This window comes from Amycolatopsis sp. NPDC051102 (genome assembly GCF_040682815.1).
Lineage (GTDB): Bacteria > Actinomycetota > Actinomycetes > Mycobacteriales > Pseudonocardiaceae > Amycolatopsis.
The window spans coordinates 639020-696372 of record NZ_JBFBBT010000001.1; the positions used below are offsets into that span (position 1 = coordinate 639020).

44 protein-coding genes and 1 pseudogene (2 of these 45 running past the window's edge) are annotated in these 57353 nt (G+C 73.3%); 17 read left to right on the top strand and 28 right to left on the bottom strand.

Annotation, left to right across the window (positions count from 1 at the left end):
• From AB0M93_RS02760 to AB0M93_RS02785, 6 genes are all read right to left on the bottom strand, one after another.
• Nucleotides 1–135: the 5' end (the start) of an amidase gene (locus AB0M93_RS02760; protein WP_364267661.1), read on the bottom strand. It extends 1335 nt beyond the left edge of the window; only the first 135 of its 1470 coding nucleotides appear in the window; the start codon lies at nucleotides 133–135; its stop codon lies beyond the left edge, outside the window.
• 43 nt (nucleotides 136–178) lie between these two features.
• Entirely contained in the window at nucleotides 179–931 is a 753-nt protein-coding gene (locus AB0M93_RS02765; RefSeq protein ID WP_364267663.1) for a thaumatin family protein, read from the bottom strand.
• 42 nt (nucleotides 932–973) lie between these two features.
• Entirely contained in the window at nucleotides 974–1783 is an 810-nt protein-coding gene (locus AB0M93_RS02770) for a glycoside hydrolase family protein (RefSeq protein ID WP_364267665.1), read from the bottom strand.
• 28 nt (nucleotides 1784–1811) lie between these two features.
• Entirely contained in the window at nucleotides 1812–2225 is a 414-nt protein-coding gene (locus AB0M93_RS02775; protein ID WP_364267667.1) for a cysteine/serine endopeptidase inhibitor, read from the bottom strand.
• A gap of 215 nt (nucleotides 2226–2440) precedes the next feature.
• Entirely contained in the window at nucleotides 2441–4111 is a 1671-nt protein-coding gene (locus AB0M93_RS02780) for an MOSC and FAD-binding oxidoreductase domain-containing protein (RefSeq protein ID WP_364267669.1), read from the bottom strand.
• Between the two features lie 106 nt (nucleotides 4112–4217).
• A complete protein-coding gene (locus AB0M93_RS02785; protein WP_364267671.1) occupies nucleotides 4218–5078 on the bottom strand; it encodes an NAD-dependent epimerase/dehydratase family protein in 861 nt (286 codons plus the stop codon).
• Nucleotides 5079–5224: 146 nt separating this feature from the next.
• Here AB0M93_RS02785 and AB0M93_RS02790 point away from each other — a divergent pair, with 146 nt between their 5' ends.
• The gene (locus tag AB0M93_RS02790; protein ID WP_364267673.1) at nucleotides 5225–6088 is read left to right on the top strand and encodes a LysR substrate-binding domain-containing protein; all 864 of its coding nucleotides are present in this window, start codon (nucleotides 5225–5227) and stop codon (nucleotides 6086–6088) included.
• Nucleotides 6089–6112: 24 nt separating this feature from the next.
• On the opposite strand, the gene AB0M93_RS02795 is transcribed toward AB0M93_RS02790, so the two are convergent.
• Nucleotides 6113–6436: a DUF6204 family protein gene (locus AB0M93_RS02795; RefSeq protein WP_364267675.1), complete on the bottom strand. Its 324-nt coding sequence runs from the start codon at nucleotides 6434–6436 to the stop codon at nucleotides 6113–6115.
• 242 nt (nucleotides 6437–6678) lie between these two features.
• Between AB0M93_RS02795 and AB0M93_RS02800 the strand changes: the two genes are divergently transcribed.
• From AB0M93_RS02800 to AB0M93_RS02815, 4 genes are all read left to right on the top strand, one after another.
• The gene (locus tag AB0M93_RS02800; protein WP_364267677.1) at nucleotides 6679–7992 is read left to right on the top strand and encodes an enolase C-terminal domain-like protein; all 1314 of its coding nucleotides are present in this window, start codon (nucleotides 6679–6681) and stop codon (nucleotides 7990–7992) included.
• 65 nt (nucleotides 7993–8057) lie between these two features.
• Nucleotides 8058–9125, top strand: a complete 1068-nt coding sequence (locus AB0M93_RS02805; protein WP_364267679.1) for a sugar ABC transporter substrate-binding protein — start codon at nucleotides 8058–8060, stop codon at nucleotides 9123–9125.
• A gap of 23 nt (nucleotides 9126–9148) precedes the next feature.
• Entirely contained in the window at nucleotides 9149–10648 is a 1500-nt protein-coding gene (locus AB0M93_RS02810; protein ID WP_364267681.1) for a sugar ABC transporter ATP-binding protein, read from the top strand.
• Entirely contained in the window at nucleotides 10641–11666 is a 1026-nt protein-coding gene (locus AB0M93_RS02815) for an ABC transporter permease (protein ID WP_364267683.1), read from the top strand. Before AB0M93_RS02810 ends, AB0M93_RS02815 begins: the two co-directional genes overlap by 8 nt.
• Nucleotides 11667–11689: 23 nt before the next feature.
• Here the strand turns inward: AB0M93_RS02815 and AB0M93_RS02820 are convergent, their stop codons facing one another.
• The 8 genes from AB0M93_RS02820 to AB0M93_RS02855 form a co-directional block, all read right to left on the bottom strand.
• On the bottom strand, nucleotides 11690–12403 hold the full coding sequence (locus AB0M93_RS02820) for a FadR/GntR family transcriptional regulator (protein ID WP_364267685.1): 714 nt from the start codon (nucleotides 12401–12403) through the stop codon (nucleotides 11690–11692).
• Nucleotides 12404–12532: 129 nt separating this feature from the next.
• Nucleotides 12533–13738, bottom strand: a complete 1206-nt coding sequence (locus AB0M93_RS02825) for a glycosyltransferase (protein WP_364267687.1) — start codon at nucleotides 13736–13738, stop codon at nucleotides 12533–12535.
• Between the two features lie 14 nt (nucleotides 13739–13752).
• The gene (locus AB0M93_RS02830) at nucleotides 13753–15210 is read right to left on the bottom strand and encodes a serine hydrolase domain-containing protein (protein WP_364268905.1); all 1458 of its coding nucleotides are present in this window, start codon (nucleotides 15208–15210) and stop codon (nucleotides 13753–13755) included.
• A 2-nt stretch (nucleotides 15211–15212) separates the two neighbouring features.
• Nucleotides 15213–15893, bottom strand: a complete 681-nt coding sequence (locus AB0M93_RS02835; RefSeq protein WP_364267689.1) for a hypothetical protein — start codon at nucleotides 15891–15893, stop codon at nucleotides 15213–15215.
• On the bottom strand, nucleotides 15890–17098 hold the full coding sequence (locus tag AB0M93_RS02840) for a cytochrome P450 (protein ID WP_364267691.1): 1209 nt from the start codon (nucleotides 17096–17098) through the stop codon (nucleotides 15890–15892). The genes AB0M93_RS02835 and AB0M93_RS02840 overlap by 4 nt, the downstream gene beginning before the upstream one ends.
• Before the next feature lie 8 nt (nucleotides 17099–17106).
• Nucleotides 17107–17979, bottom strand: a complete 873-nt coding sequence (locus AB0M93_RS02845; RefSeq protein WP_364267693.1) for a TauD/TfdA family dioxygenase — start codon at nucleotides 17977–17979, stop codon at nucleotides 17107–17109.
• 21 nt (nucleotides 17980–18000) lie between these two features.
• On the bottom strand, nucleotides 18001–26475 hold the full coding sequence (locus AB0M93_RS02850) for an amino acid adenylation domain-containing protein (protein ID WP_364267695.1): 8475 nt from the start codon (nucleotides 26473–26475) through the stop codon (nucleotides 18001–18003).
• Entirely contained in the window at nucleotides 26472–30266 is a 3795-nt protein-coding gene (locus AB0M93_RS02855; protein WP_364267697.1) for an amino acid adenylation domain-containing protein, read from the bottom strand. The genes AB0M93_RS02850 and AB0M93_RS02855 overlap by 4 nt, the downstream gene beginning before the upstream one ends.
• Before the next feature lie 219 nt (nucleotides 30267–30485).
• Between AB0M93_RS02855 and AB0M93_RS02860 the strand changes: the two genes are divergently transcribed.
• On the top strand, nucleotides 30486–31334 hold the full coding sequence (locus AB0M93_RS02860; protein ID WP_364267699.1) for a hypothetical protein: 849 nt from the start codon (nucleotides 30486–30488) through the stop codon (nucleotides 31332–31334).
• Nucleotides 31335–31365: 31 nt separating this feature from the next.
• Here AB0M93_RS02860 and AB0M93_RS02865 read toward each other — a convergent pair whose 3' ends face one another.
• From AB0M93_RS02865 to AB0M93_RS02885, 5 genes are all read right to left on the bottom strand, one after another.
• Nucleotides 31366–32241 carry a hypothetical protein gene (locus AB0M93_RS02865; protein ID WP_364267701.1) on the bottom strand — a complete coding sequence of 292 codons (876 nt, stop codon included), beginning with the start codon at nucleotides 32239–32241 and terminating at the stop codon, nucleotides 31366–31368.
• Entirely contained in the window at nucleotides 32241–32735 is a 495-nt protein-coding gene (locus AB0M93_RS02870; RefSeq protein ID WP_364267703.1) for a SigE family RNA polymerase sigma factor, read from the bottom strand. The genes AB0M93_RS02865 and AB0M93_RS02870 overlap by 1 nt, the downstream gene beginning before the upstream one ends.
• 65 nt (nucleotides 32736–32800) lie before the next feature.
• A complete protein-coding gene (locus AB0M93_RS02875; RefSeq protein ID WP_364267705.1) occupies nucleotides 32801–34141 on the bottom strand; it encodes an NtaA/DmoA family FMN-dependent monooxygenase in 1341 nt (446 codons plus the stop codon).
• An 11-nt stretch (nucleotides 34142–34152) separates the two neighbouring features.
• A complete protein-coding gene (locus AB0M93_RS02880) occupies nucleotides 34153–35358 on the bottom strand; it encodes an LLM class flavin-dependent oxidoreductase (RefSeq protein WP_364267707.1) in 1206 nt (401 codons plus the stop codon).
• 116 nt (nucleotides 35359–35474) lie between these two features.
• Nucleotides 35475–36293: an alpha/beta fold hydrolase gene (locus AB0M93_RS02885; RefSeq protein WP_364267709.1), complete on the bottom strand. Its 819-nt coding sequence runs from the start codon at nucleotides 36291–36293 to the stop codon at nucleotides 35475–35477.
• 101 nt (nucleotides 36294–36394) lie between these two features.
• On the opposite strand from AB0M93_RS02885, the gene AB0M93_RS02890 reads away from it, so the two are divergent.
• Nucleotides 36395–36775: a helix-turn-helix domain-containing protein gene (locus tag AB0M93_RS02890; protein WP_364267711.1), complete on the top strand. Its 381-nt coding sequence runs from the start codon at nucleotides 36395–36397 to the stop codon at nucleotides 36773–36775.
• Between the two features lie 33 nt (nucleotides 36776–36808).
• On the opposite strand, the pseudogene AB0M93_RS02895 reads toward AB0M93_RS02890, so the two are convergent.
• Nucleotides 36809–36922: pseudogene (locus tag AB0M93_RS02895) on the bottom strand (LuxR C-terminal-related transcriptional regulator); the annotation flags it as partial.
• A gap of 367 nt (nucleotides 36923–37289) precedes the next feature.
• On the opposite strand from AB0M93_RS02895, the gene AB0M93_RS02900 reads away from it, so the two are divergent.
• Complete coding sequence (locus AB0M93_RS02900) at nucleotides 37290–37841, top strand: DUF6328 family protein (RefSeq protein WP_364267713.1); 552 nt, start codon at nucleotides 37290–37292, stop codon at nucleotides 37839–37841.
• 4 nt (nucleotides 37842–37845) lie between these two features.
• Here the strand turns inward: AB0M93_RS02900 and AB0M93_RS02905 are convergent, their stop codons facing one another.
• The gene (locus tag AB0M93_RS02905; RefSeq protein ID WP_364267715.1) at nucleotides 37846–40647 is read right to left on the bottom strand and encodes an AAA family ATPase; all 2802 of its coding nucleotides are present in this window, start codon (nucleotides 40645–40647) and stop codon (nucleotides 37846–37848) included.
• Nucleotides 40648–40901: 254 nt separating this feature from the next.
• On the opposite strand from AB0M93_RS02905, the gene AB0M93_RS02910 reads away from it, so the two are divergent.
• The gene (locus tag AB0M93_RS02910) at nucleotides 40902–41081 is read left to right on the top strand and encodes a hypothetical protein (RefSeq protein WP_364267717.1); all 180 of its coding nucleotides are present in this window, start codon (nucleotides 40902–40904) and stop codon (nucleotides 41079–41081) included.
• 86 nt (nucleotides 41082–41167) lie between these two features.
• On the opposite strand, the gene AB0M93_RS02915 is transcribed toward AB0M93_RS02910, so the two are convergent.
• Both AB0M93_RS02915 and AB0M93_RS02920 read right to left on the bottom strand, forming a co-directional pair.
• Complete coding sequence (locus AB0M93_RS02915) at nucleotides 41168–41380, bottom strand: three-helix bundle dimerization domain-containing protein (RefSeq protein ID WP_364267719.1); 213 nt, start codon at nucleotides 41378–41380, stop codon at nucleotides 41168–41170.
• A 266-nt stretch (nucleotides 41381–41646) separates the two neighbouring features.
• Nucleotides 41647–41940, bottom strand: coding sequence for a hypothetical protein (locus AB0M93_RS02920; protein ID WP_364267721.1), 294 nt, complete (start codon nucleotides 41938–41940; stop codon nucleotides 41647–41649).
• Nucleotides 41941–42157: 217 nt separating this feature from the next.
• Between AB0M93_RS02920 and AB0M93_RS02925 the strand changes: the two genes are divergently transcribed.
• Entirely contained in the window at nucleotides 42158–42568 is a 411-nt protein-coding gene (locus tag AB0M93_RS02925) for a hypothetical protein (RefSeq protein ID WP_364267723.1), read from the top strand.
• A 29-nt stretch (nucleotides 42569–42597) separates the two neighbouring features.
• Here AB0M93_RS02925 and AB0M93_RS02930 read toward each other — a convergent pair whose 3' ends face one another.
• The gene (locus AB0M93_RS02930; protein WP_364267725.1) at nucleotides 42598–43506 is read right to left on the bottom strand and encodes an SDR family NAD(P)-dependent oxidoreductase; all 909 of its coding nucleotides are present in this window, start codon (nucleotides 43504–43506) and stop codon (nucleotides 42598–42600) included.
• Nucleotides 43507–43635: 129 nt separating this feature from the next.
• Between AB0M93_RS02930 and AB0M93_RS02935 the strand changes: the two genes are divergently transcribed.
• The 4 genes from AB0M93_RS02935 to AB0M93_RS02950 all read left to right on the top strand — a co-directional run bounded on the left by AB0M93_RS02935 (nucleotide 43636) and on the right by AB0M93_RS02950 (nucleotide 48287).
• Nucleotides 43636–44304, top strand: coding sequence for a TetR family transcriptional regulator (locus AB0M93_RS02935; RefSeq protein ID WP_364267727.1), 669 nt, complete (start codon nucleotides 43636–43638; stop codon nucleotides 44302–44304).
• A 114-nt stretch (nucleotides 44305–44418) separates the two neighbouring features.
• Entirely contained in the window at nucleotides 44419–44991 is a 573-nt protein-coding gene (locus AB0M93_RS02940; RefSeq protein WP_364267729.1) for a VOC family protein, read from the top strand.
• A 30-nt stretch (nucleotides 44992–45021) separates the two neighbouring features.
• Nucleotides 45022–45483 (top strand): hypothetical protein, encoded by a 462-nt coding sequence (locus AB0M93_RS02945; protein ID WP_364267731.1) that lies wholly within the window; start codon nucleotides 45022–45024, stop codon nucleotides 45481–45483.
• An 86-nt stretch (nucleotides 45484–45569) separates the two neighbouring features.
• Nucleotides 45570–48287 (top strand): AAA family ATPase, encoded by a 2718-nt coding sequence (locus AB0M93_RS02950; protein WP_364267733.1) that lies wholly within the window; start codon nucleotides 45570–45572, stop codon nucleotides 48285–48287.
• 54 nt (nucleotides 48288–48341) lie between these two features.
• Here the strand turns inward: AB0M93_RS02950 and AB0M93_RS02955 are convergent, their stop codons facing one another.
• Nucleotides 48342–50888, bottom strand: a complete 2547-nt coding sequence (locus AB0M93_RS02955; RefSeq protein ID WP_364267735.1) for a hypothetical protein — start codon at nucleotides 50886–50888, stop codon at nucleotides 48342–48344.
• 191 nt (nucleotides 50889–51079) lie between these two features.
• Here AB0M93_RS02955 and AB0M93_RS02960 point away from each other — a divergent pair, with 191 nt between their 5' ends.
• The 3 genes from AB0M93_RS02960 (at nucleotide 51080) to AB0M93_RS02970 (ending at nucleotide 54600) form a co-directional block, all read left to right on the top strand.
• Nucleotides 51080–52279: an FAD-dependent monooxygenase gene (locus AB0M93_RS02960; protein ID WP_364267737.1), complete on the top strand. Its 1200-nt coding sequence runs from the start codon at nucleotides 51080–51082 to the stop codon at nucleotides 52277–52279.
• 240 nt (nucleotides 52280–52519) lie between these two features.
• The gene (locus tag AB0M93_RS02965; RefSeq protein ID WP_364267739.1) at nucleotides 52520–53836 is read left to right on the top strand and encodes a GH25 family lysozyme; all 1317 of its coding nucleotides are present in this window, start codon (nucleotides 52520–52522) and stop codon (nucleotides 53834–53836) included.
• A gap of 23 nt (nucleotides 53837–53859) precedes the next feature.
• Nucleotides 53860–54600 carry a D-Ala-D-Ala carboxypeptidase family metallohydrolase gene (locus AB0M93_RS02970; RefSeq protein WP_364267741.1) on the top strand — a complete coding sequence of 247 codons (741 nt, stop codon included), beginning with the start codon at nucleotides 53860–53862 and terminating at the stop codon, nucleotides 54598–54600.
• Between the two features lie 49 nt (nucleotides 54601–54649).
• Here AB0M93_RS02970 and AB0M93_RS02975 read toward each other — a convergent pair whose 3' ends face one another.
• Nucleotides 54650–55603: a helix-turn-helix domain-containing protein gene (locus tag AB0M93_RS02975; RefSeq protein ID WP_364267743.1), complete on the bottom strand. Its 954-nt coding sequence runs from the start codon at nucleotides 55601–55603 to the stop codon at nucleotides 54650–54652.
• 562 nt (nucleotides 55604–56165) lie between these two features.
• A protein-coding gene (locus tag AB0M93_RS02980) for a hypothetical protein (RefSeq protein WP_364267745.1) crosses the window boundary here: on the bottom strand, nucleotides 56166–57353 show its 3' portion. 246 nt of this gene lie beyond the right edge of the window; only the last 1188 of its 1434 coding nucleotides appear in the window; its start codon lies beyond the right edge, outside the window; it ends in the stop codon at nucleotides 56166–56168.

The window sequence follows — 57353 nt, forward strand, 5'->3', positions numbered from 1 at the left end:
CACGACGGCGTTGAGCCGCGGGTTGACCTGCGCCAGCCGGGCGCGGGCCGCTTCGAGCAGTTCGGCCGGCGTGACGTGCCCGTCGCGGACCAGCGCGGCCAGGCTCACGGCGTCGTGGTCCGGGTAGTCGTCCATGGGGCGATCCTGCCCCATGGACGCGCGTTCCGGTCCGGGACGGTTACTGCGAACCGTGGTTGAAGGTGATCGTGAAGCCGCTGCAGGACGCGCACTGGTACATCGTCTGGTTGCCCGGCTCGGTGTCCTGCTTGGACCAGGCGTAGGCCTTCGGGCAGTGCGCCTTGATCGCGTCGCTGTAGCTCGTGGGGGCGTCGCGGTTCGGGTTGACGCAGTTGATCAGCGCGCCGCCCGGGGAGTACTGCCGGTCTTCGGCCGGGCAGTAGGACAGCAGGCCCTCCGGGCAACCGGCCGTACCGCACGAAGCCGAACCCGGCGGCACGACCGCGTTGACCGGCTCGATCGTGATCGGCAGGGAGAACGCGTTGACGTAGCTGACGTCGTACCACGGCGCGAGGCCGTCGGCGGTGTCGAAGTTGAACTCGGCCAGGCTGGCCGGCTGTTCCCCGGTCGCGCAGTGGTCGGCGTAGACGCCGCAGTCGCCGACCACGCAGTGGAAGTCGCGACCCGAGGTGCCCGTGCACCCTTGCCGGGCGAAGAACTTCCCGCGCCAGTGGCCGGGGAACGAGGTCTCGGGGACCGTGACGGTCGCCGACTGCCCGTCCGCCAGCGTCGGCAGGCTCGCGAAGTTGACCGACTGGTCGGCGTTGACGGTGCTGCCCAGCCAGACGGTTTGGCCGGAGTGGTTCACGAACGTGACGGTGTGGTTGCCCGCCGCCGCGGCGGGTGTCGACGACGTGCTCGCGGTCAGCGCGACCACGATCGCCGCGGCGACGGCGAAGAGGCGCTTGAACATCCGGGTTCGACCTCCGTTCGGTTCCGTGGTTGGGGGAGAGGATCAGCCGGCGGCCCGGTAGGCGACGCCGCTGGCGTTCGGCGTCGTGCCGGTGTAGAGCCCGGTCGGGGTGGTCGACGTCGACAGCGAGAACCAGGCGTAGCGCTCGACGAACGACAGCCCGTTCAGCATCGCCGTGGACCGGCTGACGAAGTCGGCCTGCTCGGCCGCGGACGGGTACCGCGGGGTGGGGCCGGAGAAGTCGGTCAGCGCGTATTCGGTGACCCAGATCGGCAGGTGGTAGCGGTTGTGGACGGCCTGCAGGTAGGACTGCAGCTGCCCGGTCGCGGCGGTCGAGAAGTCCCCGCCGTACCAGTGCAGCGGGATGAAGTCGACGCGGTAGCCGCGCGCGGCCGCGCCGCTCATGAACCGGTCGAGCCAGCCGCCGGGGGTGTCCCCGCCGTAGGCCACCGCCGGTGCGCCCAGCCGCATGCCCGTGGCCTGCAGCTGCGGCCACAGGTCGAGCGCCGTCTCGACCGGCATGTCGGCCTGGCCGGCCAGGTCCGGTTCGTTGAACGCGAGCAGGGTGCTGCCGGCCGCCTTCGCCTGCTGCAGCTGGGCGGCGTTGACGGAGTCGCGGCCCCAGATCATCGGGACGAACTCCGTCCCGGCGGGCGCGGTGATGCCCTGGGGGTCCGACGCCCAGGTGTAGAACCACCGGGCACCGACGTCGCCGAGCGCGGTGGTCACGCCGGAGAAGGCGGCCGCAGTGACGCCCTTCTTGGTGCCGGCCGCCGTCGCCGGGGCGCTCAGGCCCGCGGCGACGGTGACGGCGACGATCACGACGGCCAGGAGTTTCCTGAACTGGTTCATACCACTTCCTCCGGTGCGCCGACGCTGGTCACGAGCGCACGAACGTCCAGGTCACCGGGATGTTGCCCAGACCGGGGTCCGCGAGCTGGGCGAACGCCGGCGCGCTGAGGTCGATGTGCGCGCTGTCGCAGCTCGGGCACTTGTCGACCACGGGCAGGGTGAGGGTCCGCCCGTTGTAGGACACCCGGATGGACACGCCCTGGCACAACGGGTCGTTGTTCGGGTTGGCCGTGGTCCAGTACGCGGCCGGCGCCGCGACGAGCATCTGGGTGGCGGCGTCGATCTGCGTGCCGCAGGCGCCGAAACCGGCGTCGTTGTAGTAGGTGGCGCGCCCGTTGACGGGCTGGTCGAAAGGAATGTCGGCCCAGGCCGTGCCGCTCGTCGTCAGGGGAAGTGCGGCGGCGGTGGCCAGCACGGCGAGAGATTTGATGGTCTTGCGCATTCCGTTCCTTTCCCTGGTGTTCCGGACGTGCTCGGGTGCAGCACGGGCTTCCGGGTTTTCCCTGGTGCCGCGCCAGATAGTACTGCTTCGCGCAATACCCCGCTATGACAAAGAATTGTCCGGACAAGATCGGCTGTCAACGTTGACAACGGGCGGCGAATCAGTCAATTCGAAATCGATTGCCGCGCTCGTCCGGAATTCCTGAAATCGTGGCGTCAGAGGTCGAGGACGATGTCGTCTCGCGGCTGGGCGCAGCAGACGAGTGCTTCGCCGGGCGCCGGGAGTTCGAGCGGGTCGGGGTCGTAGCGCACGTCGCCGGAAAGCACCGGGGTGACGCAGGTGTGGCAGACGCCGGTGCGGCACGACCAGCGCGTCGGCACGTCGCACGCCTCGGCGAACTCGAGCAGGCTCGGGTAGCCGTCGTTCCACGCCGCGGTGAGCCCGCTGCGGGCGAACGTGACCGCGGGTCCCGTCCCCGCGGCACCGGACGGGGGATGCGGGGTCTTCCGGACGACGCCGGTGAGGCCCGGGTTGATCGCGGAGACGCCGCCGAAGAGTTCACTGTGGACACGGCTCGGGTCGAACCCCAGGGACACCAGGGACTCTCGCACCGCCGTCATGAAGGCGTCCGGTCCGCACAGGTAGACGGTGCCGTCGACCGGAAGGTCCGACAGCGTCTCGCGCGTCAGCCGGCCGTGCTCCGCGGTGTAGTGGACGTGCTCGTGGCCGTGCGGAAGGCTCGCCAGCAGGTCGTGCGCCTCTTCGGCGAACGCGTGTTCGGCGGCGGTCCGGGTGGTGTGCAGCCACCAGACCTCCCGGGCGGTCCGGTTCGCGGCGAGGGCGTGCAGCATGGCCAGGACCGGCGTCACACCGATGCCCGCGGACACGAGGACCACGGGGCGGTCGTCGTCGGTCAGGACGAAGTCGCCCCGCGGTGCCGCGACGTCCACGACCGCGCCGGCCGCCAGCCGCGTGTGGAGGTAGCTGCTGACCAGCCCGTCCCGTTTGACACTGATGCGGTACTCGCGGTCCGAAGGCGTTGCCGACAGCGAATAGCTGCGGACCGGTGCCGGGTCGCCGGCGCCGGCCACCCGCAGCGTCAAATACTGGCCCGGCTCGGGCCGGGGGAGCGGCGCGCCGTCCTCGGCGACGAGGTGGAGGGAGGCCACGGTCGTGCTCTCGGCCACCACCCGGGCGACGCGCAGCGGCCGGAAGCCGCGCCAGCCCCGGGGTGCCGGCGGTTCCTGCGCGGCCAGCAGGTCCCGGAACGACCCCTGCCACCCGGGGCTGAGCGCGGGGATGTCGAGGGCCTTGCGCAGCGTGTCCCGGTCGCGGTCCGGCAGGTAGAGGAGTGCGTCGGTGCCGGCGACGCTCAGCTCGTGCCTGCCGGTCCGGGTGCGGACGATCTCGTCGCCGGCCTGGACGTGGCCTTCGGTGACGACCCGCAGGTAGAAGCCGGGCCGGTGGTGCGCCACCAGGAGAGCGGGCATCCGCGGCTCGCCGAGGCGCATCCCGACGCGGAAGCACGTGACGCGTGGCTGGGTGACCTCGAACTCGGCCTCGCCGATGCGGTACCGGTCGCCGATGTGCACCTCGTCGTCGGGCAGGCCGTCGACGGTGAAGTTCTCGCCGAAGTGGCCGTCTTCGAGGTCGTCGCGGCCGAGGAACCGCCGCCAGTGCTCGTAGGACTGGCGCTGGTACACCAGCACCGCGCGGTTCTCGCCGCCGTGGCCGCCCAGGTCGCCCTGGCCGTCGCCGTCGATGTTGAGCCGGCGGACCAGCCGCGGGCCCGTGACGGGGTACTTGAAGATTCCCGTGTGGACGGTCCGGCCCTGCCAGGGCACGTCCCGGGGCAGTCCGACGTTCAGGGACACCAAGCGGGCCATGGCGGTCGCCTCCTCCGGTCCGCGGCGCCCGGCCTTCGACCGGCCGCCGCACACCCCATCGAACACCAGCGGACCCGGGGTGGTGTTCTTCTGCGGCAGAGAAGCCTCACGATCCGGCGGCGAGCTCGCTCACCGGGTCGGGGTGCCCGGGCGTCCAGCCCAGCTCACGCTGGGCTTTGGCCGACGTCAGCTGCTGGTCGAGGGCGAACGCGTCGGCGATCGGGCCCATCTGCTCGCGGGCTTGCTCGAGAGTGACGGAGACGGTCTTCCCGGCCAGTCCGGCGGCGTGCGCGCACGCCTCGGCGACCTCCCTCGCCGTCGGGTTGACCCCGCCCACGCCGAGGTACACCGAGCCCGCCGGAGCCGACAGCGCCGCCGCGTACAGGCGGGCCAGGTCGTCGAGGTGGATCAGGGCCCAGTGGTTGCCACCGTCGCCGATGTACGGGATCGCGCCGCTCTCCCGGCCCGGCCGGACGAAGAACAGGTCGATCAGGCGGTTGTCGCCGCCGAAGAGCAGGCCCGGCTGCACGATCACCGGGCGGCCGCCGCTGCCCGCCCGGGCCAGCACCGCGTCCTCGGCCGCTCGGCGCCACGCCACGATGGCCGGCGGGTTCCACGGGGCGCTCTCGTCCTGGAGGCCGTCGGTGTCGCCGTAGACCCAGCTGCCGCCGGTGTGCACGTAGGTGCCGCCGCCGACGCCGTCCTGCATCGCGGTGGCCGCCGCCAGGTCCTCCTCGCCCGTCGTGGCCTGCGCGAGGTGGATCACGGCTTCCGCGTGCGCGGCCGCGTGGTTGAGCACACCGAGGTCGGTCAGGCCGCCACGCACCGGCGTCGCCCCGGCGGCGGCGACCGCGGCCTCGGCGCGTTCGCTGCGGGCGAGTGCCTCGACGGTGTGCCCGAGCCGCACCAGCTCGCCGATCGTCGCGCGGCCGATGTAGCCCGAACCGCCCGTGAGGAAGATCTTCATCGCTGTCCCTTCGCCGTGTTCCGTTGCTCTTCCACGGTGACCCGGGCACCCGCGGCGCGTCCAAGACCCGTTCCGCGCGCTGTGATGCCCGGGCGGCATCACCGAGCTGCGATGATGGGGCGGACCGGACCGGGAGGTGCGCCGACGTGGACTTCGACCTGCGGAAACTGCGGTACTTCGTGGCGGTCGCCGAAGAGCTGCACTTCGGGCGGGCCGCAGCGCGGCTGCACGTCGCCCAGCCCGCGCTGTCGCGGCAGATCCGCGCCCTGGAGACCGAGCTGAAGACGGCCCTGTTCGTCCGTGACCGCCGCAGCACGGTCCTCACCGCGGCGGGCGAACAGCTCCTGGCGGACGCCCGGGACCTGCTGGCGGCGGCCGAAGCCGTGCACCGCCGGGTCACGGCCGCGGCCGAAGCGACGCCGGTGCTCACGGTCGGGTTCATGCCGGGCATCGTGGTCACGCCGGCGGTGCGGGTGCTGGCCGCCGACCGGCCGGACGTCCGCGTCCGGCTGCTGCGCACCAGCTGGCACGACCAGGTCGAAGTCCTGCACGACGGCCGCGTCGACGTGGGCATCGTCCGGCTGCCGATCGACCGGCGCGGGCTGACCGTCCGGCCGCTGTTCACCGAACCCCGCGTCGTCATGGTGCCCGCCGGCCACCGGCTGGCCGGGAAGGAATCCGTGTCGGTCGCCGAACTCGCCGACGAGCACCTGCTGCAGGACCCCGATGCCGTCCCGGAATGGCGGGACATCGCCCTCGAGCTGCGCGCGGCCGAGCGCCCCGAAGTCCCGCGGATCCACAGCGTCGAAGAGAAACTGGAGCTGGTCGCGGCCGGAGCGGGGATCAGCGTGCTCCCGTTGTCGACGGCGACGTTCTACACCCGCCCGGACATCATCGGCATCCCGGTCGAGGACATCGGGCCGAACCGCGTGTGCCTGGCGTGGCTCGCGTCGCGCCGGTCCTCGCTGATCGACGCGTTCGCCGCCGCGGCCGCGAGCCTGGTGCCCTGAACCCGGCGTTCGGACCGGGGGTGCTCAGCGGCGTGTGGTCCGGACGTCGTCCATGCAGGTCGAGCTCACCGTGAGATCGCGGTACGGATAACCCTCGCGCTCCAGCAGGTCCATCGCCTGCAGCACGGCGTCGTCGTGCGCCCGCTGCGTGGCGTCGTCACCGGCGGCGGCCTCGACCAGGACCCGGAAACTGAACCCGCCCAGGTGCCGGCTGTAGGTCAGGGTGCCCGTCTCGGCGAAGGACAGGCCGGAAAGGGTGTCGTCGCCGGCGTTGGCCAGGAGCTTCTCGCGGACGGCTCCGCTCGGCCGGTCGAACTTGCCCCGGACGAGCACGCGGTAGGTCGGCATGCGCGTCACGGTACCGATGCGCCGACCGGGAGCGAACCGGTTTTCTCCGGTGCCGGCGAACCTAGCAGACATATGATGTCTTGCCCAATATGCGACGCAGTCATCATACGGAAAACTACTGCAAGTAGTCACAGGTGACTTGTCGTTCAAGTTTCCGCCGTGTTACCCACTGACTCTGGACAATCCTCGATCCGGCGCGTAGCCATACATATGTTGTCTGCGTCGGATGAGAGGTGGCCACGTTGGCCGAAGTGATCAGCGCCATCGACGCCGTGGACGTGCGCTTCCCGACTTCGCTGAGCCTGGACGGGTCGGACGCGATGAACCCGGAACCCGACTACTCGGCCGCGTACGTGACCATCCGCACGAGCGACGGCGACGAGGGTTACGGGCTCGCCTTCACCGTCGGCCGCGGCAACGACGTCGAGGTCGCCGCCGTGCGGGCGCTCGTGCCCCTGGTCGCCGGGATGCCCGTGGCCGACGCGCTTTCCGACCTCGGTGCCTTCTCGCGTCGCCTGACCGGCGACAGCCAGCTGCGGTGGCTGGGCCCGGACAAGGGCGCCATCCACATGGCCGCCGCCGCGATCGTCAACGCGGCCTGGGATCTCCGGGCGCGCCGCGAAGGCAAGCCGGTCTGGCGGCTGCTGGCCGAAATGCCGCCGGAGGAGCTGGTCGGCCTCGTCGACTTCCGGTACCTCCAGGACGCCCTGACCCGCGAGGAAGCCCTCGGCATCCTCCGCCGCGCCGAACCGGGCCGCGCGGCCCGCCAGGCCGAGCTGCTCGAATCCGGCTTTCCCGCCTACACCACCACTCCCGGCTGGCTCGGGTACTCGCCGCAGAAGCTGGCGGCGCTCGCCGCGGAGGCGGTCCGGGACGGCTTCACCCAGATCAAGCTCAAGGTCGGCGCCGACCTCGACGACGACGTCCGCCGGCTGCGGCTCGCGCGGGACGTCGTCGGGCCGGACGTGCGGATCGCCATCGACGCCAACCAGGCGTGGGGCGTCGGCCAGGCCATCGAGTGGCTGCGCCCGCTGGCGGAGTTCGACCCGTACTGGATCGAGGAGCCGACCTCGCCCGACGACGTGCTCGGCCACGCGGCGATCCGCCGGGCGGTCGCGCCGATCAAGGTGGCCACCGGCGAGCACACCCCCAACGCCGTGGTGTTCAAGCAGCTGCTGCAGGCGGAGGCGATCGACGTCCTCCAGCTCGACGCGAGCCGGGTCGCCGGGGTCACCGAGAACATCGCGATCCTGTTGCTGGCCGCGAAGTTCGGCGTCCCGGTGTGCCCGCACGCCGGCGGCGTCGGGCTCTGCGAGATGGTGCAGCACCTGGCGATGTTCGACTTCGTCGCGGTGAGCGGCACCCAGACCGACCGGGTCATCGAGTACGTGGACCACCTGCACGAGCACTTCGTCGATCCGGTGCGGATCGAGCGGGGCCGCTACCTGGCGCCGCGGGAACCGGGGATCGGGGCGCGGTTGCACCCCGAGTCCGTGGCGCGGCACCGGTTCCCCGACGGCCCGGCCTGGCAGCGCGACGCGGTGGTGGTCGCGTGACCGGCGGGGCGCCCGGCGGCTCGGTGCGGTGCACGGGTCACGGTTTCCGACAACGAGGAGAGGTCATGAAGTTCCAGCACCTGCGCGCCGCCGCTGTCGTCACAGCCGGTGTCCTGACCGCGGCCGCACTGGCCGGCTGCAGCGGTGGCGGCTCGACCACCGCTTCCGGCGGCAAAACCGTCGTGGGGGTCGACTACCCACGCTCGGACACCGACTTCTGGAACGCCTACATCAAGTACGTGCCCCAGTTCGCCGGGCAGTTCGGCCTCGACCTCAAGACCACCAGCTCGCAGAACGACGTGGCCAACCTGACGGCCAACGTGCAGACGATGATCAGCCAGGGCGTCAAGGGCGTGGTGATGGCCCCGCAGGACACCGCGGCGATCATCCCGACCCTGCAGCAGCTCGCGACGAAGAAGATCCCGGTCGTGTCCGTCGACACCCGGCCCGACCAGGGCAACGTCTACATGGTCGTGCGGGCCGACAACCGCGCCTACGGCGAGAAGGCCTGCCAGTTCCTCGGCACCAAGCTCGGCGGCAAGGGCAAGGTCGTCATGCTGCAGGGCGACCTCGCGTCGATCAACGGCCGCGACCGCACCGAAGCCTTCAACGACTGCATGAAGAAGAACTTCCCGGGTATCACCGTCTTCGGCGAGGCCACCAACTGGGACGCCAACACCGCGGCCCAGAAGCTGCAGACCCGGCTGACGGCGAACCCGGACATCAAGGGCGTCTACATGCAGTCCAGTTTCGCGCTGTCCGGCACGTTGCAGCTGCTCAAGCAGCGCGGCCTGGCGGTTCCGGCGAGCGACCCGAAGCACGTGTTCATCGTGTCCAACGACGGCATCCCGGAGGAACTGGCCAAGATCCGGGCGGGCGAGATGGACGCGACCGTGTCCCAGCCCGCGGACCTCTTCGCCAAGTACGCCCTGCAGTACGTCAAGGACGCGATCGCCGGCAAAACGCCGACGGTGGGCAAGACCGCCCACGACAGCACCATCATCCAGGTCCGCGACGGCCTGATGGAGGACCAGCTGGCCGCGCCGCTGGTCACCGCGGACGGCGCCACGTTCGGCCCGGTGAGCAGCGTCAAGGTCGACGACCAGTCCCTGTGGGGCAACAGCAAGAGCTGACGGCCCGCCGAAAGGAAGCGAACATGAGCACCGTGCCGGTCGTCGAGGCCCGTCACGTGGTCAAGCGCTACGGCGCCACGGTCGCGCTGGACGAAGCCGACCTGACCGTCCTGCCCGGGCAGACGCACGCGCTCGTCGGCCGCAACGGCGCCGGCAAGTCGACCCTGGTGTCCGTCCTCACCGGACTGACCGCGCCGGACGCCGGAACCGTGCGGCTGAACGGGGAACCGGCACCGGCCCTGCCCGACCGCGACGCCTGGCGGGCGCGGGTGGCGTGCGTGTACCAGCGGTCGACGATCATCCCCGAGCTGTCGGTGGCGGAGAACCTGTTCCTCAACCGGCAGGAGACCCGCGGCGGGTTCGTCCGCTGGGCCGCGCTGCGCCGCTCGGCGGCCGAACTGCTCGAGCGCTGGTCGGTGGAGGTCGACGTGCACCGGCCGGCGCGGGAGCTGAGCGTGGCGCAGCGGCAGTTCGTCGAGATCGCGCGGGCCCTGTCGTTCGGCGCCCGGTTCGTCATCCTCGACGAGCCGACCGCGCAGCTCGACGGCGCCGCCATCACCCGGCTGTTCGGGCACATCGCCGAGCTGCAGCGCCAAGGCGTCACCTTCCTGTTCATCAGCCACCACCTGCAGGAGGTGTACGAAATCTGCGACACGGTCACGGTGTACCGGGACGCCCGGCACGTCCTCACCGCGCCGGTCGCCGAACTGCCGAAGGCCGACCTCGTGGCCGCGATGACCGGCGAAAACGGCGTCGCGGCGCAGGAGCGGGCGTCGTCGGCCCGGCACGGCGCCGAACCCGTGCTGCGGGTGGCCGGGCTGAGCCTGGCGCCGTTCTACGCGGACGTTTCGTTCGACATCGCGCCCGGCGAGATCGTCGGGCTGGCCGGGGCGGGCGGCAGCGGCAAGACCGAGCTGGCCGAGTCGCTGGCCGGGCTGCGCAAGCCTGCCGCCGGCACGGTCTTCGTCGGGGACCGGCGGCCGCGGCCGGGCGACGTCCCGTCCGCGCTGGCCGCGGGCGTCGGGTTCGTCCCGGAAGACCGCCACCACCAGGGTTTCGTGCCGGAGATGTCCATTGCGGACAACACCACGATGAGCGTCATGGACCGGCTCGGCCCCGGCATCTTCGTCCGGTCCGGCCTGCGCGACCGGCTCGCCGGGAAGCTGATCACGCGGCTGGCGGTGAAGACCCCCGGCCCGGAACTGCCGGTGTCGGCGCTGTCCGGCGGCAACCAGCAGAAGGTCGTCATGGCCAGGGCACTGGCGGGCGACCCGCGCCTGCTCGTGCTGATCACCCCCACCGCCGGGGTCGACGTGCGGTCGAAGGAGTTCCTCCTGGACAAGGTCGCGGAGGCCGCCGCGGCGGGCACCGCGGTGCTGATCGCCTCGGACGAACTGGACGACCTGCGCGTGTGCGACCGGCTGCTGGTCGTGGTGCACGGCCGGCTCACCACCGAAATCCCCGCCGGCCGGCCGGACCGCGAGGTCGTGGCCGCCATGGAAGGAGTCGACCTCGATGCCTGAAAGCCCCGTCGCGGTGGACGTCCCGCCGCGGACCGGACCCGGCACCGACCGGCCGCCGCGGCGGATCGCCCTGGCCCGCCTGCGCGACTTCGCGCTCGTGCCGGGAATCATCGCGATCGCCGTCGTCGGCCAGCTGGTGAACCCGGTGTTCCTCCAGTACGACAACGTGATCAACATCCTGCAGACGATGTCGGAGATCGCGCTGCTGGTGCTCGCCCAGACGATGGTCCTGGTCGTGGGCAAGATGGACCTTTCGCTGGAATCGACCTTCGGGCTCGCGCCCGGCGTGGCGGCCTGGCTGACGATCGGCGGCGGGCATTCACTGGGCCTGCTGCCGTCCTGGACCGCAGTGCCGGTGGTGCTGGCCGTCGGCGTGCTGGTCGGGGCGGTGAATGCGCTGCTGATCGTCCGGTTCGGGCTGAGCGGGTTCGTCGTCACCCTCGGCATGCTGATCGTGCTGCGCGGCCTGCTGACCGGGATCTCCGGTGGCCAGACGTTCTTCGGCCTGCCCGATTCGCTGCTCTACCTCGGCACGACGCTGTGGGCCGGGATCCCGGCGTCGATCTGGATCTGCGTGCTGCTGTTCGCCGGCGGGATCGTCTTGCTCGGCTACACCCGGTTCGGGCGCAGCCTGTACGCGATCGGCGGGAACGAGGACGCGGCGAAGGCCGCGGGCATCCGGACCGACCGCATCGTGTGGATCGTGCTGATCGGCGCGAGCGTGCTGGCCGCGCTGGGCGGGCTGCTGCTTTCCGGGCGGCTCGCGTCGGTGGCCGCGGCGCAGGGCAACGGCTACATCTTCACGGTGTTCGCCGCGGCGGTGATCGGCGGGGTGAGCCTCAACGGCGGCCGCGGCACGCTCTTCGGCGCCTTCACCGGCATCCTGCTGCTGTACATGATCCAGAACGTGCTGACCCTCGCCGGGGTGCCCGCCCAGTGGATCGGCGCGCTCAACGGCGCGATCATCCTTGTCGCGCTGGTGATGTCCCGCATCACCAGCGGGAAGCGGCAGACCTGACGGCGGCCGGGGACGGCACCCCGTCACCCGAGGTCGGCGTCGAGCTCCCGGACGTCGGCCAGATGCGCACGCAGCCAGCGTTCGGAGGTGTCGACGTGCATCAGCGCGGCGGCGGTGGCGACCGCCGGGTCGCGGCCGGCCAGCGCGTCGTAGATCGCTTGGTGCTGCGACAGCGTCACGTGCGTCGCGCCGCGCTCGACCGTCCCGCGCCAGATCCTGGCGCGCAGCGTGCGCGAGGAGATCCCGTCGAGCAGCGCGGTCAGGGTTTCGTTGCCGGCCGCGCTGACGACCGCCCGGTGGAAGGCGGCGTCGAGCACGGTGAGGCGTTCGACGTCCTCGATGGCTTCGTGCATCGCGTCGAGCAGCTCGCCCACCGTCCGCAGTTCCGCTTCGGTGATCCGGGTGGCGGCCAGCCCGGTGGCGGCGGGCTCCAGGAGCCGGCGCACCTCGGTCAGTTCCAGGACGCTGCCGCCCTGCATGAGCGCCACGGCGTTGCCGAGGCCTTCCAGCAGCAGGCTCGGTGCGAGGCTGGTGACGTACGTACCGTCGCCGCGGCGGACTTCGAGGACGCGGGCCAGCGCCAGCGCCTTCACGGCTTCCCGCGTGGGGCTGCGGGAGATCCCGAGCTCGGTGGCGAGCTCGTGTTCGGGAGGCAGCTTGGCGCCCGCGGGGAACCGGCCGGACCGGACGAACTCCCGGATCCGGTCGATCGCTTCGTCGGTCAACGACCTCGCCATGACGCTCCTGTTCGCTCAACTCAGGAGGTTATTTTACCAGTCGTATGATGTATGTCCGGCCGTTGTCCGGCTTTCGGGGTGTTGCCGGCGGAGACGTCGCCAAGACGTGTGATGTCTCGGTGCTGCTCGTCAGGAAAGAGTGTCGCGCAACAGGCGCGCTGCCACCGCGGCTCCGTCGGTGCGGATCTTCTCGCCCATGGCCTTCGCCCGGTCCCGGGTTTCCTGCGTCATGACTTCCTCGAACGCCGCCGTCAGGGACGCCGGCGTCGTCGTCGGGCCGTCCAGGGCCGCGCCGATCCCGTGGGCCGCCACCTGGCCCGCCCAGTACGGGTTGTCCGCCAGCCGGATCGGGACCACCAGCTGCGGGATGCCCGCCCGGGCGGCCGTCTGCGTCGTGCCCGCGCCGCCGTGGTGGATCACCGCTGCCAGCTCCTGGAACAGGCGCTGGTGGTTCACCTCGCCGATCGCGAAGCAGCCGGCTTCGCCGTCGAGCAGGTCCAGGTCGGCCCAGCCGCGGGAGACGATCACGCGATGTCCGCCGGCCCGGCTGGTCTCGACCGCCCAGCGGGCGATGTCCGGTGCCGGGCTGATGCTGCCGAAGCCCACGTAGACCGGTGGCGGGCCCGCGGCCAGGAACGCCGTCAGCTCGGCCGGCAGCGGACGCTCGTCCGGCTGGGTCCACGCGCCGGTCTGGACCACGTCGAGGCCGGGTGCCGCCCGCCACGGTCCCAGGACCGGATCCGCGGCCAGCCACGGCCGGTCCGAATAGACGTGGTCGCGCACGCCGGTCACCGGGGGCAGGCCGCGCCCGGCGCGATGTTCGTTGAGCGGCTCGCGGAACTGGGCGTCGACCAGGCGGGCGTCGTGCTCCCACCGCGCCGCATTGCCGGCCTCCGCCGGTTCCGGCCAGCCCGGGCGCGGGGGCGGCGCGTGGTGCGGGGAGGGCAGGTTGACCGCCGCATACGTCACGTACACGTAGGGGATGCCCGCCGCCTCGGCCACCGACCGCGCGGCGACCTGCGCCCGACCGGCCGCGACCACGGCGCCGCACCCCTCGGCGGCCGCCGGGAGGACGTCGAACTGCGCGTCGAGCAGCTCGGTGCGGTAGCGGGCCAGCTCCGCCGCCGGCGGCGGGGTCTTGCCGCGCATCAACGCCCGCACCGGCGGCCCGGCCGGCACCGCGTCGATCCCGAGGCCGGCGAGGCGCTCGGCGAACTCCTCGTCCGGCGGGGTGCACATCCGCACGCCGACGCCGAGCGCCCGCAGCTGCACCGCCAAGGCCACCAGCGGTTCGACGTCGCCGCGGGTTCCGTACGTCGTCAGCAGCACCTGCATCCGCGTTCCTCCGCTCACCGGGCGGCGTAGAAGCCGACCGGCATCGTGACGTCCGCGCTCGAGGCGCCGCACTCCAGCATCCACAGCGCCGCCGCCGGCCCGAGTTCGCGGCCCAGCACGCCGAGCGCGCCGGGATCGGGGGCCACCGCCCGCGCCAGCTCCACCCCGCGCGCGAACGCGGCCGGGTCCCAGCCGTCCGGATTGCCGTCACCGAGTGAACGCGCGCCTTCGGCCAGCGTCCGGACCGGCAACGGCTCGGGCACGCCGAGCAGGCCGTGGGTGCGTTCGCCCACCAGGACGCCCATCCAGCGCGAACTTTCCGGGGTGGGCCGGGGACCGGTCCACCGGGGCCGCCCGTCCAGGTCCGGGAGCTTCGCCGGGGCTCCCGAGCGCGCCCACCGGCCCGCCCACTCGACGGCCAGGCCGGGGGCGCTGCGGGTGGCGGGGTTGTGGAACCGGGCCATGTCCCACCGGTTGCCGACCGCGACCGCGGCCAGGTCGCGGTGCGGCCAGACCCGCGCCTCCCACCAGAACCCCCACGGGAACGCCGCGGTGTGCCCCCACCACCAGTCCTCGCCGAGCTCCGGGTCGGCGAGTTCGAGCGTCAGGCCGGAAAACGAGCGGACGCCGTTCGGGCTCGGCCGCGCCGCGCGCGGGGTCGCCATGGCCGTGAGCGAGTCCGGCCCGACCAGGCCCCGGTCGCCCCGGGCGGTGCGCAGCAGGGACTGCAGCAGCCGCGCGAAGTCCGCGGCGCTGGTGTGCATCCCGACTCCGGGATAGGCCGACGTCCGCAGCGGCGGGCTCGGCAGGCACCAGTCGCCGAACGCCATGTACCCGGTCGCGCCGGCCGGGGTTCCCGTGCCGTCGTCGATGCTCGTGTCCGCCATCCCGGCCGGCGCGAACACCTCCCGGGCGACGCGGGCGCCGTACGGCTCGCCGGTCAGGTGCTCGACCACGCCGCCGAGCACCCCGACGCCGAAGCTCGAGTACGAATACGCCCCCGGGGCCGTCACCAGCGGCAGCACTCCGCCGTACTCGACGGCGCGGCCGACTGCGTGCCGGCGCCGGACGTAGTCCAGGATCGGTTCGGCCGGCGCGGCGGGCGCGACGGCGGTGACGATGTCGCTGTAGTAGCCACCCTGGTGGGCGGCCAGCATGGCGGTGCTGACCGGTACTGCGCCGGGGCCGCGCAGCCCGGCCGGCAGCACCTGGTCGACCGGCGTGTCCAGGCCCGCCATCCCCGCCTCGACCAGCTGCAGGAAAGCCAGCCCGGTGACGGGTTTGGTGAGCGACCCCGCCGGCGCGACGGTCCCGGCGGTCATCGGCGTGCCCGCGGCGAGGTCCGCGAACCCCGTCGCGGCCGTCCGCAGCTCGTCGCTCGTCGCCACCACGACGGCGACGCCGGGGGTGCCGGTGACCGCGGCCAGCCGGGGCAGGACGGCGTCGAGCGCCGCCACCACGTCGTCGAGCATGCTCACCCTTCGGTGGTGTTGTAGTTGACGATCCGCTCCACCATCAGGGCGCGCGCCCCGGCCAGCGGGCTGTCCGCGTCCCGCCGGGCCACGTCCGGCAGCCGGTGGGCCTCCGCCGCGGCGACCGCCACGATGCCCCAGAGCGCGTTGAACCCCGCCGGGTCGGCGGGTTTTTCCGCGGCGGCTTCGACGGTGACGGTGCCGTCGGTGCCGTTCACGGTGAGCGCGCCCATCTGCCGCAGCACGCCGGGATCCCGCTCCCGCGCGGCCACCACGCTCCAGCCGGCCACCTTCGTCTCCCGCAGCGCGGCGAGCAGGCTGCCGACGTCGCTGACGACGATGTCCGGCAGCACGAGGGCCACCGGCCCCTGCGTCATCGGCAGGGCGCACCGGATCGCGCCGTCGAGCCCCGGTTCGGTCTCGCCGTCCTGGTAGACGAAGACCAGCTGGAAGGTCCCGGCGTAGCGCGCCAGGTACTTCACCGTGTCGAGCTTGTGCGTCCCGAACACGACGACCACGCGCACGTCGAGGCCGCTCTTCACCAGCTCGACCGCGGCCTCCAGGCTGCGGTCCAGCACGGTGACCCCGGGCGCCAGGCAGTGCAGCTCCTTCGAGTACGGCGCTCCGAACCGCGTGCCGAACCCGGCGCAGGGCAGGATGATCGAGACGTCGGGGGCGGTCACCGCAGCGACACCTCCAGCGCGACCCGGTGGCGGGCCCGGGGCAACGGCACCCAGGCCGGCTCGCCGACCGGCCGCACCGCCGGGAACCGGTCGAACAGGCTGCGCAGCGCCACTTCGGCCTCTACCTTCGCCAGGGCGACGCCGAGGCAGAAGTGCGGTCCCCAGCCGAACCCGACGCTGCCTTCGCGGCCGCCGTGCTCGGCCTGCCGCCGCACGTCGGCGTGGCGCGGGCAGCCGAACTGGGCCGGGTCGCGGTTGGCCGCGCCGAGCACCGCCTGCACCGCGTCGCCCGCCCGGATCCGGACCCCGCCCACCGTCAGATCCGTTGCGGCGTAACGCAACCGCGCCAGCTGGACCGGGCCGTCGGTGCGGACCAGCTCGCGCACGGCGGCCGGCCACAGCTCCGGCTCCGCGCGCAGCAGCTCCCGCTGGGCGGGGTCGCGCATCAGCGCGAGCGCCGCGTTGGACAGCATGTGCGCCATCGTCTCGTGCCCGGCGAGCACCAGGAACACCACGAGCGCCACGGCGTCGACGTCGGTCAGGTCGTCCTGGGCGACGACCTCGCTGAGCAGGTCGTCGCGCGGCTCGGCCCGCCGCCGGTCGACCAGCGCGTGGCAGTAGGCGAACATCTCGCCCAGCGTCGGCGTGATCCGCGCCGGATCGCCGTCGACGAGCACCTTGCCCCAGCGCCACCAGTCCGCCCAGTCCCGCTCGGGGACGCCGACCAGTTCGCAGACCACGGCCATGGCCAGCGGGTACGCGTACTCGTCGAGCAGGTTCGCCGTCTCGCCCAGCCCGTCGAGCAGCTCGTCGACGATCTCCTGCACCCGCGGGCGCAGGGTGGCCACGCGTGCCGCGCCGAACGCGTGGCTGATGCTGCGGCGCAGCCGGGTGTGCTCGGCGCCGTCGAGGCTGAGCAGGCTCGCCCGCAGGTACGGCAGGTGCTCCGGCGGCGTGCCCAGCGCGAGGAACGTCTCCTCCTGCGTCTGCGCGCCCTGCCCCGGCAGGCCGGTGGGGTCGTTGCGCACGGCCGGATCGGACAGCACCGCGCGGACGGCGTCGCTGCCGGTGACCAGCCAGCCTTCCGCGCCGTTCGGCAGCCGGGCCCAGCACACCGGGGACTCGGCGAGCACGCGGTCGTACCCGCCCATCGGATCGTCGAGGACGGCCGGATCGCGGACGTCCACCACGGGTTCGGGGGACATGGTGCTCCTCAGCCCTTGAGCGGTCCGCCGTTGATGGCGACGCGGTGGCCGAAGCGGGTGTGCGGGTAGTAGTCGTAGACGGCGTGGTGCTGGACGCAGCGGTTGTCCCAGAACACCAGCGTGTCCGGCTCCCACCGCACCCGGCAGGCGAGCATCGGCCGGTTCGGCACGACCGAGAACAGCAGGTCGAGCACGGCCTGGCTCTCGTCGGCCGACAGCTGCGGGATGCGGGAGGTGTAGGCCGGGTTGACGTACAGCAGCGGCCGGTCGGTCTCCGGGTGCCGCACGACCACGGGGTGCTCGCTGACCGGCGGCTCGTAGCCCGCCGGGATCTTGTGGCCGCGGAAGGCGTGCGCGCCGTCGTGGATCGCGGTCAGCCCGGTCAGCAGCTCCTTCAGCTTCGGCGACAGCATGTCGTAGGCGAGGTGCATGTTCGCGAAGAGCGTGTCGCCGCCGCTGCCCGGGTCGGGCATCCGCGTGATGTGGAGCATCGAGCCCAGTGACGGCTCTTCGTCGGCGGTGCCGTCGGCGTGCCAGCCGTTGCCGAACACGGTGGCCGACTCCGGGGCGGTCGCGACCTCGAGGATGTACGGGTCGCCGTGCTCGGGCGGCGGGTTCACCGGGCGCAGCTCGCCGAAGCTCGCGGCGAGCCGCTTGTGGTCCTCGACCGTGATGTCCTGGTCGCGGAACACCAGCACGTGGTGGTCCAGGAAGGCCGTCTTCAGCTCGGTGAGCTGCTCCTCGGTCAGTTCGCGGGTGAGGTCGAGGCCGGTGACCTCGGCGCCGAGCACCGGGGTCAGGCCCCGCACCGCCAGGGTCCGGTAGTCCCGCGCCGGCCGCGTCGTGATCCGCTTGACGGCGTCGAGTTCGTACTGCTCCATGGTTTCCTTCCCTCGTGGGTCTCACGGTCCGATGGCGGCGGCCACCACGGCGACGTGCGGGGCGCGCACGATCCCGTAGTGGGTGGCGGGCAGTTCGTGCCAGCGGCTCGGTTCGGGCAGGTGTTCGCGCCAGCCGTCGCGGGCGGTCACCGGCAGGCCGGGTTCGGGTTCGGTGGCGAGCCAGACGTGGCCGGGCGTCGCGGTCAGGCGGGGCAGTTCGTGCCCGGCCATGCTGCGCAGGTTGGCCCGGCACGCGCGGGCGAGCTTGTGCGCGTGCTCGCCCGCGGTGCCGCCGGCGGCGCCCAGTTCGCGCTCGAAGACCGTCTCCAGCTGCGCTTCGCTGTAGTCCGCGGCGCTCGCGCCGGGCGGCGGCGGGTCGATGAGGTGCAGGGCCCGCACGGGCTGCCCGGCCGCCTCGGCCTCGGCGGCCATGCCGGCCGCGACCCACGCGCCGAACGACCACCCGGCCAGCAGCCGGGGCCGGCCGGGGAACCGCTTGTCCAGCGCCGCGTGATAGCGGCGGGCCCGGTCTTCGACGGACCACCCCGGTGGTTCCGGGCGGCTCAGCGCGGGGTCGGCGATCACGCAGACGCCGAGCGCCGGGTCCAGGGCTTCGACGAGCGGGCGGTACGCGTGGACGTCCCCGCCCACCGGGTGCACGAGGCAGACGACCTCCGGAGCCGTCCCTTCGCGCCAGACCTGGACCACGACTTCACCCGCGTCGGCGGCCTCGGAGAGCTTGGCCAGCAACGCGGCCATCGTCACCTCGGGGCCGAGCCAGGCGAGGTCGAGGTCGACGCCGTAGAGGCGTTTCACCGAGTCGACGACGTCCAGCAGGGTGAGGGAGTCGGCGCCGAGGTCGTAGAGCGGGACGTCCGGGTCGAGTTCGGCGACGCCCAGGAGCGCGCGGACTTCCTCGGTCAGGTCCGCTTCGGCCGGTTTCGCCGTGGGGGCGGCTTCTCGTTCGTGGAACGTCCTGGCGGTGTCCAGGCCGGTCGTCGCGACCAGGAGCTGGGGGAGACCGGTCGCCAGTGCGCGGGCGAAGGTGCGGCGGCCTTCGTCGTCGCTCAGGCCGACCGCCAGGTGGGCCTGGTGCCGGGCGTCGGTTTCCAGTGCGGTGACGGCCATGCCGCTGTCGCGCCAGACGTCCCAGCCGAGGGAGAGCCGGGCGGTCGGGCCGGCGCGGTGGGCGAGCGCGTCGAGGAACCCGTTGGCGGCGGCGTAGTCCAGCTGCCCGGCGCCGCCGAACTGGGCGGACAGCGACGAGCAGTAGACGACGTACGCGGGCCGGTCGCGTTCGACGAGCTGCTCGGTGAGCAGGGCGCCGGCCAGCTTGACCGACTGCGTGCCTGCGCCGCGGGTGGCGATCAGGCTGCCCGCGGGACTCCCGGCCGCGTGGACGATCCCGGCGATCGGTCCGCCGATGTCGCCGGCGGTGACGGTGGTGAGGTCGGCGGCGAGCAGGTCGACGCGGTCCGCCCACGGCTTGAGCGCTTCGGGCAGGTGGGGGTGCCGGGCGAGCAGCACGACCCGGCCGGTGGTGCGGCTGAGCAGCTCCTCGGCGATCGCGGTGCCGATGCCGCCGGTCCCGCCCAGGATGAGGTGGTTCCCGTCCACGACGAGGGGTTCGCCCGGGGCCACCGGCGAGCTGTCCTGCGCCCACCAGAACCCGGTGCGCAGGGCGACGCGCGCCGGCGGGGTCGGGCCGGTGAGGAGGCCGGCGAGGGGGTCCAGGTCCGGGCCGGGGAGATCGACCCAGTGGCCGGGCACGCCGCTTTCCTGCGGGCCGACGGCGGTGATCCCGGCGAGGAGCCCGGCTTCGGGCCGCGTGACGGCGGTCGTCGCGGGCGCCCCACCGGCGGAGACCCACCAGGTGCGGACGGACCGGCCGTGGGCGGCGCGCAGGAGGGCGGCCGGGGTGTCGAGACAGGCCCAGGTGGCGTGGTCGAGTGCGGTGTGGCCGACGGGACCGGTGATGCCGAGGGGGAGGGCGTGGAGCCAGTCGATGCCGGTGGCGGGCAGCGTGTCGAGGATCTGGCGGAGGGCGGCGGTGTCGCCGGGGTCGGCTTCGAAGGTGTCGGGGCCGAGCCGGGCGAAGTGCTTCGCGGCGTGCACCCGCACGACGCGGGGGTAGGCGGCGTCGAGCGCGGGGGCGGCCAGCGGGCCTTCGCCGGAGATGACGAGGGTGCGGGTGGTGGTCGCGGCTGCGGGTGTCGCTCGGCGGAGGCGGACCCAGGTGGGCTGGTGCAGCCATTCGGTTTCGGGCAGCCGGGTGGCGGCGGCCTTCCGCGGGAAGTCGAAGTCGCGAACGGCGAAGGCCGGCGGCGGGAAGTCCCACGGCGCCGGGGCGGGGGAGTGTCCCCAGTGGACGGACGCCCCGGCGAGCCAGGCCGTGGCCAGTTCGGCGGCACTTCCCTGGGAAAGTGCTGGATCGGTGCGAGATACCGGACTCCCGAGTGCGGGCCCGGCCACCTCCTGGGGCTCGGCCGTGCGGAGCCACTCGACCGCCGTGGCCGGGTCATCGCAGGCCGCCGCCCACCGCCACCGGTGCTCCGGCCGCCCCGACTGCAGGTGCCGGAGAACGTCCACATAGGACTCCGGATGTGCCGTCAGGTACTCCGCCACGCGTCCCGCCTCCAGGCGCAGAGCCGGTGCGCTGCGGGCCGACAACACCAAGCACCGCACCGGGTCCGGGCGGGCCGGCGCGGGCGGGCGGACCGGCTCCAGCACCACGTGGGCGTTCGTCCCGCCGATACCGAAGCTGCTCACCCCGGCCACCCGCGGTCCCGGCGGCCACGGCTCCGCCCGCGTCGGGACCCGGAACGGTCCCAGGTCCAGTGCCGGGTTCGGGGCGCGGAAATCCGCCGTCGGCGGCAGGATCCCGTGGTGCACCGCCAGGGTCGCGCGGATCAGGCCCACCACGCCGGCCGCCGCGCCCAGGTGGCCGAGCTGGCTCTTCACCGAGGACAACGCGCAGCCCGCCGACTCCGGCATCGCCTCGCGCAGGGCCGCCACCTCGATCGGGTCGCCGAGGCGGGTGCCGGTTCCGTGGGTCTCCACGTACCCGACGTCGGCACCCGACCGTCCGGCTCGCCGGAGCGCGGCCTGGACGGCCGAACGCTGACCGGCCGGCGACGGGGCGCTGTAGCCCTGCTTCACCGCGCCGTCGTTGGTCAGCGCCGACCCCGTGATCACCGAGTACACCGTGTCGCCGTCGCGGCGGGCCGCCGACAGGGGCTTCAGGACGACCACACCGACGCCGCTCGCGCCCACCGTGCCGTCCGCGTCGTCGCTGAACGGGCGGCAGTGCCCGTCCGGCGAGAAGATGTGGCCCGGCCGGTACCGGTAGCCCTCGGCGAGGGTGACGTCGACGAGCACCCCGCCCGCCAGCATCACGTCCGCCTCGCCGCCGCGCAGCATCCCGGCGGCCTGGTGGACGGCGACCAGCGAACTCGAACACGCCGTCTGGGTCGTCAGCGCGGGCCCGGTCAGGTCGAGGTGGTAGGCGACCTTCGTGGCCAGGAAGTCCTTCTCGTGATGCAGGGCCAGCTGGAAGCCGTCCGGTAGCGCCGCCGGGTCGGCCTCGCGCAGCATCTGCTGGAAGTAGGTGTTCTCGCCGCAGCCCGCCACGAGCCCGATCCGCCCGCCGGTGATCCCCGCGTGCGACAGCGCTTCGACGCACGCCATCAGCAGCTGCCGCTGCTGCGGGTCCATCAGCGCCGCGTCGCGGTGGCTGATCCCGAAGTGCTCCGGGTCGAAGCCCAGCGGATCGGCCAGGAGGCTGCGCGCGCCGACCAGCCCCTCGGCGGCCGGGAACTCCTCGATGCCCCGGCGGCCGGAGACGACCAGGTCCCAGAACGCCGCCAGGTCCGGGGCACCCGGCAGCCGCACCGCCATCCCGACGACGGCCACCGGCTCGGCCGCCGCGGCGCCGGAAGCCGGCGTGGCCGCGGCCGGGCCGGCTTCGACGTACCGGCTCAGGTCCCGCAGGGTGACGTGCTCGAAGAGGTCCGCGGCGGTGAAGCGGTACCCCGCCTCCGCGCAGCGCAGGTGGAACCGCATCAGCGAGAGGCTGGTGGCGCCCGCGGCGAAGAACGTCTCGTCCGGCCCGATCGGCGCGCCGGTCACCTCCTCGAACAACGCTGCCAGCTCGCTCGACGGCGTCCCCGAAGCCCGGTGGAGATCCGTCCCCGGGGCGTGGGGAGCGGCGTCCCGGTCGAGCTTCCCGCTGGGTGTGCGCGGCAGGGCGTCGACGACGCGGAAGCGCTCGACCCGCGCGTGCGGCGGCAGCAGCGGCACCAGGAAATCCGCCAGTTCCGCGGCGGACGGCGGCCGGCGGCACTCCAGGAACGCGGTCAGCCGGTCGTCCGCCACGGCGACCACCGCGTTGACGACGTCGGGGTGCCGCAGCAGCGCGGCTTCGACCTGCCCGAGTTCGAGCCGGTGCCCGCTGAGCTTGACCTGCCGGTCGGCCCGCCCGTCGAAGTGCAGCAGCCCGGCGCGGTCGAAGTGGGCGAGGTCGCCGCTGCGGTAGTACAGCTCCGGCAGCTCGCTGAACTTCTCCGGAGCCGCGTCGCCGAGGTAACAGCGGTTCGCCGCGAGACCGCCGATGAGCAGCTCGCCGACCTGCCCCGGCGGCAGCGGCGCGCCCGCCGCGTCGGCGACGCGCAGGACCGCGTTCGCGACCGGACGGCCGATGGCGGGCCGCTCGGGCCACGAAGCCGGATCGCCGTCGAGGGTCAGCGCGCTGACGACGTGGGTTTCGGTCGGCCCGTAGTGGTTGTGCAGGCGCGCGCCGGGCAGCCCGGCGAACCAGCGGCGGATCGCCGGGGTGCACACCAGCTGCTCGCCGGCGGTGATCACGTCCCGCAGCCGCGTGGGGTACCGGCCGAGCCGGACGCCGTGCTCGGCGAGCAGCTGCAGGGCCACGTACGGCAGGAAGATCCGTTCGATACCGGCGTTCTCCAGCTGCGCCAGCAGCGCGGGGACGTCGTGCCGCCATTCCGGGCGGATCAGGTGCAGCTCCCCGCCACCGCACAGCGTCGTGAAGATCTCCTGGAACGAGACGTCGAACGACAGCATCGAGAACTGCTGGGTGGCCGCCGGTGGCGCGTCCTGCCACTGCAGCAGGTTGGCCAGGGTGCGGTCCGGGACGCGCACGCCCTTGGGCACGCCGGTCGAGCCCGAGGTGAACAGCGTGTAGAGCGGGCGGCCGGCGTGCCCGGCCGGAACGTCCGGCACCGGACCGCCGGCGAGCGTCACGTGCCGCCGCTCGACGTCGGTCTCGAACGTTTCCCCCGGGGCGAGCAGGACGCAGCGCGGCCGGACCCGGTCGAACATGGCGCGCAGCAGCTCCGGCGGGTACGCCGGATCCAGCGGCACGGCGGTGATGTTCAGCCGCGCCAGCGCGAGCAGCGCGACGACGTGTTCGGCCGACGGCCGGAAGTACAGCGCGATGTCGGTGGCGTCCTCGGGCAGGGTGGCGGCGAGCCGAGCCGCGTGCGCGTCCAGTTCGGCGTAGGTCAGCGTCGTGTCGCCGGTCAGCGCCGGGGCATCGGGTGTCCGCGCGACCTGCCGGGCGAAGCCTTCGGCCACGGTTTCCCAGGTCAGCTCGGCCGTCGCGCCACGGCCGTGGTCGCGCCGCTCCGGCGTCCGGGCGTCGCCGTGCAAGGCGCGGTCGAAGACTTCGCCGAGGGCCGTCGCCTCGGCCTCGGTGAAGTGGCCTTCCGCGTATTCCCACAGGCAGTCGAAGCCGTCCGGCCGTTCGACGACCGACAGCGTCAACGCGCTCTTCGCCTCGGCAGCCTCGATCCACTGTGGACTGACCGTGCAGCCGGGCAGCTGCAGCGCCGCGAAGTCGGTGTTCTCCAGGACGAACAGGTAGTCGAAGGCCGCGTAGCCGGGGTCGAGGTCGGCGAACGCGACGTCCTGGTGGTCCAGTGCCGCGCCGGCCGCGGTGCCGAGCCGGCGCAGCTGGCTGTCCAGGTCCTCCTCCGGGTCCACGGTCAGCGGCAGCCGGACGGTGTTGGCGAACATCCCGACGCCGTCCTCGAACGCCCGCACCGGCCGGTTCGCCACCGGTGCGGCGATCCGCGGCCGGGTCCGCCCGGTCACCGCGTAGAGGCTCCAGGCGAACACGCCGAGCAGCAGCTGGAACCGCGTCAAGCCCAGCTCTCCGGCCCACTCATCGACGCGCTCGCGTCCGATGCGGGTCGTGTGCAGCCGTCCGGCCAAGGACGCCGGACCGAGGGGCTCGGCGTCGTCGGACCGCTCGGTCAGCTGGGTGCGGTAGCCGGGGGAGGCGAACCACCGGGACTGCCAAGCGGCGAAGTCGAACGGCGTGTGCGCCGGCCGCGGTTCGGCGCCGGACAGTTCCCGGAACAGGATGTTCAGCGACCAGCCGTCGACCGCGATGTGGTGCAGGCAGAGCAAAAGCGTGCCATCGGGCCGCCAAGCCGCACGCAGCATCCGGCCCGAGGCGAGGTCGAAGGGCGCGGTGAAGAAGTCGTCGCCGGGCTCGGTCCACGGGTCGTACGCCGCCTTCGCGACCTGCCGCAGACCGTCGGGCGTCGCCTGGAACGCCGTCCGCAGCGCCGGGTGCCGTTCCACGAGCGCCCGCACGTCCCGGCGCAGGGCATCGACGTCGGGTACGCCGGTGATCCGGAAAGCGAGCGGCACGTGGTAGGCCGTGGAAGCCGGATGGCGTTGCTGCAGCAGCCAAAGCCGTTGCTGCTCACTGGTGGCGGGTGCCGAGGTGGCGGTCGTGGGCGGGTCCGGTTCCGGATACTCCGCCCGGCCCGCGGCCGCGACGGCGGCGGCGAGATCGGCGAAAGTCCCGCGCTGCACCACCGAAGGCGCGAGGTCCGCGCCCCAACGCTCCCGGATCGCGAACCGCAGCCGCAACGCCTTGAGCGAGTCGCCGCCGGACCGCAGCCAGCTGTCGAGCGGCCGGGCGTCGGGGACATCGAGGACATCCGACACGACGTCCAGGACTTCGCGCTCCCACGGCGTCGCTTCGCCGCCGGTGTCCGGCCGCCACGGCGGAAACCCGCCCGCCAGCAACGCCGGTTCGTCGACTTTCCCGTTCGCGTTCCGGGGTAGCTCGCCGACGCGGAACACGTGGTGCGGCCGCATGTAGGCCGGCACGGTCTCGGCCAGGTGCGCCTCGAACGCGTCGAACGACAGATCGCCGGCCACGACGAAGGCGAGCAGCTCGGCGGTGGCCGCGCGGCGCACGGCCACGTGGACCTGCCGGATCTCCGGGTGGCTCAGCAGCCGCTGTTCCAGCTCGCCCGGCTCGATCCGGAATCCGCGGACCTTCACCTGCCGGTCGGTGCGCCCGACGTAGGCGTACCGGCCGCCCGGCAGCACGCGGACCAGGTCGCCGGTGCGGTAGAACCGCGCGCGCCCCTCGTCGAGCCACGGCAGCCGGACGAACCGCTGCTCGGTTTCCGCGGGCAGGCCGCGGTAGCCGAGCGCGACGCCGGCGCCCGAGATGTACAGCTCGGCGACTTCGCCCTCGGCGGCCACTCGCTCGTCCGGCGGCTCGTCCGTTTTGAAGACTGCGACCGCGCCGGTGCCCGGCAGCGGGCGGCCGATCGGGACGACGTCACCGTCGAAGCCGCGCGGGATGGCGTAGCTGAGCGCGAACGTCGTCGTCTCGGTCGGGCCGTAGCCGTTCTGCAGCCGCGTCGGCGAGTCCGGGTTGGCCCGGTACCAGCGGCGGATCAGCGGGGCGTTGAGCTGTTCGCCGCCGATGACGACCCGGCGCACGGTCGCGAAGCTGCCGGGCACGGTCTCGGCGACCGCGTTGAACAGCGTCGCGGTCACGAACATCGTGTCGATGCGCTCGCTCACCAGGGCGTCGGCGAACGCCCGCGGGTCGCGGACGGTGTCGTCGCCCAGGACGACGCAGGTGCCGCCGGTCAGCAGCGGCACCCACACCTCGAAGCTGATGGCGTCGAACGCGGGGTTGGCCAGGCAGGCGAACCGGGTGCCGTGCTCGAGCCAGCCGGGTTCGGCCAGCCGCAGGATCCCGGCGTCGCGCACCTCGACGCCCTTGGGCCGCCCGGTCGTGCCGGAGGTGGAGAACAGGAACGACGCCGGCGCGGGTTCGGCCGGCACGCCCGCTTCCGCGGTTTCGGCCAGCAGTTCGGCCGGAGTGACGCCGGGAAGGTCCTCGCTGACGACCGTGACCGCGCCCGCATCGGCGAGGATGACGTCCCGGCGCGCGGGTGGGCTCTGCCGGTCCAGCGGGACGACCTGGCCGCCGAGGCGCAGCACGCCCAGCATGACCTGGATCAGCTCCGCCGAGCGCGGCAGGCCGACGGCGACCGCGTCGCCCGGCCGGATCCCCCGGCGGGACAGCGCTTTCGCGACGGCGGCGGCACTCGCGTTCAGCTCGGCGTAGGTGAGCCTGCGGTCGCCGTCGGACACCGCGAGGGCGTCCGGGTGCCGCAGGGCCCGGTCGTGGACGCGGCGGGCGATCGACGTCATCGGGCCGCCAGCTCGGCGGTGATCAGCTTCGCGACCAGCGGCAGCGCGTCGCTCTCCAGCATGTCCCAGTGCCCGCAGTCCGCGGGGACCACCTCGAACTCGCCGCGGGCGCGGCGGCGCCAGAACTCGGCGGTGCCGGGGAGCGTGTCCTCGCCGACGGCCTGCACGAACACCACCCGCGCCGCGGTCTCGCCGGGATCGTGCTCGCGCGCGGTCAGCCGGTTGTGGTTGTACGTGCGGTGGTAGCGCTCGATCTGCGCGTCCTCGATCCCGGGGTACATCCCGTTGAAGCGAACGAGTTTTTCGCGGAATTCGGCCGCGGGCACCGGCTCGATCGCCGCCTTCGCGGCCGGGTCGTCGGTGGCGGTCGTGTCGAGCAGGACGACGCTGACGCGCGGGTGGTGCTCCGCGAGCCGCCGTCCCATCTCGTACGCGACCAGGCCGCCGTAGGAAAGTCCGCAAAGGACCAACGTCTCGCCCGGCTGCGGGTCGGCCAGCCGCAGGTACTCCTCGGCCATCGCCTCGACGCTCGGCAGCGGCTCCTCGCCGGCGTTGAGCCCGGGGGACTGGATGCCGAGGACGCCGGCGTCGTCGGGCAGAAGGGCGCTGAGCGGCAGGTAGCAGAACGCCGTGCCGCCCGCCGGGTGCACGCAGACGACGCGCGCCCGCCCGGCGCCGCGGCGGAACTCGATCACGCTGCCGCCGTCGGGCGGGCGGTCCGTGCGCAGCAGCGCGGCCTGCGCCTCGATGGTCGGGTGCAGGATGACGTCCCGGATCGGCAGCTCGCGGCCGAACTCCGCGCCGACGGCGTGGGCCAGCTTGATCGCCGAGATCGACGTGCCGCCGACGTCGAAGAAGCTGTCCGAGACGCCGATCGCGGGGTGCAGCAGCAGGTCCCGCCAGATCCGCAGCAGCGCGAGTTCGACGTGGTCGCGCGGAGCGGCGGTGTTGACCGCGGCCGGTGCGCTCGCGCGGGCGTGCGCGAGGACGGCGTCGCGGTCGAGTTTGCCGCTGCGGCTCAGCGGCAGCCGGTCGAACTCGGCGAACACCGACGGGATCATGTAGTCCGGCAACCGGTCGGCCAGCGCGGCACGCCACTCGTGCGGGGTCCGGCCGCCGCCCGCGACGCCGGCGACGAGCCGCGGCTCGCCTTCGCGGTCGACCAGCACGGCGGCCTCCCGGACGCCGGGCACGGCCAGCAGCGCGGCCGTCACCTCGCCGGGCTCGATGCGGAAACCGCGCAGCTTGATCTGGTCGTCCCGGCGCCCGGCGTACTCGGCCTCGCCGCCGGGCAGCCAGCGGGCCAGGTCGCCGGTGCGGTACATCCGCTCGCCGGGGACGAACGGGTCCGCGACGAACCGCTCCGCGGTCAGCCCCGGCCGGTGCAGGTAGCCGCGCGCCAGGCAGTCGCCGGCCAGGAACACCTCGCCCGCGACGCCCGGCGGCACCGGCCGCAGCCGCTCGTCCAGCAGGTACAGCCGCGAGCCGGGCAGCGGCCGCCCGATCGGGGCCGGGCGGTCGAGCGGCTGCGGGTCGAAGTACGCGGTGGCGTAGAGCGTCGCTTCCGTCGGCCCGTAGCCGAAGCAGATCCGCAGGCCCGGAAGCGCGGCGGCGAACCGGGCGAGCGCGGCGTCGGTCAGCGGTTCGACGCCGGTCAGCAGCTGCCGCAGCGCGAGCCCGTGCAGGCGCGTGGGATCTTCGTCGGCCCACCGGACGTACGCGGGCGGCAGGAACGCCTGGACCACTTGGTGTTCCCGTAGCCACGCCATCAGCGCCGCCGGGTCGGGCCGGACGTCCTCGGGGACTACGTGCAGCACGGCGCCGGTGGTCAGCGGCAGCAGTAGTTCGTGCACCGAGGCGTCGAAGCCGATGCTCGACCACGCCGACGTTGCTTCACCGGGAGTCGCGCCGAACCGGTCCAGCCATTGGTCGAAGAGGGCGAGGACGCTGTGGTGGGTCACGGCGACCCCCTTCGGGCGTCCCGTCGACCCCGACGTGTAGATGACGTAGGCCGTCTCGCCGGGCTCGGTCGCGACCGGTCTCCGGGTTTCGTCGCCTTCGGCTTCGAGGGCGGTGACGTCGTCCAGGACCAGCACCGGGCACGCGTCCTCGACCATGGCCGCTCGCCGGGCGGCGGGCTGGGCCGGGTCGAGCGGGAGGTAGGCGGCGCCGGTCTTCAGCACGCCCAGCACCGCGGTGACCAGGTCCGCCGACCGTCCACTGAGGACACCCACGACCCGGCCGCGGCCGGCGCCACGCGCCCGCAGCGCGTTCGCCAGCTTCGTGCTGCGGCGGTCGAGCTCGCCGTAGGTGCGCGTACGGCCGTCGCAGACGAGCGCGGGGGCGTCCGGAGTGGCGTCGGCGTGGGCGGTGAACCGGTCGACGAGCCCGCCGGGACGCCGGCGCGGCCGGGGACCGGTGCTCCAGCCGGTGAGGATTTCTTCGCGTTCGGCGTCGTCGAGGAGCTCGTAACCCGCGATGTCCGCATCCGGCCGCGTGGCGAGCTGGTCCAGCAGCCGCACGAAGTACCGGGCGTACCGCTCGGCGGTGGCGTGGTCGAAGAGCGCGACGGCGTAGTCGAGGTGCCCGGTGACGTCACCTTTCTCGTCGGCGAGGCCGAGGGCGAGGTCGAACTTCGCGGGGGCGTGCGCCACGTCCAGGGGTTCGGTCGTCACACCCGGCAGGTCCAGGAGGTCGTGCAGGGTCGGCACCCAGGCGCACATCGTCTGGAACAGGGGCGTGTGCGCCGGGCTGCGCGGCGGGTTCACCAGCTCGACGACCCGCTCGAACGGCAGCTCGGCGTGGTCGATGGCGCCCCGCAGGGCCGCGCGGACCTGCTTGAGCAGCACGGCACCGGTGGGGGAGCCGCCCAGTTCGCCGCGCACGGCCAGGGTGTTGACGAAGAAGCCGAGCGTGTCCGGGTACTCGCCCGCGGCACCCCGGTTCGCGGTGGGCACGCCGACAACGATGTCAGTTTGCGCGGAAAGCCGGTGCAGGAGGATGAACCAGCAGGTCAGGACGGCGGAGTAGAGCGTGACGCCGTGCTCGCGCGCCACCGCCTTCAGCCGGGCGGTGAGGTCGGGCCCGAGCGTCACCGGCACCCGTGCGCCGCGGAAGTCCTGGCGCACCGGGCGCGGCCGGTCGGTGGGCAGCTCCAGCACCGGCGGCACGCCGTCGAGCCGATCCCGCCAGTAGGCCTCGTGCACGGCCGGCCCGCCGCCGGTCAGCCAGTCCTGTTGCGCCCGAGCGTGTTCGCGGTAGGGCCGCGCGGGCGGCAGCCCGGGTTCCGTGCCGCTCAACTGAGCGGCATAGAGGAGGCCGAGCTCCCGCAGCAGCAAGGTGCGCGACCAGCCGTCGAAAACGACGTGGTGCACGGTGATCACCAGGATGTGGTGGTCCGCACCGGCCCCGAACTGTCGGTCCTCCCCGGTAGCGTGGCAGCTGGGGGGCGGCGCCCCGACCCCCAGCCGCGCCCGGGCCAGCGGAGCCCGCCCGAGATCGAACGGCTCGTTCCGCCACAACTCCTCCGCCTGCCCGGTGACCTCGAGCGGAAACCCGTGACCGGCGGGTTCGACGATTTGCGTAGCCTCGCCGTCTTCGACGACGATCCTGGTACGCAAGGCTTCGTGGCGGTCGGCGAGAGCGTCGAAGGCCCGTTGCAGCGCTTCGCGATCCAGGGGGCCCCGCAACGCAAAAGCCATGGTCTCGTTGTAGGCCGAGCCGGCCCCGTCCAGCTGGGAGACGGTCCAAAGGCGCTGCTGACCGGACGACAGCGGGGCGGACACTCGCATCGGTAACGGCCTTTCCGGGCGGGCGGGTGAACCGGTACAGCGTCGTGCCGTCACAGTCGAGGTCGGGGAAACACTCTCTGTCTGTCCCGACAGTTAACACCACACCACCGTGTGCTGACGAGTGATGACGGAAGTTTGCCCGGAAGTCCCTTCGGTGTTGCGCATCCCGTCGCGAGCCGAGGATCCCACGCCGTACCGACCGGATGGTATGTTGACCGCGTGATCGAAGCGGCGCGCCGGACCTGGCGACTTCTCGAGCCCTATCACGGAATGATCTACTTCGCCCCGGAGGCGGCAGCCGCGTACGGGGAGCTCGGGCTCACCGGCCGCGCCGGCTACTTCGCGTCGAGGTCGGCGGCGCTCGGCGCGGTCCCGGCGCCGGTCGTGGTCGCGACCTTCTACAACTTCAACCCGGCCCTCGTCCGGGAGTCGATCACCGCCGCCTGGTCCGTCACCGACCCGGGTGCCGTCCTGGCCGCGCGGTTCGCCGCGGCCGACCGGGCGTTGCGCGGCATCCTGGGCGACGCGGTCACTTCGCCGGAAATGCGCCGGGCCGCCGACCTCCTGCGAGAGGCCGCCGAAGCGGTCGCCGGCGATGTCACCGGCCGCCCGCTCTTCGCCGCTCACGCGGCCCTGCCGTGGCCCACCGAGCCGCACCTGGTCCTGTGGCACGCACAGACCCTGCTGCGGGAGTACCGCGGGGACGCCCACGTCGCCGCCCTGCTGACGGCCGGCCTGAGCGGCATCGAAGCCCTCGTCACCCACGCCGCTTCCGGTGCGGTCCCGGCCGAGACCCTGCGCACCTCCCGGTTGTGGTCCGAAGAGGACTGGAACGGGGCCGTCGCCGGCCTCCGCGAGCGGGACTGGCTCACCGGCGACGCCGGCCTGGCGTTCACGCCCGCGGGCGCGGCCCGCCGGGCGGACATCGAGCAGGCGACCGACGAGAACAGCGTGGCTCCCTACGCGCACGTCGGCGAGTCCGCCTGCGCCGAACTGCAGGAGCTGGTCCGCCCGTTCAGCCGGGCACTCGCCGAAAAGCTCATGCCGTGGGCGCTCGCGAGGCAGTAGGAGAGACCACGCTGTCGGCGTTCGCTGAGGCCTATCGGTTCAGCCGGACGGAATCCAGCAGTGCCCGGGCGGCCGGCTCGTTGGCGCGCGAGCTGTCGACTTCGATCGTGTAGCCCCCGATCGTCCGGTTCTGGTGCACCGGCAACGGGTCCTCCGGCGACGCGCTGTCCCCGGCTTTTTCGTTCAGCGAAACGAACATCGACAAACACCGGCTGTCGAGCGGAGCCCGCTGCGTCGCGGAGTCGGGGCAGAGCACCAGGGTGTTGGCTTCGGGCTCGCTGGTGAACGACGTGACCCGCTGCCCGCCGGGCAGCTGCAGCGACTTCAGCGGTGACTGCACCACCGGCGGCGTGGCGCCGATTTTCCCCAGCAGCGCCAGCATCTCCGCGGCCGTCACCGGCTTCGTGGTCCGCGCCCAGACCCAGTGGCCCGGTCCGTCCTGCCACATGACCGACTGGGGGTGCTTCAGCTGGCCGGCGGCCGTGGGCTTCTCGGGCAGGGCGTCGCGGGGCGCGGTGCCGTCGCGGACGTCGATCTCGAACGCGTACCGGTGGTCCCGCCCGTAGTGCACGGCGGCGAACTGCGGCTGAACGGACCACATCAGCAGCTGCCAGGAGCTGTCCGCGAGGCTGATCGGCGGCGCGGCGGGCGGGAACTTCCCGGTGTCCGGCGACGGTGTCGTCGCGGCGGGAATCGGGTGCGTGGCGGGCGGCACCGGCGCGGTCTGCCGTTCCAGCAGCCCGATCGCCCCCGCGCCGACCGCGACCACCGTGAGCGTCACCGCGCCGGCGCCGGTCGCCCGGCGCCGGCGGATCCGGCGGGTGGCGACGGCCAGCACGGCGTCCGGATCGGGGGCCAGCGACTCCTGGGCGCGCAACACGCGGCGCAGCTGGTCGAGGTCGGTCATCACACGCTCTCCTTGTCTTCGTTGAGCCGGACGCGCAGCGAGCTCAGGCCGCGCGAGATGTGGCTGCGCACGGTGGCAGGCGCGCAGCCGAGCACGGCGGCGATCTCGTGGTCGTCGCGGTCCTCGTAGAACCGCAGCACGATCGACGCCTGCTGGGCCCGGCTCAGCCCGGCGAGCAGCCCCGTGAGCTGGTGGGCGTCGGCGATCCGCCCGGCCGGATCGGGCTCGGCCGGGCCGCGGAACAGCAGCACGTCCGGCGTCGCGCGCACGGACCGCTGGTACCAGCGGCGCCGCCAGCCGAGGTAGCCGTTGACGACGATCTTCCGCATGTACAGGTCAGGCCGGTCGGCCGCGGCCAGCTGCCGCCAGGCGTGGTGCGCGCGCACGAGCGCGTCCTGCACCACGTCCTGGGCCAGTTCACGGTCGCCGGTCAGCACGGCGGCGAACCGCACCAGGCCGGGCAGCTGCTCGCGGGCGAACTCTTCGAACTGCACACCCTTCAAGATGCCGCCGCCCCCGCGCCCTGTTGCAGTCGCGGCCGGGAAACTTCGGCGACGGCTCACACCTCGGGCGCGGCGATCCCCAGGTGGTCGCGCAGGGTGGCACCGGTGTACTCGGTCCGGAACGAGCCGCGCTCCTGCAGCAGCGGCACGACCGTGTCGGCGAACTCGTCGAGCCCGCCGGGCGTCACGTGCGGGACGAGGATGAACCCGTCGCTCGCGTCGGCCTGGACCAGGTCGTCGATCGCCGCCGCCACCGTGGCCGGCGAGCCGATGAACGTCTGCCTGCCGGTGACCTCGATGATCAGGTCGCGGGTCGACAGGTTCTTCGCTTCGGCCAGCTCACGCCATTCGCGGGCCGTGGCGACCGGGTCGCGGTACATGCGGACGCTGGCGCGGCCGGGGGCGATCGTCGCCCCGGCCACGGGATCGGTCGACGGCAGCGGGCCGTCGGGGTCGTGGCCGGACAGGTCGGTGTTCCACACCTGCTCGAGGAACCGGATCGCCGTCTGCGGGCTGACCTGCTGCCGCCGGACGACGTGGGCGCGCTCGTGGGCGTCGGCGTCGGTGTCGCCGAGCACGAACGTCGCCGCGGGCAGGATCACCAGCTGCTCCGGCGTGCGGCCGTACTTCGCCAGCCGGCCTTTGACGTCGGAGTAGAACGCCTGCCCGGCTTCGAGGGTGCCGTAGCGGCTGAAGATCGCGTCGGCGGTGGCCGCGGCGAACTCGCGGCCCTCGTCGGAGTCGCCGGCCTGGATGATCACCGGGCGGCCCTGCGGGCTGCGTGGCACCGGGAACCGGCCCTCGATGTCGAAGTGGGCGTCGTGGTGGGCGAACGCGCCGGCTTCCGGGTCGCGCAGGAACACGCCGCGGCCGGCGTCGGCGGCGATCTCGTCGCCGCGCCAGGAACCGAACAGTTCCCAGGCGGTGCGCAGGAACGTCTCCGCGCGCTCGTAGCGCTGGTCCTGGGGGAGGAACCCGCCGCGGCGGAAGTTCTCGCCGGTGAAGGCGTCCCACGACGTGACGACGTTCCACGCGGCGCGCCCGGCCGACAAGTGGTCGAGCGAGGCGAACTGCCGGGCCACCTCGAAGGGCTCGTTGAACGTCGAGTTGATCGTGCCGGCGAGACCGAGCCGCTCGGTGACGGCGGCCAGCGCCGAGAGCACGGTGAAGGTGTCGGGGCGGCCGACGACGTCGAGGTCGTAGATCTGCCCGTTCTGCTCCCGCAGCCGCAAGCCTTCGGCGAGGAAGAAGAAGTCGAACTTCGCGCGCTCGGCGGTCTGCGCGAGCTTGACGAAGGAGCTGAACTCGATGTGGCTGCCGGCTTCGGGGTCGCTCCACACGGTCGTGTTGTTGACCCCGGGGAAGTGCGCCGCGAGGTGGATCTGCTTCCGGGACATCTCGGGCCTCCTCAGACGGCGGCGTAGCGGTTGGCGGGGCGGGGGAGGCCGAGCAGGCCGCGCAGGGTGGCCGCTTCGTACTCGGTGCGGAAGGCCCCGCGGGACCTCAGCTCGGGGACCAGGCCGCGGGTGACGGCGGTCAGGTCGTGCGGGAGGGCGCCCGGCCGCAGCCGGAAGCCGGAGAGCCCGGCGGTGTGCCAGTCGAGCAGCAGGTCGGCGAGCCCGGCCGGGGTGCCGGTGAAGATGTGGGCGTCGGACGTGTACTCCGTGCCGAACCGATCGTCGAGCCGGGCCTTGCGGTCCGCGGCGGCTCGCTCGGTGTCGTCGAGGAACACGACGACGTCGCCGAACACGTGCAGGGTTTCGGCTCCGCGCCCGGCGTTCTCCTGCTCGTCGCGCACCGCGGCGACGATCGCGCCGGCCTGCTCGCGGTCGAAGGGCGTCACGTAGACGACGTCGGCGGAGCGCGCGGCGAGCCGGTAGGGGACGGCGGCGTGGGCGAGCGCGGTGACCGGCGGCTGGCCCTGCGGCGGCCGCGGCGTGATGGACGGGCCCTTGACGGAGAACCAGCGGCCGGTGAAGTCGATGTAGTGCAGCTTGTCCCGGTCGACGAACCGGCCGGTGGCGACGTCGCGGATCTCGGCGTCGTCCTCCCAGCTGTCCCACAGCCGCCGCAGCACCTCGACGTAATCCGCGGCTTCGTCGAACAGGTCCTTGAGCGGGCTCGGCTTGTCCGGCTCGGCGGAGTCCTCGAGCCGGAACTCCCCGAAGTCGCGGCGCCCGAAGTGCCGGTTGTCGTCGGCGCGCCCGGCGACCTGCACGCGCACCCCGGCCCGCCCGGAGCTGACGTAGTCGAGCGTGGCGATGGCCTTGGACAGGTGGAACGGTTCGGTGTGGGTGACCACCGCGGTCGGCACGAGCCCGATGCGCGAGGTCAGCGGCGCGACGCGGGCGGCGACGAGCACGGCGTCGAGCCGGCCCTGCACGATGTCGGCCCGTTCGCCGGGCCGGTCGAGGTGGTTCACGGTCTGCAGGGCCAGCGAGTCTTCGAAGGTGACGAAGTCCAGCTTGCCGGCCTCGGCTTCCCGGACCAGGTCGGTCCAGTAGCCGGCGGTGAGCAGCTCACGTGGCCGCGCACCGGGTTCCCGCCAGGCAGCGGGGTGCCACCCCGCCCCGTCCAGTGCGACGGCGATCCGCGGTCCGGTTCCTGATGCCATCCCGGCGTTCCCCTTCCTCCTCGGCTCCTTCCCGCAGTGTGCTCCGGATGCCACGACCCGGGCGGGCGCGGCCACCTGCTGGGACGGCGCCGGTCGCGGGGAATAACCGGTGGGCCTCACCCGGCGAGCAGCAGCGGCACCAAGGCCTCCGGGCGGTCCAGCGGAATGATGTGCCCGCAATCCTCGACGAGGTGGGCGGTCAGCTCGTCGGTCACCGGGCGCAGCTGGCGCGCGAGGGCGTCGCCCACCGGGTGGGCGCCGATCGCCACGGTGGGCACGGTGAGCCGCCCGGCCGCGGTGGCGGCCGCGATCTGGGCCGCGCTTTCGGGCATCGCCCGGTAGTGGCCGAAGGCGCTCCGCAGGGCTTCGTGCCCGGTGTAGGCCGCGGTGAAGTGGTCCCGGATCGCGGGCGGCACACCGCGGCCCCGGGTGCCGGCGTCGAGGAACCAGCCGATGTACTCGGCCTCGTGGCCGGCGAGCACCGTCTCGGCGAGGCCGGGGACGGCGTGGAACCCGAACCACCACGGCGGGCCACCGGCGAGGAAGTCCTCGGCGCCGGGCAGGCGCCCGAGCAGCGACTCCATGAGCACGAGCCGGCGAACCCGCTCCGGCCGCCGCATCGCCAGCAGGAACGCGACCGGGGTGCCGGCATCGATGCCGGCGACCGTCGCCACCGGTTCGCCCAAGGCGTCGAGGAGCGCTTCGGCGTCGGCGGCGAGGGTCCCGGCGTCGTAGCCGCCGGCGGCGCGGGTGGACGCACCGAGCCCACGCAGGTCCGGGGCGATGACCCGGTGGTGCCGCGCCAGGTGCGGGATGACGGCGGTCCACAGCCGCCAGGTGTGCGGAAAGCCGTGCAGCAGCAGGAAAGCGGGCCCCTGCCCGGTGACGGCCACGTTGATGTCGATGCCGTTCGCCGTGACCCGTTGCTCGCGCACGCTACCTCCTGAAGGGGGGTTACCATTGGTGACCAGATGAGGCTAGGTAACCGGTGCGGCCCGGCCAAGACGGCACTTTCCCGACAGGTGGTGAGCTCCAGGTGACCCCTTCGCCGAAGGGCACGCGCGGCGACCTCTTCGACCCCGCCTGCCCGACCCGCAAGCTGCTGGACCGGATCGGCACCAAGTGGACGTCGATGGTGGTCAAGGTGCTGGCCGAAGCCGGCCCGGACGAGGTGCGGTTCGCCGAACTGCAGCGCCGGATGCCCGGCGTCTCGCAGAAGATGCTGTCGGTGACGCTGCAGAGCCTGACCCGCGACGGCCTGGTCGAGCGCCGGGTGGAGCCGACGGTGCCGCCGCGGGTGCACTACCGCCTCACGGCTTTGGGGCACTCCCTGGAGGTGCCGCTCGCCGCGCTCCGCACCTGGGCGGAGGAGAACATGGCGGCGATCGACCGGGCGAACGCCGCCGCGCGGCAGTGAACGCCGTGCGGCGACACCACCGGAAGAGCCCGGCTACTGGCGACCCAGACCGGCTTCGCGGGCCTTGACGATGGCTTCGGCCCGGTGGGCGCACTGGAGCTTGCCGAAGATGCTCGACACCCGGTTCCGGACGGTCTTGGCGCTCAAGGAATTTCCGGCCAAGGAGTTTTCTGACATGTTTCTCGCCAAGCCGCATCAGGCGGCCGGTCGCGTCCTCGCTCTCACCGCCCTGGCCATCGCCGTCGCGAAGGAGGTCGCGCAGGGCAAGGCGCACGGCACGCGCTCCGCCGCCTCGCTGCCTCGCTGCCGAGCCTCTGGCGGGCCGACGGCAGCAGCGACACCTGGGACGGCGGGTGCCAGGCGTGGGCGCACGCCGGCTACTACCCGGCGAACGACCAGGCGTTGATGACCACCACGAGCGGGCGAAGACGTACGTGACGCGCTGCCCGCGCCCGCTTCCCACATCCCTTGATCGACCGATGTTTCGATCCGCCGTTCACGGGACGGTTTCGGCATGAAGGTGAACGGAATCGACCCGACCTACCCGGACCGGCCGCAGCTCGGCGAGCCGCCGGATGCCCATGACCTGTGGAACTTCGCGGTGCGCCGCGAGACGCCCGCGCAGCGGCTGGACCGGAACTACGCCGAGATACTGCAGGAAGTGCGCGTGGCGCAGACCGGGGTGCAGCTGCTGCTCGCCTTCCTGCTCACCGTCGCCTTCACCCCGCGCTTCGCGACGCTGACCGAGTTCGAGCGGCGCGTCTACGTGGCCGCGCTGGTGCTCGGGGCCGCCGCCACCGCGCTGCTGATCGCGCCCGCCGCGTTCCACCGGCTGGTCTACCAGCGGCGGCTCAAGCGGCAGCTCGTGCTCGCGTCCAGCCGGTTCGCCCTGTGCGGGCTGACCCTGCTGATGCTCTCCATCGGCTCCGCGCTGCTGCTGATCCTCAGCGTCACCCTCGGGCCCGCGCTCGCCGGGTGGTTCACCGCCGGGGCGCTCGGCTGGTTCGCGCTGTGGTGGTTCGTCGTCCCGATGTGGAGCCGGATCCGCAACTCCGGAGACCGCTGACCGGTCAGCCCGACGCCGAGTTCCGGGTCGCTTCGCGGGCGATGTCGATGCGCGAGTGCACCCCGAGCTTGGCCAGGATGTGCGAGACGTGGGTGGCGACCGTGCGCGGCGAGAGGAACAGCCGCGCCGCGATCTGCGGGTTCGACAGCCCCGCCACCACCAGGCCGGCGATCTTGGTCTCCGTCGGCGTGAGGCTGTCCCAGCCGTGCGTGGCCTGGCGGTGCTTCACCGTCGGGCCACGCCGGATGCCGAACCCGCGGAAGCGGGCGCGCAGCCGGGCCACGTCCCAGTGCGCGCCCAGGCCGGCGCACAGGTCCAGCGTGCGGGTGAACGCCGCGCGCGCCGAGCCGCGGTCGCCGGCTCCGGCGAACGCGATCGCGGCGGCTTCCAGCGCCTTCGCCTGGGGGAGGGGGCGCCCGGCGTCGCGGTAGCCGTCGGCGGCGCGCAGCAAGGTCGCCGCGTCCCGCTCGGCCAGTCCCCGGCAGTACAGGCCCAGGGCCCGGCGGTGCGGGACGCCCGCCCCGGCCGTGATCGCGCCGACCCGGGCCCCGACCTCGGCCGCGGTGGCCGCGTCACCGGTTTCCACGGCCAGCCGCAGGGCGTCGCCGAGCAAGCCTTCGCCTTCGTCCTCGCCGGTCAGCGCGGCGGTCAAAATGGCGAGCGCCTGCTCCGGCTCGCCGGCCTGCTCGGCCGCGAGGCTGCGCGCCAAAGCCAATGATTCGACCACCCGGCCGCCGATCCGGTCCGCGAACGGGGCCGCCGCGGCCAGGTGCCGCTGCGCTGCCGCCGGTTCGCCGCGGTGGAAGTGGATGATCGCGGCGACGCCGTGGTCGCAGCACGCCACGCTCGGGTCCTTGAGGTCGTCCGGGACGACGTCCACCTCCGCCACGGCGTCGTCCCACCGGCCGCTGCCCAGCAGCAGCTGGCCGAGCGCGCTCTGGGCCTGGGTCAGCCGCACCACGCTGCCGGCGCGGTCGGCCAGTTCGCGGGCCCGGCCGGCGGCGGCGAGCGCGTCGGGGTAGCGGTCGAGCGCGCCGAAGGTGACCGCCTGGTTGATCCGCAGCAGCAGGCCGAGATCGGTGAGCGCGGGGTCGTCCGAAGCGGTGGCCATCGCGCGTTCGAACAGCGGCAGCGCCTCGGTCCACTCGCCGCGCATCATCGCCGCCAGGCTCAGCACGTGCAGGGCCCACCCGGTCGCCCAGTGGTCGTCGCCCGCGCCGGCCAGCGCGTCGGCGGCGACCCGGGCGGCGGTGTCGACCTCGCCGAGATCGCGGTGCGTCCGCGCGGTGAGCACCAGCAGCCGGGCCCGGTGCCGCGCGGGCAGGCCGGGCGTGGCGACGGCCCGGTTCAGCGCGGCGAGGGACTCGGCGGAACGGCCGGTCATCGCCCGGCACTGCGTCACGGTCGTGTGCAGGTCGACGCGCAGATCCGGGTCGTCGGCCCGCTGCAGGGCGCGGTCGGCCACCCGCTCGGCTTCGGCGAAGTCGCCCACCCGGTAGAGCGCTTCGGCCAGGCGGCAGCTCAGCGCGTTCGCCGTGCTGTCCCGCACCGCGCGGCGAAGGAGCTTGACCGCGACCTCGGGGGCCTGGCCGATCAGCGGGGTGGCCGCGCCGAGCAGCCAGCCGACGACCCAGCCGGGCACCGGTTCGCCGGCGTCGTCGTCGGACACCGTGGGCAGCAGCTGCCGGGCGACCCGCTCGACCGGGGCGCCGGCGTCGGCCAGCGCCCGCGCGGCGGCCCGGTGCCAGACGACCCGGACCCCCGCGGGCAGTTCGTCGTACAGGGCTTGGCGGATCAGCGGGTGCCGGAAGGCGAGGTCGGCGCCGGCCGCCACCAGCACCCCGGCCGCCCGTGCTTCGTCGAGCGCGGCCAGGAGCACCGCCAGCTCGGCCTCGGCCACGACCGTCAGGTCGGCGACCGAGAAGCCGACGCCCAGCAGCGCGGCCGCCCGCAGCACGGTCCGGGTCCGCTCCGAGAGGAAGCCGAGCCGATCGGCGATCGCTTCCGGCAGGGAGTCGGGGGCCGGGCCGCCGGTCAGCTCCGCGATCCCCGCGTCGTCGACGGCCAGGCAGGCGCCGCGGGTCAGGGCGTCGAGCAGTTCGGTGAGGTAGAGGGGGTTGCCCGCGGCGCCGTCAGCCAGCTGCTCCAGCCGGTTCCCCGGCTTGCCGCCGGCCAGCTCCGCCACCAGTTCGAGCACCGCCGGCCCGGTGAGCCTGCCGACCCGCAGCCGTTCGGCGGGCCCGACGATCCGCCGCAGCGCGCGCAGGTCGTCGCGGCGCGGCACCGGGCGCAGCACGCCGATCAGGAGCAGGGGCAGCTGCCGGACCGAGCGGGCGAGCCGGCCCCACACCGCCACCGTCGCGCGGTCGGCCCACTGCAGTTCGTCGACCACGAGCACCACCGGGCCGGTCTGGCAGAGCTCGTCGACCAGGGTCAGCAGCTGCTCGGCGGCCACCGCGGCGAGGTCCGCGCCCTTGCCGCGCGCGGTGTCGCCGCTCAGGAGCCCGGCGATCGCGCCCCGGCGGGGATCCGGCGCGGAACCGGTGATCCGCAGGGCATCGAGCAGGGGGAGCAGAGGCAGCGCCTGGCCCAGTTCGTCGCCGGCGCCGCGGAAAACCTGACAGCCGGACCGGGCGGCGACCGCGCACGCGGCCTGCACGAGGGTGGACTTGCCGATGCCCGGTTCCCCGTCCACCAGGACGGCCCGCCCGCGCCCGGCGGCGACTTCGTGCACCCAAGCGGCCAGCCGGGACAGCTCACCGTCCCGGCCGATCAGGCGGTCAGCACCGTCCGTGAGCGGTTGCACACTCACGATAATAGAAGACGAACGATTGTTGAACAAGAGGTGTACTCGCCGTGACGGCACTGTCGTCCGGCCACCCGTTCTTCCGATTCCGGAAACATCCGGTTCGGTCATTGTTCGGAAAGTGAGTTCCGCGCGATCTGGCCGCCTGGCGTTGGCGGGTTCTTAACCATCCGTTGTCCGCCGGTTGCGCCGGATCTGGGAGCGTCCGCAGGGCCCGAAAGCCAGTTTCGCCCCGATTGACCACCGGAGGAATGATGCGGGTTCGCCGAGCGGTCACGACGGTCGCGTTGACCCTCTTCGCGGCTGGTGTTCTGAGTGTTCCCCCTGCTTTCGCCGTCACCGCGGAGCACGCGGCATCGACGGCGGTGCTCGCCGACAACCCCGACGAAATGGGGTACAACGGCGTGTCGCCCGACGAAATGGGCTACAACTAAGGGATTTCCGAGCCCCTGCGGCCGCGACCGGAAACAATTTCCGGTCGCGGCCGTTTTCGGTCAGGGCAAATTGGTGCGGATCGCTTTCAGGGAGTGGCCAGCGCCGCCCGCACGGCCCGTTCGACCAGGATCGGCACGAAGGCGTGGATGCGGGCGCCGGCGAACCGCGCGCGTTCCCGGTCCACCATCGCGTGCAGCCGGGTGCGGGCGACGTTCGCGTAGTCGTTGCCCAAGCGGTCCTCGAGCTGGGCGAGGTGCGTGTCGAGCTGCTCGGAGGCCATGGTGTCCAACGTGCTCATCGCTCACCTTCCGGTCGTCCGTGATACGGAGAACATGCCCCATGAGACGTCCGGGAGATGAACTGGAGATGAACAAGAAGAATTCACCGACTCTCCGGCCCTGAGGGTGCCCACCGCCGTCGGCTCAGGTGTCAGCCGGAGAACCTCCGCGCCAGGTCGCGGAGCCTTTCGGTCGCTTCCGCCGGCTGGTCGCCCGTGACGTTGATGAGTCCCCGCGCCTTCGTCCGGTTCGCCTGCCGCCGGGTCATCGGCGTCGCGGCCGCGGGCTACGGCTGTTCGCCGAGGAGTCCGGTGGCCCAGTGGTGCGCGGTCGCGCAGACCTCGGCTTCGGTGCCGCGGACGTGCTCGACGACCTCACCGCCGGACCACAGCATGAGGGCGACCGTGCCCGGCCGGATCGGGGTCAGCCCGATGAGCCGGTGGTGCCCGTTGCGCTCGACGACCCGTTCGGCGGTGAGCCACTGGCCGGTGGTGCCGGTGCGGGTGACCGTCCACGCGGGATCCGCGGTGAGCTCGGCGACCGACCGGGGCGCGGGACTTGCAGGCTGTTCGTGCTCCACGCTGCCCACCTTCGCACGGCCACCCGTATCCGGTGATCCACCGGTGAATATCGGATGAACAACAGCCGCTCTCGGGGTCGCCGCCGTGGCGCTGACCTGGCCCTTCGGCGTGCCTCGGCCGGCAGGTCCGACACCCGCGTGCCGCCGGTGGTACCACCGGCCGGGCATGATCGACTACGGTGTCCCGGACCTGGGGCCGCGACCACAGGGAGCCGCCATGCCGACCCTCACCACCGTGGCCGGCTGGACGGTCACCGCCTCCGGCGACACCGCGACTTTCACCCACGCCGCCGCCGGCGGCTACTGGGCGCCGAGGGTGTGGAGCGGACGCGGGCTCGCGATCGCCGAAGCCGACCTCGCCGCCCTGGACAAGGTGCTGGGCGAGGTGCTGAAGCTGCCCGTCTACTGGTTGGCCCGCGCCCGGCGCGGGGACAGCGCGGCGGGGGAGGCGGCGGTCTGGTCGCCCCCGCGCTACGACCCGGCGGACGAGTTCGTCTACCTCACCGGCCCCTGCCGAGCCGACGACCCGGCCACGGGGTACCGGCCGGTTTCGACGTTCGCCGTCGACCTGGTCCACCTGCGTGGCCTGCGGATCAGGATCGCTGCCTACCGCGCCGCCCCCGGCTGAGAGCCAGGCCCTGCTCGGTGGCAGCCCCTTCAGCCGACCGGGAACTTCACGGCGGTGAGCTCCTCCGAAACCGCCCAGAGCCGCCGCTGGACGGCGACGTCGTAGGACTGCGGGCTGGACGCGACCACCCGCGGGCGCCCGCGGTAGCCACCCGGGCCGGCGGGGCCGTAGTACTGGCCGCCGAGGGCCGCGGGGTCGGTGGCGGCGCGCAGGATCGGCAGGGCGCCGCGCTCCGAGCTCTGGGTGAACAGCGGGGCCACCACGGGGAAGAGCGCGCGGGCCACCGCCGGGGAGTTGCGCATCAGTTCCGTGCGGGCGACGCCGGGGTGCGCGGCGAGCGACGCGGTCGTGCCGTGCGCGGCGAGGCGGCGCTGCAGTTCGTAGGCGAACATCAGGTTGGCCAGCTTGGCCTGCCCGTACGCCGCGACGCGGTCGTAGGAGTTCTCCCATTGCAGGTCGTCGAAGTGGATCGCCGCGCGGATGCGGTGGGCGATGCTGGCGACCGTCACCACCCGCGAATCCGCGACCGGCAGCAGCAGGTCCAGCAGCAGGCCGGTGAACGCGAAGTGGCCGAGGTGGTTCGTGCCGAACTGCAGCTCGAAGCCGTCGCGGGTGCTCTGGCGCGGCGGGTACATCACGCCGGCGTTGTTGATCAGCAGGTCGATCTTCGGCAGCGTGGTGTGCAGGTCGGCCGCCGCGGCCCGGACGGACTCCAGTGACGACAGGTCCAGCTCCTGCACGGTGACGTCGGCGTTCGTGCCCAGCCGCGCGGCCGCCTGCTTGCCCTTCTCGACGTCGCGGACGGCGAGCACCACCGTCGCGCCGCGCTCGGCCAGCACCTTCGCCGTGTCGAAGCCGAGGCCGGTGTTGGCGCCGGTGATCACGGCCACCCGGCCGCGCTGGCTCGGGACGTCGCGCTCGGTCCAGTTCTCGCTCATGGCAGTCCTCCTGGGTCACGGCCCGTTCGGACCGCCGGTCTGTTACGTGTCCGACGCTAAGGAACCGTCGGTCTGTTGTCAAGAGACTGCCGGTCTTCAATTCCGCCGCCCTGGCGTTACGCTGGTCTCATGACGTTCCAGCGGGCGCGCAGCGCGGAGCAGCGGGAGGAGCGGCGCCGCACCATCCTCGACACGGCGCTGAAGATGCTCGACGAGATGCCGGTGGCCGAGGTCAGCCTCAACGAACTCAGCCGGCGGGTCGGCCTGGCCAAGTCGAACGTCCTGCGCTACTTCGAATCCCGCGAGGCCGTGCTGCTCGAACTGCTGCACCGCGCGCTGCGGGACTGGCTGGCCGAGGTCGACGGGGAACTGGCCGCGGGCGTCGACCCGGGCCGCACGGCGCCCGGGCGCGCCGAGGCGTTCGCGGCGGTGGTCGCCCGCTCGCTGGCCCGCCGGACGGTGCTGTGCGACCTGATCGGCGCGCAGGCGGCCGTGCTGGAGCACAACGTGTCCACCGACGTCGTGGTGCGGTTCAAGCGGTCCGCGCTCGGCGGGCTGGACACGATGGCCGCGCTCCTCCACCGGTCCGTCCCCGAAGTCGGCGGCGAAGCGGGCCCGGTGTGCCTGCTGGCCATGATCCTGACCGGCGGGCTGTGGACGCACTGCCGCCCGTCCCCCAGCGCCCGCGCGGCGTACGAGGCGGACCCGGCACTGGCCGCGCTGCACCTGGACCTGGCGCCGGCCCTGGAACACGGGCTGGTTCTGCTGATCACGGGGGCGATGGCCAGGAACGGCTGAGCACGGGCCCGTGCCGGACCAGGGTGTCTCCCTGGGGCGAACGGGACCCGCCGGGGACCAGTCTGGGTGTCGAGCGGCGAACCCCGCCGCCAGACACCGAGAAGGAGTCCGACCATGGACATGAAGCTCGAAGTCGTGGTCCTGCCCGTCACCGACGTCGACCGGACCAAGCACTTCTACAAGGCACTCGGCTGGCGCGAAGACGCCGACATCGAGTTCGGCACCTCGCGCGTCGTCCAGCTGACCCCGCCGGGGTCGGCGACGTCGGTCCACTTCGGAACCGGCATCACCGACGCCACGCCCGGCGCGGTCCGCAACACCTACCTCGTCGTCGACGACATCGAAGCCGCCCGCGCCGAGCTCGCCGGCCACGGCGTCGCCGTCAGCGAGGTCTTCCACCGCGACGGCACCGGCGCGTTCGCCCCCGGCCCGCACCCCGACCGCGGCACCTACGCCTCGTTCGCGTCCTTCGGCGACCCGGACGGGAACACCTGGCTGCTGCAGGAGATCACCACCCGGTTCCCCGGCCGCGTCACCGGCGTGACCTACGCCTCCGCCGGAGAGCTGGAGCAGGCGCTGAAGCGGACCGCGGCCGCGCACGGCGAGCACGAGAAGGAAACCGGGCAGTACGACGAGGACTGGCCGGCCTGGTACGCCCGCCACCTGGTCGAGCACCAGTCCGCCTGAAATCCCCTTTCGCACCACCCAGGAGACGAGATGTCCACGATCCACCTGCGCCAGCAGACCACCGCCACGCCCGAGCAGTTCCTCGCCGGGCTGACCGACTTCGGCCCGGAGCGCGCGAAGCTCTTCGGCCGCAGCGCGACCGAATACCTGCGCGTGCACGAGCAGGGGCCCGGTCACGCCGACGTCACCGAAGGGTCCGGCGGGATCTGGGAACGCCTGCGCTACGACTGGTCCGACCCGGCCCGGGTCGTCATGAAGACCACCGACTCCAACACGTGGGGCGGCGCCTCGGGGCACACCTACACCTTCACCCGGCTGGCGGACGGGTCGACCCAGGTCGACGCCGTGGTGGTCCGGGAGGGCAAGAACCTCAAGGGCCGGCTGCTCGGCGGCCTGCTCGGGCTCCTGGGCAAGCGCGTCCTCGGCGGTGAACTGGCGAAGACCGCCCGGGCCATCGAGGCGCGGAACGCGGGTGCCCGCGACGACGCGTGATCGCCGGCGCCCCGCGCTGCGCTAGGGTCGGCTCGCCCGGCACGGTCGTCCCGCCGTCGCCGGCCGGCCGGCCGTGGGAGGTTCGCATGCCGGGGCTGATCGGCCGGCACAGCGAGTGCGCCACCCTCGATCGCCTCCTGGCCGCCGCCCGGTCGGAGCGGGGCCAGGTGCTCGTCCTGCGCGGCGAAGCCGGCATCGGTAAGACCGCGCTGCTGGAGTACGCGGACGCGCAGGCGCGGGAATTCCGCGTCGCGCGCGCCGCCGGTGTCGAAGCCGAGCAGGTGATGGCCTACGCGGGGCTGCACCAGCTGTGCGCGCCGTTCCTCGACCGGCTCGACCGCCTGCCCGAGCCCCAGCGCGACGCGCTCGGCACGGCGTTCGGGCTCAGTTCCGGGGCCCGGCCGACCCGGTTCCTGGTCGGGCTGGCGGTGCTGACCCTGCTCGCCGACGTGGCCGAGGACCAGCCGCTGCTCTGCCTGGTCGACGACGTGCAGTGGCTCGACCGGATGTCCGCGCTGGTGCTGACCTTCGTCGCCCGCCGCCTGCTCGCCGAGCGGATCGCGGTGGTGTTCGCGGTGCGCGACGGCGGCCCCGAGCCCGATCTGGCCGGGTTGCCGGAACTCGCGGTCGGCGGGCTGGGGGAGGCCGAGTCGGACGCGCTGCTGGCCTCGGTGCTCAAGGGCCCGATGGACAGCCGCGTCCGCGACCGGATCATCGCCGAAACCCACGGCAACCCGCTGGCGCTGCTGGAACTGCCGCGCGCGTGGACAGCGGCCGACGGCGTCGGGCAGCCCGTGCCGCTCGCCGGGCGCATCGAACAGTGCTTCGTCAAGCAGCTGGAGCCGCTGCCCGCCGACACCCGGCGGCTGCTGCTCATCGCCGCCGCCGAGCCCCTCGGCGACGCCACGCTGCTGTGGGGCGCGGCCGGCCGGCTGGGCCTCGGCGCCGACCCCGCCACCGCGGCCGAGGCGACCGGGCTGATCGAGTTCGGCCGCCGGATCCGGTTCCGCCACCCGCTGGTGCGGTCGGCGGTCTACCGGTCGGCGCCGGCCCGGGACCGCCACGACGTGCACCGGGCCCTGGCCGAGGTGACCGACCCGGACCGGGACCCCGACCGCCGGGCCTGGCACCGCGCGCAGGCGACCGTCACCCCGGACGAGGACGTCGCTGCCGACCTCGAACGCTCGGCGGGCCGGGCCCGGGCCCGCGGCGGCCTGGTCGCCGCGGCCGCGTTCTTCGAGCAGGCGGCGCTCCTGACACCCGAACCCGCCCGGCGCGCGGACCGCGAACTCGCGGCGGCCGTCGTCAAGCGCGACGCCGGTGCGCTCGACGAGGCAGCCGGCCTCCTCGACGCGGCGGAGGCCGGACCGCCGGACGCCGGGCGCGCCGCCGAGATCGAGCGCCTGCGGGGCCAGATCGCGTTCGACCAGCGGCGGGGCGGCGACGCGGCCCGGCTCCTGCGGCGCGCGGCCGAGCGGCTCACCCCGCTGGACGCGAACCGGGCGCGGGAGACCTACCTGGAAGCGCTGGCGGCGGCGCTGTGGGCCGGTTCGGACGCCCGCGGTCTCGCCGCGGCGGCGGAGGCCACCCGCGCCGCGCCCCCGGCGCCCGTGCCGCCCCGCGCGGTCGACCTCGTCCTGGACGCCCTGGTCACCCGGTTCACCGACGGCTACCGGGCCGCGGCGCCGCTGCTGTTCAAGGCGCTGGCGGCGGTCCGCGCCCTGGACGTCGACGCGGGGGACAGCGGGCGGCTGCTGTGGCTGCTGGGCAACCGGGCCGGCGGCATGATCGCCACTGAAGCGGCGGACTTCGCCGCGGCGCGGGCGTTCGCCGCGCGTCAGGTCCAGCTCGCCCGCGACGCCGGTGCGTTGGTGCAGCTGCAGTTCGCGCTCAACTTCCTCGGCGTCAACGAGCTGCTGGCGGGGGAGCTCACCGCGGCGGCGGCGTCGGCAGAGGAAGACCGGGTGATCGCGGGCCTGACCGGCAACGAGCCGGTCGGCTACGCGGCGATGCTGCTGGAGGCGTTCCGCGGCCGGGAGCCACAGGCGGCCTTCGAGGACACCGCACGCGACGCGTCGGCGCGCGGCCAGCTGCGTCTGGTGACCTTCGCCGACTACGGGCGGGCGGTGCTGTACAACGGCCTCGGCCGCCACGACGCCGCGCTGGCGGCGGCCCGCCGCGTGTTCGACCACGACGTGGTGGGCTTCCAGGGCCTGGCCACCGCGGAGCTGGCCGAGGCGGCGTCCCGCACCGGCGACGAAGCACTGCTGCAGGCCGCGGCCACCCGCTCGGCGGAACGCGCCGAGGCGGCCGGAACGGCGGAGGCGAAGGGCCTGAACGCCCGCGTGCGCGCGTTGTGCGGCACCGACCCCGACGACGGCTACCGCGAGTCGATCGCGTGCTTCGAGCGGACGACGCTCCGGGTGGACCTGGCCCGCAGCCACCTGCTGTACGGCGAATGGCTGCGCCGCGAGGGCCGCCGCGTGGACGCCCGCGAGCAGCTGCACACGGCCCACGAACAGTTGTCCACCATGGGTTTGCGGGCGTTCGCCGACCGCGCCCACCGCGAGCTCCAGGCAACCGGCGAGACGGCCCGCAAACGCACGGCGGAGCCGACGGGCGAGTTGACCGCCCAGGAGTTCCAGATCGCCCGCCTGGCCGCGGAGGGCTACTCGAACCCCGAGATCGGCACCCGCCTGTTCCTCAGCCCGCGCACGGTCGAATGGCACCTGCGCAAGATCTTCCCGAAGCTGGGGATCAGCTCACGCCGCCAGCTGCGCGACACCGCCCTCGCCAACGCCTGAGCTGCCGTGAGACGGCTGTCAGCAAGTGTGTCGGCGGGGGAAATCCGTCCCCGGTCACGCCGGGGCACGGTATGCGGCGCGGAACCGGTCCAACAGCGCCAAGGTCAGTTGCGGCTCGGTGTTCAACGCGCGCCGGGCCCGGGCCAGCAGGTCGATGGGTGCGTTCCGGTCCGGTGTAAGCAACGTTTCCACGCCCGCAGCAGTGGTGGCGTCCGTGAAGGCTTCGCACAGCGCGATGCCCAGCCGGCACAAGGCGCGGATCTCCGTGCTCAGCTGCCGCAGGGTCCGGTCGTCGTCGGGGACGTCGTAGTCGGCCAGCCACGAGGCGAGTTCCTGCAGCCGCCGCGGGAGGTCGTCCTCGCGGGGGTGCGTGAGGCCGGCGACCGTGTTGAGGGCGACGATCAACGTGGCGGCGTCGGCGCTGAGCTGGTGGGCGGCATGGGTGTAGGCGCGCAGCTTCCCGGCGATGTCGGCGGCGACGAGCCGGCGCGTGAGGGCCGCCAGCCGGGGCGGCTCGTCCTCGGCTTCGTCGATGACGTCGAGGAAAGTGGCCGCGGTGCGGGCCAGCTCGCGGGGGATGCCGGCACAGAGGGCGTGGCAGAGGGCGTCGAACGGGCTCGGCAGGCCGATCAGCTGCTGGTCGAGCCACTGCCGGGTCTCGGTGAAGGTGAACGGTTCGACGGGGATGATCGTGGTGAACGCGCTGTCGAGGGCGTCCCGGATCGGCACGCCGCGCCGGTCGAAGGCGGCGAGGGCGTCCTCGGACACCGACACCAGGAAGACGGTGTGGTCGACGGTGAACACGGTCTTGAGGTCGTTGACGAACTCGTGGACATCGGCCGGATCGAGCATCTTGTCGAGTTCGTCGATGGCGACGGTGATCCCGTCCGCGATGCCGGCATGGCGCAGCTCGAAGGCCGCCCGTTCGAGGAAGTCGCGAAGTTCGGCGACGACTTCGGGCTGGGTGAGGGGCTGCTCGGCCCGGGCGAGCGACCGCGAGACGGCGAGACCCATTCCCCGCGGGGCTTCGACCTTGCCCGACCAGCCTGTGGTGTGGGTTTGGAGGAACCGGATGCGCTTGAGGTTTTCGTCGGCCAGCAAAGCCAGGGCACGCAACGGGAGGCTGCGGCGCCGCTGCCACTGGCGCTGATCGGCGAAGCGGTGGCGCCGTGCTTCCCAGTAGCGGTCGACCGACGAGGGGCGGGCAGGCGGCTCGGGCAACGGCAGCGGTTGCCACGGCAGGCCGAGGACATCGCACCACGTGCTGAGCCGGCGGTGGAGGCGGAATCGCAGGTGCGAGTTCAGCCAGGTGCGCCGGGCTTTCTCCATCGCGTTGAACAGCTGCTCTTCCCGGTTGCCGTCCGAAGCGACGAACGGCACGAGGATGAGGGCTATCAGATGGAAGGCACCGGCGACGAGACCCACGGTGAGGAATGCGGCGGCCGCTGCGCGGTTGCTGACCGGCTGGGTGGCGGAGGCGGGCCGGGTCAGCACCTCGCGCATGGCTGCGGGGTAGTCGGCAACCAGCTGCCGCAGGTCGTGGTAGTGGATCAGGGCCGCCAGCGCGACCGCGATCAGGGCGACGGCCGTGCCGCGGAGGAAGTACCTGACCATAGCCGAGCGCAGGGACGACCGGCGGAGCGCGCGGTAGTGCGCGGTCCAGCGGTCCTGCCCGGCTGGGGTGCGGCCGCGCAGCGGCGGAAGTTCCGCCAGCACGGCTTTGCCCAGCACGGTGTGCAGGTGCAGCACGAAGTCGCGCAGTTCGTAGCGCGTCGGCGCGGAGACCAGCACCGTCAGCCGCCGAGCCGTGGGCAGCAAGCCGTTCTGCAACGCGGACAGCATGGTGCTCTTGCCGACCCCGCGGGCGCCCGCCAGGCCGATCGCACCGCGGTGGGTCCGGGCGATCTCGCCGGCCAGGTTTTCCATGGCTTCGGTCGTGACCAGGAACGAAGGTGCGCCGCCCAGCAGCACGCTGCGGTGGCCGCGCAACGTCAAAGCGTGGTCGAACCGGCGCTCGGCGGCGCGGTTGATCCGCTCCCGCAGGTGCGGCAGCACGATCTCGTCGCGCACATCGCGTCGCCACTGGAGCCGCGAGCGCCACACGCGGCGTCGCAGCGATCGACGCCCACGACCCCATTGCATCCGCTGCCACCACGACGCCGGGAGGCTCCGGCGCAGGAGGAACCGGGTGATCGGTTCGAAGCGCGGCAGCGTGGCCGCGATCGTCAGCACCAGCAGTCCGCGCAGCAGGAGCCCGAGACCGGGCACGGCGACGGTCACGACGGCCGTGGCGACCAGCAAGGGCCAGGCCAGGGCGGCAATCAAGGTGAGCCGCGCTCGGCGCGGCAGAGCCCGGAGGCTCTCGCGGCGCCAGTCCGGTGGCTGCCGGATGTGCGTTTCCAGCACCGCCGCCCGGTCCGCGACCAGCCGGAAGCGTGCTTCGACACGCCGGCGCAGCGCCTCGTCGTGCAGCAGGTCGGCCTCGATCCCGAGGATCGCCTCGGCCGACCAGCCGAGCCGGGCCAGCGCGTCCGCCGGCTCCGGCAGCTTCATCGCCTGCGCCACGATCTCGCGGAAGTCGTCCTCGCCCTGATCGTCCATGCGTAGCCGCATGCAGCACCCTCCCGTGCCTGCCGAACCCAGCGTGCCGAGGTGTTCACACTGCCAGTGATCGGTTCGGGACAAGGGCGATTCGAGCCGATTGCCGCCGGCTCCGGAACACGCGTTGCTTCCGGACAGCCGCGTGGCCGGCCCGCGGTACTCTCCCGGCACTGATCCGGGAGGGGGACACGATGAGCAGTGCCAAGGTGCTGGTGACCGGAGCGAGCATCGCGGGGCCCGCCGTGGCGCACTGGCTGCGCCGGCGGGGGGCCGCGGTGACCGTCGTCGAGCGGGCTCCCGGGCTGCGGCCCGGTGGGCAGGCGGTGGATGCGCGCGGGGTGACCCGGGAGGTCATCCGGCGGATGGGACTGGACGCGGCGGTTCGCGCGGCGCGCACCGAGACCGCCGGCGCGCACATCGTGGACGCCGACGGCACCGTGCTGGAGACCTTCCGCGCGGAGGACGACGGCGGCGACGGCTACATCTCGGAGATCGAGATCCTGCGCGGCGACCTGTCCCAGGTGCTCCACGACGACACCCGCGACGGCGTCGAGTACGTCTTCGGCGACCGGATCGCCGAGCTCACCCAGGACGCGGACGGCGTCGACGTGACTTTCGCGGGCGGCGACCGGCGGCGTTTCGACCTGGTGGTCGGGGCCGATGGGCTGCACTCGGCGCTGCGGGCGATGGTCTTCGGGCCGCACGAGCGGTTCGTCCGGCACCTCGGGCACGTGATGGCCTTCTACAGCGTGCCCAACGAGTTCGGGCTCGACCGCTGGCTGCTCGAGCACCAGGACGCCGGGCGCTCGGCCATGCTGCGGCCCATCCGGGACGCCACCCGCGCGATGGCCATGTTCTCCTTCGTCTCGCCCGGTTTCGACGTCGACCACCGCGACATCGAGGGGCAGAAGCGCCTGCTGCGCGAGCAGGTGGCCGGCCTGGGCTGGTTGACGCCGCAGCTGCTCGCGCACCTGGACGACACCCCGGACTTCTACCTCGACCAGGTCGCCCAGGTCGTGCTGGACCGCTGGTCGAGCGGCCGGGTGGTCCTGCTCGGCGACGCGGCGTTCAGCTCGTCGCCGCTGTCCGGGCAGGGCACCGGGCTGGCCCTGGTCGGCGCCTACCTCCTGGCCGGCGAACTGGCCGCCGCCGGCTGGGACCCGGCGGCGGGGTTCGCGGGCTACGAGACGCGGATGCGCCCGTTCGTCGAGGCGAACCAGGAGATCGGCCGGCTGCACGCACACAGCCGCAGCGGCGCCGAAGCCGAGCACGACGCCGACGCCGGGCACGACACCGAGTGGCTCAACGAGTTGGTGGATCGCGCGCTGAACGGAGTCGAGCTGCCTGACTACGCCGGGGTGCCGGATTCCGGGGCCGCGGTCAAGGGATAGCCGGGAGGTCGGTCGCGGCGCACGCGCGCAGCCGAGCTGGTCGGGTGCGCTCAACGGTGTCGTGCTGCCTGACTGCGCCGGGGTGGTGGACTCCGGAGTGTCGGTCCACGGCTGGCCCGCGTCCCGGCAACGTCCCACCGGGCCGGCGTTTCCGCTGGTCCGGCGGGTGGGATCGTCCCGGCGTCCCGAGTTCCGCGCTGACCGGCGACCGGCCGGGGCGCCGCTGCCAGCCTTCACGCCATGCAGAGACTCGCTCTGGCCGTCGCGGTGCTGCTGGCGGTCCCCGCCGCCGCTCCCGCGGTTGCGGCCGAACCCGTTGCCGTGTGCGGGCACACCAGTGCCCAGCCCACCCTGAAGCAAGGGGCCACCGGCGCCCCCGTCGTCGAGGCGCAGTGCGAACTGAACCTGGCGACCAAGGCGAGCCGGTACTCGCCCGTCGGCGCGGACGGCACCTTCGGTCCCGCCACCGACGCCCGGGTGCGTGTGTTCCAGAAGTGCGCCGGGCTGAGCGTGGACGGCCAGGTGGGGCCGAACACCTGGGCCGCGCTGAACTCGTGGGCCGCGCGGCCGCGCAAGTGCGCCACCCAGGGCACGGCGGGCACCGCGCAGAGCGTGGTGTGCGGGCACTCCACCGCCCGGCCCACCCTGCAGAGCGGCTCCACCGGCGCGGACGTCAAGGAACTCCAGTGCCGGCTGAACCTCGCCATGGAGCCCGGCCACTACCCGCCGCTGACGATCGACGGCCAGTTCGGGGACGACACCCGCACCCGGGTGATCGAGTTCCAGCACTGCGTCAACGCCAGTGCCGACGGTGTCGCCGGGCCCACCACCTGGGCCAAGGTCACCGACTGGTCCGGCCGCAACACCTACTGCACGCCGCCGAAACCCGCCGGGCACCCGATCGACGGCGTCGACACCGCGAAGTACCAGCACCCCGGCGGCGCGCCGATCAACTGGGGCGCGGTGAAGGCGTCCGGCGTCGAGTTCGCCACCGTCAAGGCGACCCGCGGCCTGAACGTCACCGACGAGTACCTGGCCACCGACCTGCCCGCCGCGCGCAACGCCGGCCTGGCCGCCGGGCCCTACCACTTCTACACGGGCACGGCCGCCGGCACCGGCGGTGCGCAGGCCGACCGGTTCATCGCCGCGGTGAAGGCCACCGGGTACACCGGCAAGCGCGCCGGTGACCTGCCGCCCGTGTTCGACCTGGAGTGGAAGGACGACGGCTCCGGCGGCTGCCCGCCGTACGTCACCGTCGCCGACGTCAAGGCGTGGCTGGACAAGGTGCAGGCGGCCTTCGGCCGGACGCCGATCATCTACACCCAGAAGTCCTTCCTGGACGCCTGCCTCGGCGGCACCACGGCGCTGTCCGGCTATCCGATGCAGCTCGCCGACTACCGGCAGTCCGTCACGCAGCCGGCGCTGCCCGCCGGGTCGAAGACCTGGCTGATGTGGCAGTACACCGACGCGGCCATTCCCGACGGCATCCCCGCGCCGGCCACCGGGGACGTCTTCAACGGCACCCAGGCCGATCTCGACCAGCTCGCCAACCGCTGAATCCCCGCTAGGAAAGGACGAGAATGACCCTCCCCATGAGCCGCCGCACGGTGCTGCGCGGCGCGGTGGTGCTCGGTGCGGCCGCGGCGGTCAGCCCGCTGCTGCTGACCGGCACGGCCCAGGCGTACCCGTGGTCCCGCACGCTCAGCCAGGGCAGCACGGGCGCCGACGTCACCGAACTCCAGATCCGCGTCGCGGGCTGGGCGGCCGACCACGCCAGCCAGAGCCGCGTCTCGATCGACGGCGAATTCGGCCCCGGCACGGCTGCCGCGGTCCGCCGGTTCCAGACCGCCTACGGGCTCGGCGCGGACGGCCAGGTCGGGCCGGCCACCCAGGCCGCGCTCAACGCGCTGGAGCAGAGCGACGGGTCCACCGTGCACTTCAACTTCAGTGAGTTCACCGACCGCGACAGCGGCACCTTCAACGGCGGCAAGGTCAGCGCGGCCACCGCCAAGGAGAACGCCCGCCGCTGCATGTACAAGCTGGAGGCGCTGCGCAAGAAGCTCGGGAACAAGCCGATCACGGTGAACTCCGGGTTCCGCAGCATCGCGCACAACGCCGAGATCGGCGGCGCCAGCGACAGCATGCACCTCTACGGCACCGCGGCCGACCTGAACGTGCCGGGCGTGGCCAACAAGACCGTCTACCAGAAGGCCGAGACCTGCGGGTTCTCCGGCCTGGAGACCTACAACACCGACCATCAGCACGTCGACAGCCGGGCCGACCTCGGCCGCTCGTGGTGGTGGGAGAACGGCACGGTGTGACCACCGGCCGGGTGCCGGGGGACCTGGGGATTCCCGGCACCCGGCCGGCTCAGCGCGACTGCGGGTTCGCCAGCGCCGCCGAGCAGGCCGGCCAGTCGTGGAAGTCGTGGTGCACGCCCCACAGGCGGTGCGCGGCGTCGATGTTCCACGCCGGGTCGAACGCCTGCCGGGGCGTGCCGCCCAGCTCCAGCAGGCGGCCGTCGGAGATCTGGAAGACGCCCCAGTTGCGGCTGCCGTTCGTGTTCGGCAGCACCCACAGCGGATCGAGGAACGACGCGCAGCGGGCGATCGCGACCGCGGTGTCCGGCGTTTCGGTGAACACCGCCCGGATCCGCTGCTCCACCATGGCCGCCGACCAGCCCGCCATGCTGGTCCGGTGGTCGTACAGCGCGGTCTTGGTGGCCTCGTCGACCACGCCGCGGGCGGGCAGGCCGGCCAGCACCTGGAACGCCGTGACCCGGCGCAGCGTCTCCGGGCCGAACGAACCGTCGACCGAGAGCCGCCCGTGCGCCGCGACCAGCAGGTTCTGCACCTCGCTGACGCATTCGTCGTGCTGGCCCATGCTCACCGGCGGCTGGCAGGCGGCGGAGAACAGCACCCGGTCGGCGTACCGGCCGGGCGGCGACCCCGACCCGTCGGCGGTGACCCAGAACAGCCCGCCGGCCAGCAGGACGACGACCGCGATGGCCACCGGCAGGTACCAGCGCCGGTGCCACGGCGGCGCGGCACGCTCGAGGTCCGCCGGCGGCACCCCGTCGTCCCGGCCGGCGTCGGCCAGGGCCCACAACTGGTGCAGCTCGCGCAGTTCCTCCGCGGACGCGCCGCAGACCTTGGCGAACGAGTGGACCACGCGGTAGTCGGCGGGCACGCTCTTGCCGGAGCAGTACCGGTGCAGGCTGGAGCCGCTGGCCCCGGCCTGCCTGCCGAGCCGCTCGTAACCCTGCCCGCTGCGGTCCTTCAGCATGCGCAGGTAGGCGGCGAACTTGTCCATGTGCGGTGTCACGGTGACTGGAACACCTCGCTCGGGCCGCGGATGACGGACGGAAGTTAACACCGCCGGGCGGCAAGCCGGGCGGAAACCGACGGATTGCGCCACCCGGCCGATCACACCCGGCCGTCCGGTGGCGTTCGTCCGGCCGGCCGCGCGGCGGAGATGACCAAGGTCCCCGGCCCGGGGTCCGAAGATCCCTGGGCGGGTGCCCGCCGGCCGGGCAGGCTCGGGGGAGTGATCGGGCAAGAGCCGCGAAGGCACCCGGCCGGCGTCCTCCGACGAAGGAGAAATCCCCTTGCTGTCCCCAGCATCCGCCGCGGATGCCGGGCCCGGCATGCTCTGACTTGCCGCGTTCCTCACCGCGCCGCCCGGGCAGGGGGAACCCGGACCACTCGTTCACGTGGAGCGCCTGGATGCTGGGCCTGGTCGAGCCGGCCGGGGAGCAGTGAGGATTCCGCCCGTCTGCGAACCGCCGGTTCCCGGTGCCGTACCGCCGTTTCCGGGCCGGCGGGCCGCAGGCCCGGCCGGTTGCCCGGCTCGCTTCGGCGGTTCCCGGAAACCGTGACCGGCCGCGTCACGGACCGGCGAGGGCCGGGTGGGCGCGGATCCGTTCGGCGAGTTCCCGGGCTTCGCGGGAGTTGCGGTAGGGCGCGGTGTCCAGCGTCGCGCAGATGTCGGACAAGCGGGTGGCCAGGTGGGCGACGCCGGTGGTGGCGGCCGTGCTGATCACCGGGTCGAGCGCGACGCCGGCGGCGTCCAGTTCGCGCACCGCCAGGTAGCCGTCGGTCATCTCCAGGCGGGTGGATGCCTCGCCGCCGTACCGGCGGTTGCGCTCGGCGTCCGTCGCGTACACGCGCAGGGCGCGTTCGGCCGCTTCGATCGCCAGCGTCGGCTTGCCGATCTGGACCCAGGCGCCGGCGTTGCAGAAGGACTGGCGTGCCTCGTCGAAGCCGAATTCGCCGCCGACGAGGTCGTGCAGCTCGTCGGGCTCGGTGGGCTGCTCGCGGGCGCGGTGGCCCATGCTGATCACGGTCTGGGTTTCGCGGGCGTCGCCGAGGGAGGCCCAGGCGCGGCTTTCGATGTTGCACAGGCGCACGAAGCCGGTGCCGTGCCTCAGGTGTTCGCGGCCGGCCTTGGCCAGGTGCGCGGCTTCCCGCGGGTTGCCCGACCAGAACGCGATCAGCGCCTGCGTGCCGCGCAACCACGCCTTGAGCCCGTTGTGGCCGATGATCTCGGCGTAAACCCAGGCGGCGCGCGACTGTTCGGCCGCGGCGCCGTAGCAGCCCAGCTCCATGCTGGCGCTCGCCAGCAGCCCGCACGTCTGGCCGGCGAGCAGGTAGAGGTGCGACTGCTGCGCCGGGTGGGCGCGCCGCTGCAGCAATCGGAAGATGCGGTCGCGCACGCGGACGAGCTCGCCGAAGATTTCGGCGGGCTGGGTGAGGATGGAGCTGCGCGCGAGCTGGACGACGTCGTGGTCCAGCTGTTCGAGGGTGATCGCGCCGACCTCGGTGACCTCGGCGAGTTCGGCGTGCGCCCCGGACGCGTGCGCGGCGGCGCGGACCGCGGCGGCGTCGAGCCGTCCGGGTGCCGGGGGAGCGGCGGGTTCCCCGGCCGGCGGGAGCTGGTCGAGCACGAGCCGCTCGGGCTCGGGCAACAGCGGCAGTTCGTCTTCGGCCAGCAGGGCGCGGGGCACGGTGCCGTAGACGCGGGCGAGCAGCGCGAGGACGTGGATCGTGGGCCGGATGCCGCGCTGCGGCCACGC

Bases quoted from the DNA above. Each gene is read 5' to 3' on its own strand.
- AB0M93_RS02765 (WP_364267663.1), bottom strand. From the start codon at position 931: ATGTTCAAGCGCCTCTTCGCCGTCGCCGCGGCGATCGTGGTCGCGCTG.
- AB0M93_RS02770 (WP_364267665.1), bottom strand. From the start codon at position 1,783: ATGAACCAGTTCAGGAAACTCCTGGCCGTCGTGATCGTCGCCGTCACC.
- AB0M93_RS02775 (WP_364267667.1), bottom strand. From the start codon at position 2,225: ATGCGCAAGACCATCAAATCTCTCGCCGTGCTGGCCACCGCCGCCGCA.
- AB0M93_RS02780 (WP_364267669.1), bottom strand. From the start codon at position 4,111: ATGGCCCGCTTGGTGTCCCTGAACGTCGGACTGCCCCGGGACGTGCCC.
- AB0M93_RS02785 (WP_364267671.1), bottom strand. From the start codon at position 5,078: ATGAAGATCTTCCTCACGGGCGGTTCGGGCTACATCGGCCGCGCGACG.
- AB0M93_RS02795 (WP_364267675.1), bottom strand. From the start codon at position 6,436: ATGCCGACCTACCGCGTGCTCGTCCGGGGCAAGTTCGACCGGCCGAGC.
- AB0M93_RS02805 (WP_364267679.1), top strand. From the start codon at position 8,058: ATGAAGTTCCAGCACCTGCGCGCCGCCGCTGTCGTCACAGCCGGTGTC.
- AB0M93_RS02810 (WP_364267681.1), top strand. From the start codon at position 9,149: ATGAGCACCGTGCCGGTCGTCGAGGCCCGTCACGTGGTCAAGCGCTAC.
- AB0M93_RS02815 (WP_364267683.1), top strand. From the start codon at position 10,641: ATGCCTGAAAGCCCCGTCGCGGTGGACGTCCCGCCGCGGACCGGACCC.
- AB0M93_RS02820 (WP_364267685.1), bottom strand. From the start codon at position 12,403: ATGGCGAGGTCGTTGACCGACGAAGCGATCGACCGGATCCGGGAGTTC.
- AB0M93_RS02825 (WP_364267687.1), bottom strand. From the start codon at position 13,738: ATGCAGGTGCTGCTGACGACGTACGGAACCCGCGGCGACGTCGAACCG.
- AB0M93_RS02830 (WP_364268905.1), bottom strand. From the start codon at position 15,210: ATGCTCGACGACGTGGTGGCGGCGCTCGACGCCGTCCTGCCCCGGCTG.
- AB0M93_RS02840 (WP_364267691.1), bottom strand. From the start codon at position 17,098: ATGTCCCCCGAACCCGTGGTGGACGTCCGCGATCCGGCCGTCCTCGAC.
- AB0M93_RS02845 (WP_364267693.1), bottom strand. From the start codon at position 17,979: ATGGAGCAGTACGAACTCGACGCCGTCAAGCGGATCACGACGCGGCCG.
- AB0M93_RS02850 (WP_364267695.1), bottom strand. From the start codon at position 26,475: ATGACGTCGATCGCCCGCCGCGTCCACGACCGGGCCCTGCGGCACCCG.
- AB0M93_RS02855 (WP_364267697.1), bottom strand. From the start codon at position 30,266: ATGCGAGTGTCCGCCCCGCTGTCGTCCGGTCAGCAGCGCCTTTGGACC.
- AB0M93_RS02865 (WP_364267701.1), bottom strand. From the start codon at position 32,241: ATGACCGACCTCGACCAGCTGCGCCGCGTGTTGCGCGCCCAGGAGTCG.
- AB0M93_RS02875 (WP_364267705.1), bottom strand. From the start codon at position 34,141: ATGTCCCGGAAGCAGATCCACCTCGCGGCGCACTTCCCCGGGGTCAAC.
- AB0M93_RS02880 (WP_364267707.1), bottom strand. From the start codon at position 35,358: ATGGCATCAGGAACCGGACCGCGGATCGCCGTCGCACTGGACGGGGCG.
- AB0M93_RS02900 (WP_364267713.1), top strand. From the start codon at position 37,290: ATGAAGGTGAACGGAATCGACCCGACCTACCCGGACCGGCCGCAGCTC.
- AB0M93_RS02910 (WP_364267717.1), top strand. From the start codon at position 40,902: ATGCGGGTTCGCCGAGCGGTCACGACGGTCGCGTTGACCCTCTTCGCG.
- AB0M93_RS02915 (WP_364267719.1), bottom strand. From the start codon at position 41,380: ATGAGCACGTTGGACACCATGGCCTCCGAGCAGCTCGACACGCACCTC.
- AB0M93_RS02925 (WP_364267723.1), top strand. From the start codon at position 42,158: ATGCCGACCCTCACCACCGTGGCCGGCTGGACGGTCACCGCCTCCGGC.
- AB0M93_RS02930 (WP_364267725.1), bottom strand. From the start codon at position 43,506: ATGAGCGAGAACTGGACCGAGCGCGACGTCCCGAGCCAGCGCGGCCGG.
- AB0M93_RS02935 (WP_364267727.1), top strand. From the start codon at position 43,636: ATGACGTTCCAGCGGGCGCGCAGCGCGGAGCAGCGGGAGGAGCGGCGC.
- AB0M93_RS02940 (WP_364267729.1), top strand. From the start codon at position 44,419: ATGGACATGAAGCTCGAAGTCGTGGTCCTGCCCGTCACCGACGTCGAC.
- AB0M93_RS02945 (WP_364267731.1), top strand. From the start codon at position 45,022: ATGTCCACGATCCACCTGCGCCAGCAGACCACCGCCACGCCCGAGCAG.
- AB0M93_RS02950 (WP_364267733.1), top strand. From the start codon at position 45,570: ATGCCGGGGCTGATCGGCCGGCACAGCGAGTGCGCCACCCTCGATCGC.
- AB0M93_RS02955 (WP_364267735.1), bottom strand. From the start codon at position 50,888: ATGGACGATCAGGGCGAGGACGACTTCCGCGAGATCGTGGCGCAGGCG.
- AB0M93_RS02960 (WP_364267737.1), top strand. From the start codon at position 51,080: ATGAGCAGTGCCAAGGTGCTGGTGACCGGAGCGAGCATCGCGGGGCCC.
- AB0M93_RS02965 (WP_364267739.1), top strand. From the start codon at position 52,520: ATGCAGAGACTCGCTCTGGCCGTCGCGGTGCTGCTGGCGGTCCCCGCC.
- AB0M93_RS02970 (WP_364267741.1), top strand. From the start codon at position 53,860: ATGACCCTCCCCATGAGCCGCCGCACGGTGCTGCGCGGCGCGGTGGTG.